The sequence below is a fragment of the Thiothrix sp. UBA5583 genome (assembly GCA_002425225.1).
In the GTDB taxonomy this organism is placed as follows: Bacteria; Pseudomonadota; Gammaproteobacteria; order Thiotrichales; family Thiotrichaceae; genus Thiothrix; species Thiothrix moscowensis.
On record DILV01000026.1, the window covers coordinates 110,131 to 167,801 of the forward strand.

The 57,671-nt window shown below is 54.7% G+C and carries 41 protein-coding genes (1 of these 41 running past the window's edge); 19 read left to right on the forward strand and 22 right to left on the reverse strand.

The genetic code is table 11. The annotated features are described in order from the left end of the window. The 4 genes from B2U47_RS09315 to B2U47_RS09330 all read left to right on the forward strand — a co-directional run. Positions 1-2,376 (forward strand): SUMF1/EgtB/PvdO family nonheme iron enzyme (locus tag B2U47_RS09315; protein WP_296688339.1); only part of this gene is annotated, 2,376 nt, incomplete at its 5' end. Positions 2,377-2,385: 9 nt separating this feature from the next. After that, positions 2,386-3,051 carry a toll/interleukin-1 receptor domain-containing protein gene (locus B2U47_RS09320; protein WP_296679535.1) on the forward strand — a complete coding sequence of 222 codons (666 nt, stop codon included), beginning with the start codon at positions 2,386-2,388 and terminating at the stop codon, positions 3,049-3,051. A 9-nt stretch (positions 3,052-3,060) separates the two neighbouring features. Continuing rightward, entirely contained in the window at positions 3,061-5,793 is a 2,733-nt protein-coding gene (locus tag B2U47_RS09325) for an SUMF1/EgtB/PvdO family nonheme iron enzyme (RefSeq protein ID WP_296679533.1), read from the forward strand. A 99-nt stretch (positions 5,794-5,892) separates the two neighbouring features. After that, the gene (locus B2U47_RS09330) at positions 5,893-7,581 is read left to right on the forward strand and encodes an AAA family ATPase (RefSeq protein ID WP_296679530.1); all 1,689 of its coding nucleotides are present in this window, start codon (positions 5,893-5,895) and stop codon (positions 7,579-7,581) included. 24 nt (positions 7,582-7,605) lie between these two features. Here B2U47_RS09330 and cyoE read toward each other — a convergent pair whose 3' ends face one another. Genes cyoE through B2U47_RS09350 form a run of 4 tightly spaced genes read right to left on the reverse strand, consistent with a single transcriptional unit; the run spans position 7,606 to position 10,731 of the window. Then, entirely contained in the window at positions 7,606-8,502 is an 897-nt protein-coding gene (cyoE, locus tag B2U47_RS09335) for a heme o synthase (RefSeq protein ID WP_296679528.1), read from the reverse strand. Positions 8,503-8,528: 26 nt separating this feature from the next. Next, entirely contained in the window at positions 8,529-9,311 is a 783-nt protein-coding gene (locus B2U47_RS09340) for a DUF2189 domain-containing protein (RefSeq protein WP_296679526.1), read from the reverse strand. A 50-nt stretch (positions 9,312-9,361) separates the two neighbouring features. Then, positions 9,362-9,985: an SCO family protein gene (locus B2U47_RS09345; RefSeq protein WP_296679524.1), complete on the reverse strand. Its 624-nt coding sequence runs from the start codon at positions 9,983-9,985 to the stop codon at positions 9,362-9,364. After that, positions 9,982-10,731 carry an SURF1 family protein gene (locus B2U47_RS09350; RefSeq protein ID WP_296679522.1) on the reverse strand — a complete coding sequence of 250 codons (750 nt, stop codon included), beginning with the start codon at positions 10,729-10,731 and terminating at the stop codon, positions 9,982-9,984. The genes B2U47_RS09345 and B2U47_RS09350 overlap by 4 nt, the downstream gene beginning before the upstream one ends. Positions 10,732-10,746: 15 nt before the next feature. On the opposite strand from B2U47_RS09350, the gene B2U47_RS09355 reads away from it, so the two are divergent. Then, positions 10,747-10,956, forward strand: coding sequence for a twin transmembrane helix small protein (locus tag B2U47_RS09355; protein ID WP_296679520.1), 210 nt, complete (start codon positions 10,747-10,749; stop codon positions 10,954-10,956). Between the two features lie 128 nt (positions 10,957-11,084). Here the strand turns inward: B2U47_RS09355 and B2U47_RS09360 are convergent, their stop codons facing one another. The 6 genes from B2U47_RS09360 to B2U47_RS09385 are packed head-to-tail and all read right to left on the reverse strand — an operon-like array spanning position 11,085 to position 16,011. After that, positions 11,085-11,978, reverse strand: coding sequence for a cytochrome c oxidase subunit 3 (locus B2U47_RS09360; RefSeq protein ID WP_296679518.1), 894 nt, complete (start codon positions 11,976-11,978; stop codon positions 11,085-11,087). Continuing rightward, positions 11,975-12,586 (reverse strand): cytochrome c oxidase assembly protein, encoded by a 612-nt coding sequence (locus B2U47_RS09365; protein ID WP_296679516.1) that lies wholly within the window; start codon positions 12,584-12,586, stop codon positions 11,975-11,977. The genes B2U47_RS09360 and B2U47_RS09365 overlap by 4 nt, the downstream gene beginning before the upstream one ends. Next, positions 12,583-12,723, reverse strand: coding sequence for a hypothetical protein (locus B2U47_RS09370; RefSeq protein ID WP_296679514.1), 141 nt, complete (start codon positions 12,721-12,723; stop codon positions 12,583-12,585). Before B2U47_RS09370 ends, B2U47_RS09365 begins: the two co-directional genes overlap by 4 nt. Next, positions 12,720-14,336 carry a cytochrome c oxidase subunit I gene (locus tag B2U47_RS09375; RefSeq protein ID WP_296679512.1) on the reverse strand — a complete coding sequence of 539 codons (1,617 nt, stop codon included), beginning with the start codon at positions 14,334-14,336 and terminating at the stop codon, positions 12,720-12,722. Before B2U47_RS09375 ends, B2U47_RS09370 begins: the two co-directional genes overlap by 4 nt. Positions 14,337-14,351: 15 nt before the next feature. Next, on the reverse strand, positions 14,352-15,476 hold the full coding sequence (coxB, locus tag B2U47_RS09380) for a cytochrome c oxidase subunit II (RefSeq protein ID WP_296679510.1): 1,125 nt from the start codon (positions 15,474-15,476) through the stop codon (positions 14,352-14,354). Positions 15,477-15,516: 40 nt separating this feature from the next. Then, the gene (locus tag B2U47_RS09385) at positions 15,517-16,011 is read right to left on the reverse strand and encodes a DUF2244 domain-containing protein (RefSeq protein WP_296679509.1); all 495 of its coding nucleotides are present in this window, start codon (positions 16,009-16,011) and stop codon (positions 15,517-15,519) included. A gap of 107 nt (positions 16,012-16,118) precedes the next feature. Between B2U47_RS09385 and B2U47_RS09390 the strand changes: the two genes are divergently transcribed. From B2U47_RS09390 to B2U47_RS09410, 5 genes are all read left to right on the forward strand, one after another. Then, positions 16,119-16,643 (forward strand): TlpA family protein disulfide reductase, encoded by a 525-nt coding sequence (locus B2U47_RS09390; RefSeq protein ID WP_296679506.1) that lies wholly within the window; start codon positions 16,119-16,121, stop codon positions 16,641-16,643. 116 nt (positions 16,644-16,759) lie between these two features. Then, a complete protein-coding gene (locus tag B2U47_RS09395; protein WP_296679504.1) occupies positions 16,760-17,956 on the forward strand; it encodes an aspartate aminotransferase family protein in 1,197 nt (398 codons plus the stop codon). Positions 17,957-17,984: 28 nt separating this feature from the next. Next, positions 17,985-18,920, forward strand: coding sequence for an ornithine carbamoyltransferase (gene argF / locus B2U47_RS09400; protein ID WP_296679502.1), 936 nt, complete (start codon positions 17,985-17,987; stop codon positions 18,918-18,920). Positions 18,921-18,966: 46 nt separating this feature from the next. Further along, entirely contained in the window at positions 18,967-19,752 is a 786-nt protein-coding gene (locus B2U47_RS09405) for an exodeoxyribonuclease III (protein WP_296679500.1), read from the forward strand. A gap of 56 nt (positions 19,753-19,808) precedes the next feature. Then, a complete protein-coding gene (locus tag B2U47_RS09410; protein WP_296679498.1) occupies positions 19,809-21,368 on the forward strand; it encodes an AmpG family muropeptide MFS transporter in 1,560 nt (519 codons plus the stop codon). Here B2U47_RS09410 and B2U47_RS09415 read toward each other — a convergent pair. Further along, positions 21,345-22,427: an EndoU domain-containing protein gene (locus B2U47_RS09415; protein WP_296679496.1), complete on the reverse strand. Its 1,083-nt coding sequence runs from the start codon at positions 22,425-22,427 to the stop codon at positions 21,345-21,347. The two genes, B2U47_RS09410 and B2U47_RS09415, sit on opposite strands and share 24 nt — an antisense overlap. A gap of 131 nt (positions 22,428-22,558) precedes the next feature. Here B2U47_RS09415 and nagZ point away from each other — a divergent pair, with 131 nt between their 5' ends. After that, complete coding sequence (nagZ, locus tag B2U47_RS09420; RefSeq protein WP_296679494.1) at positions 22,559-23,635, forward strand: beta-N-acetylhexosaminidase; 1,077 nt, start codon at positions 22,559-22,561, stop codon at positions 23,633-23,635. A 27-nt stretch (positions 23,636-23,662) separates the two neighbouring features. Here nagZ and ubiD read toward each other — a convergent pair whose 3' ends face one another. Further along, positions 23,663-25,138 (reverse strand): 4-hydroxy-3-polyprenylbenzoate decarboxylase, encoded by a 1,476-nt coding sequence (gene ubiD / locus B2U47_RS09425; RefSeq protein ID WP_296683368.1) that lies wholly within the window; start codon positions 25,136-25,138, stop codon positions 23,663-23,665. Positions 25,139-25,187: 49 nt separating this feature from the next. Then, the gene (locus B2U47_RS09430) at positions 25,188-25,379 is read right to left on the reverse strand and encodes a hypothetical protein (RefSeq protein WP_296679487.1); all 192 of its coding nucleotides are present in this window, start codon (positions 25,377-25,379) and stop codon (positions 25,188-25,190) included. 138 nt (positions 25,380-25,517) lie between these two features. On the opposite strand from B2U47_RS09430, the gene B2U47_RS09435 reads away from it, so the two are divergent. Further along, positions 25,518-26,453, forward strand: coding sequence for a prenyltransferase (locus B2U47_RS09435; RefSeq protein WP_296679485.1), 936 nt, complete (start codon positions 25,518-25,520; stop codon positions 26,451-26,453). On the opposite strand, the gene B2U47_RS09440 is transcribed toward B2U47_RS09435, so the two are convergent. Then, positions 26,427-26,729: an accessory factor UbiK family protein gene (locus B2U47_RS09440; RefSeq protein ID WP_296679483.1), complete on the reverse strand. Its 303-nt coding sequence runs from the start codon at positions 26,727-26,729 to the stop codon at positions 26,427-26,429. The genes B2U47_RS09435 and B2U47_RS09440 overlap by 27 nt on opposite strands. Positions 26,730-26,999: 270 nt before the next feature. On the opposite strand from B2U47_RS09440, the gene B2U47_RS09445 reads away from it, so the two are divergent. The 5 genes from B2U47_RS09445 to B2U47_RS09465 all read left to right on the forward strand — a co-directional run bounded on the left by B2U47_RS09445 (position 27,000) and on the right by B2U47_RS09465 (position 47,777). Beyond that, a complete protein-coding gene (locus tag B2U47_RS09445) occupies positions 27,000-27,653 on the forward strand; it encodes a TorF family putative porin (RefSeq protein WP_296679481.1) in 654 nt (217 codons plus the stop codon). Positions 27,654-27,716: 63 nt separating this feature from the next. Next, positions 27,717-28,055 carry a P-II family nitrogen regulator gene (gene glnK / locus B2U47_RS09450; protein ID WP_296679479.1) on the forward strand — a complete coding sequence of 113 codons (339 nt, stop codon included), beginning with the start codon at positions 27,717-27,719 and terminating at the stop codon, positions 28,053-28,055. A 13-nt stretch (positions 28,056-28,068) separates the two neighbouring features. Beyond that, positions 28,069-29,436 carry an ammonium transporter gene (locus B2U47_RS09455; RefSeq protein WP_296679477.1) on the forward strand — a complete coding sequence of 456 codons (1,368 nt, stop codon included), beginning with the start codon at positions 28,069-28,071 and terminating at the stop codon, positions 29,434-29,436. Between the two features lie 279 nt (positions 29,437-29,715). After that, positions 29,716-46,071, forward strand: coding sequence for an IPTL-CTERM sorting domain-containing protein (locus tag B2U47_RS09460; RefSeq protein WP_296679474.1), 16,356 nt, complete (start codon positions 29,716-29,718; stop codon positions 46,069-46,071). 155 nt (positions 46,072-46,226) lie between these two features. Next, a complete protein-coding gene (locus B2U47_RS09465; protein ID WP_296679472.1) occupies positions 46,227-47,777 on the forward strand; it encodes an alpha/beta fold hydrolase in 1,551 nt (516 codons plus the stop codon). A gap of 5 nt (positions 47,778-47,782) precedes the next feature. Here the strand turns inward: B2U47_RS09465 and B2U47_RS09470 are convergent, their stop codons facing one another. Genes B2U47_RS09470 through B2U47_RS09490 form a run of 5 tightly spaced genes read right to left on the reverse strand, consistent with a single transcriptional unit; the run spans position 47,783 to position 53,194 of the window. Continuing rightward, entirely contained in the window at positions 47,783-48,538 is a 756-nt protein-coding gene (locus B2U47_RS09470; RefSeq protein WP_296679470.1) for a type II secretion system protein N, read from the reverse strand. Continuing rightward, a complete protein-coding gene (gene gspM, locus B2U47_RS09475) occupies positions 48,535-49,014 on the reverse strand; it encodes a type II secretion system protein GspM (RefSeq protein ID WP_296679468.1) in 480 nt (159 codons plus the stop codon). Before gspM ends, B2U47_RS09470 begins: the two co-directional genes overlap by 4 nt. Continuing rightward, complete coding sequence (gene gspL, locus B2U47_RS09480) at positions 49,011-50,207, reverse strand: type II secretion system protein GspL (protein WP_296679466.1); 1,197 nt, start codon at positions 50,205-50,207, stop codon at positions 49,011-49,013. Before gspL ends, gspM begins: the two co-directional genes overlap by 4 nt. Then, positions 50,179-51,270 (reverse strand): type II secretion system minor pseudopilin GspK, encoded by a 1,092-nt coding sequence (gene gspK, locus B2U47_RS09485; protein ID WP_296679464.1) that lies wholly within the window; start codon positions 51,268-51,270, stop codon positions 50,179-50,181. The genes gspL and gspK overlap by 29 nt, the downstream gene beginning before the upstream one ends. Further along, positions 51,245-53,194 carry a transglycosylase SLT domain-containing protein gene (locus B2U47_RS09490; protein ID WP_296679462.1) on the reverse strand — a complete coding sequence of 650 codons (1,950 nt, stop codon included), beginning with the start codon at positions 53,192-53,194 and terminating at the stop codon, positions 51,245-51,247. Before B2U47_RS09490 ends, gspK begins: the two co-directional genes overlap by 26 nt. 214 nt (positions 53,195-53,408) lie before the next feature. Here B2U47_RS09490 and B2U47_RS09495 point away from each other — a divergent pair, with 214 nt between their 5' ends. Together B2U47_RS09495 and B2U47_RS09500 are read left to right on the forward strand one after the other, a co-directional pair. After that, positions 53,409-55,583, forward strand: coding sequence for a malate synthase G (locus B2U47_RS09495; protein WP_296679460.1), 2,175 nt, complete (start codon positions 53,409-53,411; stop codon positions 55,581-55,583). Positions 55,584-55,736: 153 nt separating this feature from the next. Next, positions 55,737-56,219 carry an FKBP-type peptidyl-prolyl cis-trans isomerase gene (locus B2U47_RS09500; protein WP_296679458.1) on the forward strand — a complete coding sequence of 161 codons (483 nt, stop codon included), beginning with the start codon at positions 55,737-55,739 and terminating at the stop codon, positions 56,217-56,219. On the opposite strand, the gene B2U47_RS09505 is transcribed toward B2U47_RS09500, so the two are convergent. The 3 genes from B2U47_RS09505 to B2U47_RS09515 all read right to left on the reverse strand — a co-directional run. Then, complete coding sequence (locus B2U47_RS09505; RefSeq protein ID WP_296679456.1) at positions 56,220-56,714, reverse strand: metallophosphoesterase family protein; 495 nt, start codon at positions 56,712-56,714, stop codon at positions 56,220-56,222. 158 nt (positions 56,715-56,872) lie between these two features. Further along, positions 56,873-57,181 (reverse strand): RNA recognition motif domain-containing protein, encoded by a 309-nt coding sequence (locus tag B2U47_RS09510; protein WP_296679454.1) that lies wholly within the window; start codon positions 57,179-57,181, stop codon positions 56,873-56,875. Positions 57,182-57,373: 192 nt separating this feature from the next. Next, positions 57,374-57,671: the 3' portion of a YkgJ family cysteine cluster protein gene (locus B2U47_RS09515; RefSeq protein WP_296679452.1), read on the reverse strand. The gene runs 623 nt beyond the window's last position; 298 of the gene's 921 nt are visible here — the last part of the coding sequence; its start codon lies off the right edge, out of view; it ends in the stop codon at positions 57,374-57,376.

Consider the following 57,671-nt stretch of genomic DNA (forward strand, 5'->3'; position numbering starts at 1 on the left):
TTGAACCAACAGCAACGTCTGGTGCTGACTGGCACACCGGGCAGCGGCAAAAGTGCGTTCGTCAGTTACCTTGCCTTGTGTCTGGCGGGGGAAAACTTAGGCAATAAACGCGCCAATCTGCAAGCCTTGACTGCACCTCTGCCGGATCAAGAGGGTAATCCGCAAACGGTCGAGGTAGACGTTGAGGGCAAAGAGGACAAGGAAGCGCGTGAAGTGCGCCAGCCGTGGGATCACAATGCGCTGATTCCAATACGCATCATCTTGCGGGACTTTTCCGCCTCCCGTTATTTCCCCGCCAGCGATAAAGCAGCGAATGCTCGTTGTGTGCTGGACTTCCTGCACAACCACCTGCAAGACAATTGCCTTGAGGGGTATGCCAAGATACTCGAAGGGCGTTTGCGCACAGGCGAAGCCTTGGTCATGTTCGACGGGTTGGACGAAGTGCCCCACGCGGGCGAACGCCGAAAACGGCTGATTAGCTGCATCGACGCTTTCGTGAAATCGTTCCACAAAGCGCGTTTCTTGGTGACGTGCCGCCCTTATGCCTACGAAAAAGCAGAATGGAAGCTGGCAGGTTTTGCTGAAAGCCATCTGGCCAATTTCGACCAAGGGCAAATTATCCGCTTTATCCAGCAGTGGTACAGCCATTCGCCGGAGTTTACGGCTGACAGTGCCACGCAACGGGCGGGTAGGTTGCAACGGGCGGTGTTAGGGCGTGATTCCTTGCGCAAACTGGGCGAACGCCCGTTGTTGTTGAGCTTGATTGCGTATCTGGATGCTAACCGCTACGAATTGCCGGAACGCCGTGCTGATTTGTACGAAAAGTTGCTGGATTTGCTGATTGACGAGTGGGAAAAGGCACGGTTCAAGGCCAATGACAGTGAGGATGCGTTGAAATGTGAGCAGCACAGTCTGGCGGAATACCTGCAAATCGGGCAGGAAAGCATCCGGCTGGTACTGAAACGCTTGGCTTTTCAGGCACACCAAAAGCAAGACGCAGGGCAAAAAGAAACTGCTGATATTGCTGCCAATGATCTGGTCACACAGTTGGTGGCAGTGGCAGCGGCAGTTGGTAGAAACGATGTTAAGCCGTTGCGTCTATGTGAATACTTGCGTGACCGGGTGGGCATCCTTTACCAACGCGGCGGGGCAACGGAAATGGATGCGGTTTACACTTTCCCGCACCGCAGTTTTCAGGAATATCTGGCAGCATCCTATTTTCGTTTGGAAGAGGATGCCTTGTTTCCCACCGATGCCGATTTCAGCACATGGCAGGAAATGGCAGCGCATTTGGGCAAGACCGACCCTGACCGTTGGCGCGAAGTGATTGTGTTGGCGGGCGGTATTAATGCGCAAACTAACCCACGCCCGGTTTGGGACTTGCTGGCGGCATTGTATCCGGTTGCGGTGGCAGAACTAAACAAAGAGGATGCTTGGGGTTTACGCTTGGCAAGTGAGATTTTGGCGGAAAACCTCAAGCCGGATCAGGTAGGGCGTATCCATAAGCCTATTTTTGAGCGCATCCGCGCTGCGTTGCCTCAGACGTTAAGCACGCCACATCTGCCAGCCGTGGAACGCGCCGCCATCGGTCGTTACCTCGCCACCATCGGCGACCCGCGCCCTGAAATCATGACGGTTGAAAGCATGGAATTTGTGCCAATCCCCGCAGGCAAGTTCTGGCTGGACAAGAGCAAATACGACGTAAGTTACCGTTATCTGATGGCGAAATATCCGGTCACGGTGGCACAGTTCCGACAGTTTGTGACAGCGACAGGATTCAAAGCGGGTAATGAAAACGCTTTGCGTGGGGTTGCCAATTCGCCTGTTGTTTACGTTTCCCAAATTGAGGTCATGCAGTTTTGCCAATGGTTGACCCAACACCTGCACGACCAAAACCTGTTAGCCCCAGATTTATGCGTCACCTTACCGGATGAAGCTGAGTGGGAGAAAGCAGCGCGTGGTGGTCTGGAAAACAACCCTGAACCACAACGGGAATACCCGTGGGGCAACGAAATCACGGATGAACACCTGAACTACAACATGGCTATCGGACAAGTAACGACACCGGGAGTCTATCCGCAAGGAAAAAGTCCGTGTGGCTGTGAGGATATGGCAGGCAATGTTTGGGAATGGACACGCAGTGAATATGGCGAATACCCATACCCTGCCGTTGGCACGGAAGAGTGGCGGAAACGCTCTTTTGCAAACGGCGACCGAGCCGTTTGCGTGTTGCGCGGCGGGGCGTTCTACTACGGTCAGAGGAACGTCCGCGCGGCTGTGCGCAACGACCTCTCGCGCGACCTCCGTTTCAACAGCGTTGGTTTTCGGTGTTGTGTTGTCCCCATTACTCTGGCCTCTGAAACCTCTGGACGATGAAACTCTGACATGAACAAAACGAAGGTATTTGTCTCCTATTCATGGCGTGTCGAGCAAGCGACGGGCATTGTCGACGAACTCGAAAAACACTGCCCATCCCATCTCCGCTTGCTGCGCGATAACAACGAAATCAAACACGGCGAGCTTATCCAGCAGTTCATGGATCAACTGACCGGCGGCGAGCATGTCATCACCATCTTCAGCAAGTCTTATTTCCAGTCGCCGTGGTGCATGTATGAGTTGCTACGGACATGGCAGAAAGGCGGTTTTCAGGAGCGCACCCACCCCATCATCGCCGATGACTGCGATTTGCAGGATATGGCCTACCGGATTGGCGTAGTCCGGTATTGGCTGGCTGAGTATGAAAACGCCAACTCCTTGCTGGTTGGCATCAACCCTGCCCTGATTGGCAAAGAGTATGAAAGGCTCAATATCATCCGCGACATCAGCCAGAATGCCAGTGATTTGATGAACTTCGCGGCGGGCAGGTTCACCACGCCATTGGCGGAACTGCGGGCGCGGGGTTATGCGCCGTTGCTGGATGGTATTCATTCCAGTCCGCAGGCGTCAGCTACTGCACTGGGGCAGGGTAGTATCAAGGCGGACAATGGCAGCATTGCGCTGGGTGTTGCCCAAGGTTCCACCATTACCATCAACAATACGTTCAACAAGTAAGGGTAAGCCATGCCACATGCGGAAAATGGTTCGGTAGCCGCAGAGTCCATTACCGATAGCAATGTTACCGTCAATAACATCACGGTGAATGGCACGGTGTTGAGTGCCGAGAACGTGCTCCAGCGCGAACAGCACTACCTCAAGCGCGTGATGAAGGATTGCGCCGGGCTGGAATGGCTCAGCCTGATGGATTTGCGCGACGAAAACAGCCAGCGTTTGGAACTGGATGCGGTGTATACCGCGCTGCTGACCACTACCCCGGCAGCCCAACGCGACATGCAGCCGGAGGAACGCCAGCAAAAACTGCTTTCTGCGCTGGAGGTGTTGAACCGGGAACAATGTCTGGTACTGACCGGCGACCCCGGCAGTGGCAAGAGCGCTTTCGTCAATTACCTGACCTTGTGTATGGCGGGGGAGAACTTGCAGAGTGCCCACGTCAACCTGCAAACGCTGACGGCTCCCTTGCCTGACGAGCAAGGCAATCCGCAAACCGAAAAAATCAAGGTTGAGGGCAAAGACGAACCCGAACAGCGGGAAATCCGGCAGGCGTGGGAACATGACGGGTTGATACCCGTGCGCATCATCCTGCGGGACTTTTCCGCTTCTGCCCACTTCCCGGCGGAACAGGAAAAAGGCGATGTCTGCCACCTGATGACATTCCTGCTTACCCAATTGGAACGCACCGACTGCCAGAATTATGCTGAAATCCTGCAACAGCGTTTACGTGACGGTAAAGTTCTGGTGATGTTCGATGGGCTGGATGAAGTGCCACAAGCGGGGGATCGGCGTAAACGTCTGGTTGAGTGTGTTGAAGGTTTCGCCAGAAGCTATGCGGATTGCCGCTTGCTGGTCACTTGCCGACCCTATGCCTACCGTGACCCGCAGTGGCACATACGCGGGTTTGCGGTTTCCCACCTTGCACCGTTTACGGATGGGCAAATTATCCGCTTTATCCAGCGTTGGTATGCCAGCCTTGGCACGTTGGATCAGGAGGCGGCAGCAGCGCGGGGTGCAAAACTGCAAGCCGCAGTGTTAAGGCGGTCGTCGTTGCACGATCTGGCAAAACGCCCGTTGTTGCTGAGCCTGATTGCTTACCTGCACGCCTACCGTCATGAATTGCCGGAACGCCGTGCTGACCTGTATGAAAAGCTGTTGGAATTGCTGGTAAACAAGTGGGAAAAAGCCCGTTTCGACGCCAAGGATTGCGACGATGCCCGCAGATTGGCGCAGCACAGCCTCGCCGAATTCCTGCAAATCGGGCAGGAGGCCATCCGCCGGATTCTGGAGCGCCTGGCTTTCCGCGCCCATGCCTTGCAGGATGCGCAGCAGCAGGAAACAGCGGATATTTCTGCTGACGACCTGATTCTGGCACTGACCAAAGCCGCCCGTAGTGGTGGCAAGAATGTTGACGCATGGGAAGTGTGCGACTACCTGCGTGACCGGGTAGGCATCCTCTACCAGCGGGGCGGCACGAATGAAATGGATGCTGTCTACACCTTCCCGCACCGTAGTTTTCAGGAATACCTTGCCGCTGCCTACTTCCAACTCGAAGCCGATGATCTGTTCAAGGAGCACGAAGATTGCCAGTCATGGCAGGAAGTCGCCGCGCAACTGGGAACCTCTGACCCTGACCGCTGGCGTGAAGTGGTGTTGCTGGCGGGCGGGATTGATGCGCAAGCCAAACCCCGGCCTGTCTGGGATTTGGTCGATGCGCTCTACCCGGAGGCATTGGATAGCTTGACCCAAGATGCCGCATGGGGCTTGCGTCTGGCGGCGGAAATCATGGCAGACAACCTGAATGTTACTCAGGTTGGGCGCATCCACAAGCCGATTTTTGAGCGCATCCGTACAGCACTTCCGCAAGCGCTGATCACCCCACATCTGCCAGCCGTGGAACGCGCCGCCATCGGTCGCTACCTTGTCGTGATCGGCGACCCTCGCACTGAAATCATGACGGTTGAAGCCATGGCGTTTGTGCCAATCCCCGCAGGCAAGTTCTGGATGGGCAAGGGTAAATACGACGAGGACGATGAAGCAATCTTGTCAGAAAATCCAGCAGGTGAATATGACTTAAACTACGCTTACCAGATGGCGAAATACCCGGTTACGGTGGCGCAGTTCCGGCAATTTGTTGATGCAACAGGCTTCAAAGTGGGTGATGAAGATGCTTTACGTGGTGTTGCGAATACCCCGGTTGTCTGGGTATCACAAGCTGAAGCTATGCAGTTCTGCCAGTGGTTGACAGGGTATCTGCATGACAAAAACCTGTTGGGGCGGGATTTATGTATCACTTTGCCAGATGACGCTGAGTGGGAAAAGGCAGCGCGTGGCGGTCTGGAAAATAACCCCGAACCGCAACGGCGTTACCCGTGGGGTAATGAGATCAGTGACGAACACTTGAATTACCAATGGAGTATTGGGCAAGTGACGATGCCGGGTATCTATCCGCAAGGGGCAAGCCCCTATGGTTGTGAGGACATGGTGGGCAATGTGTGGGAATGGACGCGCAGTGAAAGTGGTAAATATCCATACCCAACCGTTGGCACGGAAGAATGGAAAAAACGCTCTTTTGTAAACGGCGAAGCCGTTTGCGTGTTGCGCGGCGGGGCGTTCTACGACGGTCAGGGGTACGTCCGCGCGGCTGTGCGCAACGACGGCGTGCGGGACGCCCGGTACGACACTGTTGGATTTCGGTGTTGTGTTGTCCCCATTACTCTGACCTCTGAAGCCTCTGGACGCTGAATCTCTGACATGAGCTGATGGCTTCCGTCACGGTTTGTCCACACGCTGTTGCCCAAACCCGCTATCATTACCCCATGCAATGGCAACGGCAGGACTTCCATGAAAATCCCCTACGGCATCAGCAACTTCAAAACCCTGATTACGGGTGGTTACGTCTACATAGACAAGACGGATTACATCGCCAGGCTGGAGGACGCAGGCAATTACCAAATCCTGCTGCGCCCGCGCCGCTTCGGCAAAAGCCTGTTCCTGTCGACACTGGAACATTATTACGACATCGCCCACCAAAGCGACTTTGACGCGCTGTTTGCAACGCTTTATATCGGCAAGCATCCCACCCCGCTTAAAAACAGCTACCCCGTGTTGTTCATGGAATTCAGCGGGATTGCCACCGAAACCCCGGAGGATGTTTACCGGGCATTCAACACCAAGGTGGAGCTGGCATTGCAACGCTATCTGGGGCGCTATCAATACCCCGTAACGGACATTGCAGCGATTGCCCAGCGTGCTTCGCCGTATGAAAAAATGGAAGCCTTTTTCAGCATCGTGGAAGGGCAGAAAATCCTGCTGCTGATCGACGAATACGACCACTTTGCCAATGCCCTGTTGTCGCAAGATTTTGACGTGTTCCAAAGCATCGTTGGCAAAGGGGGTTTTGTGCGCAGTTTTTACGAAACCATCAAAACCGCCACCCAGCGCGGCACGGTTGACCGCCTGTTTATCACGGGTGTTACCCCGTTGATGCTCGACAGCATGACCAGTGGGTTCAATATTGGTGAAAACCTGTCCCTGCACGAAGATTTCAACAGCGTGGCAGGTTTCACCGAAGCAGAAGTGGCAAGCCTGTTACAGCCGTTGGTGCAAACTTGCCAGCTTGATGCGGATGCGCTGATGGCGGATGTGAGGCGTTGGTACAACGGCTACCGTTTCTGTGCGCAAGCGCAGGAGACAGTGTATAACGCTAATATGCTGCTGTATTTCCTGAAAAATTTCCGTTTCCAGAATTGCAGTTATCCTAAACAGATGCTGGATGAAAATATTGCATCAGATTATGGCAAAATCATGGGTATGTTCAGCATTGGCGACCGCGATACCAATTTTGCCGTTTTGGATGAAATCATCAACATCGGTGAGGTGAGTGCGAACCAGCGGCGCAAATTTGATTTCGACAAAGGCTTTGACCGTGACGACTTTATTAGCCTGCTCGCTTACATGGGGTTCGTGTCACTACGGGCTGAAACCTTGTCTGGTGAAGTGTTCAGTATTCCCAACCACGCCATCCATGAGTTGTACTTTCACTATTTCAAAGTGGAGCTGGAACGCCGCAACCAGATCAGCATTCCCAATAGGGCACTGATGTTGGCGGTGGAATCGCTGGCACTGCATGATGACATCCAGCCACTGGCTGACGAGATGCAACGGGTGCTGCAAATGCTGTCCAATCGTGATTTCATGCAGATGGATGAAAAGCACATCAAAACCCTGTTGCTGACCCTGTTGTATCAATCGTCGGTGTATTTCATCCAGAGTGAGAGGGAAATGAACCACAAATACCCCGACATCCTGCTGCTGGAACGCAGTCCGTTTGCAGTCAAACACCAACACCTGATCGAATTGAAATATGCCAAAAAAGGTGACGGGGAAAAGGGTTGGGAGGCCAAACGGGAAGAGGGCATAGCGCAAGTGCAAGGCTATTTGCAGTTAGCGGAAATTGCTGCGTTGCCCAAACTCAGTGCGTGGATGTTGCTGACCGACAGTGAACGGGTAACGGTCATGAAAATGCAGTAGGGGCTTGATGATTAGCCCCTCAACTCACCACCACGCCGCCAAATAATGATCCGCCAACAACGCAATGAACAGCGCACTCAGGTAGAAAATCGAATACCCAAAAGTTTTCATCGCGTGCTGGTCGCCTTCGCTGCGGTACAGGAGGATGGCGTGATACAAAAAGCCCGCCCCTAACCCGCACGCCGCCAGCAGATACAACACCCCGCTCATGTGCGTCAGGAACGGCATGAGCGTGACCGCAATCAGCATCAGCGTGTAGATCACGATATTCAGCTTGGTAAACGCAATCCCGTGCGTCACCGGCAGCATCGGGATGCCCGCCTTGCGGTAGTCTTCCACCCGCTTGATCGCTAGCGGCCAGAAATGCGGCGGTGTCCAGATGAAAATGATCAGGAACAGCAACAGTGCATCGGTGTGCAATTCGCCCGTTACTGCTGTCCAGCCCAGCACAGGCGGCGCTGCCCCGGCTGCCCCGCCCAACACGATATTGTGCGGGGTGGAACGCTTCAGGTACAGGGTATACACCACCGCATAACCCACCATCGACGCCAATGTCAGCCACGCAGTCAGTGGATTGACCATCACCGCCAGAATGAACATCGACAATACCCCCAAACCACCCGCAAACACCAAGGCTTGCGCGGTGCTGAGTTGGTGTTGTGGCAGGGGGCGGTGTTCGGTGCGCTTCATCACCGCATCAATTTTCTGGTCAACGATATGATTGATTGCCGCCCCGCAGGAAGCCCCCAAACCAATGCCCAGCAAACCCCAGAACAGGGTCGAAAGTGGTACGGCATCCGGGGTGGCGAGTAGCATTCCAACCAAAGCGGTGAACACAATCAGGCTCACCACTTTAAGTTTGCACAGGCCGAAATACGCTCTCCAGTTGATTCCTGCATCCAGGGCGGCGACATTGATCATGGGCGATACTCCACAGGGGTTAGGGCTTATTCTTCTGCAACCAAGTCACGGTAAGCGTGCCAGCTTGCATGACCGGCAATCGGTAGTGCAATCGCCAAGCCGACAAAGAAGAAAATGAAGCCCAAGAACGTTAGGGTTGCCAAGATGAATGCCCAACTGAGCATCACACCGGGGTTTTTCATTACGGCTTTAACGCTGGTGATCATCGCAGTCATGAAATCCACGCGCTTGTCGGTAATCAATGGCACGGATACCGCACTAATCGCAAACGCCACCGCTGCCACTGCACCCCCTGTCAACGCCCAAACCAACGCGAAGGACATGAAGTTGGGATGCCCCAGCAAGGTATCCAAAAGATTACCGCTAAAGGTGATATTGTTAAAAAACAGTGCGACGGAGAGAGAGGAAAGTACCGCCCAAATACTCATCAGCACACCCAGCACCAAGGCGAAACTTGCCAGACCGAGTGCGTTGAAACGCAGCCCGTCAATACCTTGCATGAAATGCGGTGTGCCGCCCTGTTCCAAAGTACGGCTGATGCAGTAAAAACCCACTGCCACAACCGGGCCAATCAGCAGGAAGCCGGTTGCCAGTGAACTGATGAAAAGGGGCTGTTCCCACGTCATCCAAGCTAGGATTAACCCTATGACAACGTAGACCATCCCATAGGCCATGCTTGCGCCCATCGCAGCTTTGAAATCCTTGATCCCGGCATTCAGCCAGCGCATGGAGGCTTCGGAATCAACCTTGCGCACAACCAGACGTGGTGGAGCGTCGGCAATGTGGTCTGTACTCATAATTGTGGCCATAACACTTTCTCCTGCTAACGTTATTAAAATAAAAGCCGTGTGGCTTTGGCTCACCCCACCTGCGACACTTTCAGCAGGCGGCGTAAATCTTTGATAATCAACTCTCCATTAAAATCAGGTGGATACGACATCATTACATTGCCCAGCGGGTCGAGGATGTAAAGACCATCCTCCGCCACCGGATTCGGGTTTGGCAATACTGCCTGCCATTGCTGTACAGAGGTGGTAGGCCCCTTGGCAACTTTCATGCCTTCATGTTCGTGCAATTGCGCTTGCAGGGCAGGCAAGCTGTCGGTGTTGGTCAAGACCAGCAAGCGCTCCACCCGGCGGCGTTCATTGCCCATTGCTTTCCTGACCTGACGCAGGTTGTAGAGGTTCTTTTGGCAGGCAGCCGCACAAGCCGAATCCGCCACCGTCATCAACACCCATTTGCCGCGCAAGTCCGCTGTATTGAAGGTAGCACCATCCAGCCCTACCAGGGGTAAATCCCCCACTGCCCGCACGGGAGATAGGAGTGTGCCGAAATTAGTGGTCGCAGGCACCGGCAATTCCGCCCGAAACTGGAAATACAACCAGCCCGCCAGATACGGAAATGCGCATACCGCGATCAAAATCCACAAGGTGCGGTTACTGCGTTTCGGTGGCTGGGCAACGCCCTCAACGGCACTCATCATGCTTTATCCTTTTTGTGAGTATTCAGGTACAGGTAGGCAATCAGCACCATCAGTGCGAACGCCGCCCATTGGATGCTGTAACCGATGTGCATTCCAGCCTTGTTGGCATAGACCGGCCAGTCGCGGCTCAAACCGTCATCCGCCGCCGAAGTTTGCAATAGCAGGTAAGGCGGTAGGTTTACCCCCAGTTTTTGCCCGAAACGAGCCACATCCAGATACAACCAGCGCTGGTTGCCTTCGACATCGGCGGCAATATCACCAAACAGGAATAGCGGCTTGGAACGCGGCATATCCAGTGTGCCTTCCACTTGCACTGCCTCTGTCGGCGCACTGATGGCGGGTAATTGCTGACGGTCTGCACCCACTGCCACCCAGCCACGGTTCACCAGCACCCATTGTCCGCTGGCAAGCCGCAACGGGGTAATTACGTGATAGCCTGCCTTGCCATGCTGCACGATATTGTCCAGCAACACCGTTTGGCTGTTGTCCCATGTCCCGCTGACACGGGCAGCGCGGAAACGCTGTGCAGGCCAGTCCACATCTGTTTGTTCAAGCTGAAGAGCAGGCAAGCCTCTTTGTTGCTCCACGGCTTGTGATACCTGTTCCTTGTAAACTGCCCGCTGGTATTGCCACACTGCCAATGACGAAAACACCCCTACTGCCACCACCGTCAGCAGCGTGGTAAAAACCGACGCACGAAACTGGTAACTTGCGGTTATACTGATGTTTTCACTGTGCTGTAACAAACGGGAGACTCCTGCATGTGGTTTAAAGTGCTGATCGTTATCAATCTGCTGCTGATCCTGATCAGCCTGGTTTCCGGTGTGTTCTTCCTTGCTAAGGACAACGGTAACTCCAACCGGGTTGTCACTTCGCTGACCACGCGGGTAGCGTTATCAGTGTTCCTCATTTGCCTGTTAATCGTCGGCTACCTGACCGGACAAATTGCACCGCACGGTGTTGCGGGGTGATTTACCCCTCACCCCCTAACCCCCTCTCCCTCAAGGGGCGAGGGGGAACAAGAAAGGTGATCTCTTAGCCCCTCTCCCCTTGAGGGACGACCCCGCAGGGGGCTGGGTGCGGGGTTGGGGTGAGGGGTTCACAGCCAATACACGAAAATAAACAAGGCAATCCACACCACATCCACGAAGTGCCAGTACCACGCAACCGCTTCAAATGCGAAGTGGTTGTGTTCGGTGAAATGGTGGCGGGCGCTGCGCACAGCGATCACAATCAGCATGATCGTACCAATGGTGACATGCAGCCCGTGGAAGCCAGTCAGCATGTAAAAGGTTGAGCCGTAGACCCCAGCATTCAGGGTTAAGCCCAGATCCTGATAAGCGTGCCAGTATTCATAGCTTTGCACGCAAAAGAACAGCACCCCCAACGCGATGGTCATAATCAACCCCCGCACCAGTTGCTTGTTATTGTTCTTTTTCAAGCCCCAATGCGCCCAGGTCAGGGTGACACCGCTGGTCAGCAAAATGATGGTATTCAGAAACGGCAAGCCCCACGCGCCCATCGCTTCCTTGGCAGCCACGTACTTGGTGGTATCCGCATCCGGCAGGTTCAGCAAAGGCCAACTGTACTGGAAGCCTTCCCAGAGGATATTCGAGCTTGCCAGTTGCCCCTCACCGCCCAGCCAGGGCAGGGTAATATTGCGCAGGTAATACAGGCAGCCGAAAAAGGTAATGAAAAACGCCGCTTCGGAAGTGATGAACCAAAACATCCCTTGTCGGAACGAACGGTCAACCTTGCCGTTGTATTTCCCCGTCAGGCTCTCGTCGATCACCGCTCCAAACCAGCCTTGAAACAGGTAGGCCAAGATGGCAAAGCCCGTCACCATAATCAGGCTGCCCGCCAGCCCCATGTCATTGATCAGGAAAACGAGTCCTAAAAACGTCAGAAAGACGCTGGCAACCGCTACAATCGGCCAAGGGCTGGGTTCGGGAATAAAATAAGCGTCTTGATCCGAGTGGGTTGCATGGCTCATGGGATTCTCCTCGTCATCGCCGCGTGTTGTTCAGGTTTGGGGGCTGCGTCACGGTCTGTATTCATAAAGGTGTATGACAGCGTGACGGTTTCGTATTGCTTGTCGACTGCCGGGTCAATCATGAAATACACCGGCATTTCCCGCGCTTCCCCCGGTTGCAGGGTTTGCTGGGTGAAACAGAAACATTCGAGCTTTTTGAGATGTTGGGTGACTTGCCAAGGGGTTACGCCCGGCACGGCTTGTGCAACAATGGGCTGATCTGACAGGTTTTTGACGTAATATTTCACCGCGACCTGTTGCCCCGGATGCACTTGCTTTTGCCGCTCCAACGGGTGAAATTCCCACGGCAAGCCGCTATTGATGGTGGAATCAAATTGCACGGTAATCAGGCGACTGGTGTCAACCGGCATGACGCTGGCTGCTGCTATCCTTCCGGCAGGTGTCCCCGCCACACCGTTAATGCCACCGACTTCACACGCCAGCCGATACAACGGCACCATCGCAAAACCGAAGCCAAACATACCCAGCACCACCAGCCACAAACGACGTATCGTCTTGCGATTTTTGGCTGCCAGTTGCCCGGCTGACGATGGTGTGTCGCTATTCATGGCACAAGCCCGCCGCTCAGCACTTTGGGCAGAAACACGAACGAATACGCCATCGCCAGCAGTGCAATTGCCCCCAGAATAATCGCCACCCGCAGATTGGCTTTACGCAGTTTGTCATCATCAGGTTGTTTCATCATTTCACCACCGGTGCTTGGGTGAAACTATGGAACGGTGGTGGGGAAGGAAGTGTCCATTCCAGCCCCGGCGTGCCGATCTGGGAGCCTTCCCACGGTTTGTCAGGTGCTTTTTTCCCACCACGAATCGTCTGAATAATGATGTACAGGAACAGCAAGTGCGACAACCCAAAGAGGAAGCCACCGATACTGGAAATCATGTTGAACTCGGTGTACTGGATGCTGTAATCCACAATCCGCCGGGGCATTCCCGCCAAGCCGGAAAAATGTTGCGGGAAGAAGGTGATGTTGAAGGAAATGGTTGTCCACCAGAAGAAAATTTTGCCGAGGCGTTCGTCATACATATGCCCCGTCCATTTCGGCAGCCAGTAGAACACGCCCGCGTACAAGCCAAACACTGCCCCCGGTATCAGCGCGTAATGGAAATGCGCCACCACAAACATGGTATCGTGGTACTGCATGTCCGCCGGAACCACCGCCAGCATGACCCCGGTTACACCTGCAAACGAGAACATCAGGATGATCGCAATCCCAAACAGCATCGGCGTTTCAAACGTCATCGAGCCGCGCCACATGGTGAAAATGAAGTTCATCAACATCAGCCCCACCGGAATCGAAATCAGGATCGTGCCAATCATGAAGTAATTGGTGGCAAACAACGACATGCCAATGGTGTACTGATGATGCGCCCACACCACCATCCCCAACACTGCTAACACGCCCATGCCATACACCAGCGCTTTGTAACCAAACAACGGCTTGCGGGCAAAGGTCGGAATCACCAGACCTAACACCCCGATGGACGGCAACAGCAACACATACACTTCAGGATGCCCAAAGAACCAGAACAGATGCTGGAACAAAATCGGGTCGCCACCGCCAGCCGCATCAAAGAATGACGTACCAAAATGGCGGTCAAACAGCAGCATGGTCACAGCACCCGCCAACACCGGCATAACCGCAATCAGCAGCAAGGCGGTAAAGAACCATGCCCATACAAACAGCGGCATTTTCATCATGGTCATACCGGGCGCACGCATGTTCAGGATGGTGGTCACGATATTGATGGATGCCAGAATCGAGGAAATCCCCAGCATGTGAATCGCAAAAATGGTGAAATCCATGCCAATCCCGTTCTGGATCGACAGCGGTGGTAACAATGTCCAGCCCGTATTCACAGGGCCGCCGCTGCCCGGAAACAGGTATGGCGCGAGGATGGACAAAATCAGCATGAGCGCAGCCGCAGGCAATAACCAGAAGCTCAGGTTGTTCAAGCGTGGCAATGCCATATCCGGCGCACCAATCATCAAGGGAATCATCCAGTTTGCCATCCCTGCCGCCGCAGGCATGACCATCCCGAACACCATCACCAGCGCATGGTCAGTCACCATATTGTTATAGAAATCCGGGTTGGCAAGCTGCACCCCCGGCATGAACAATTCCGCGCGGATGTACATTGCCATTGCCCCGCCGAAAAACAGCATGAACAAGGCAAAAAACAGGTACATCGTGCCAATGTCTTTATGGTTGGTGCTGTATACCCAACGTTGCCAGCCTTTAGGTGGCCCGTGATCATGAGAATCGTGATGGTCGTCGTGTGCTGTGGCTACACTCATGGTCAAACTCCTCCGTTAGCGTGCTGCTTTTATGTCTTTGGGCTGCACGACATCACCCGCCGTATTGCCCCATGAATTGCGCTCGAATGTCACGACTGCCGCAATGTCCAGATCATTCAGTTGTGGTCCCCAGGCTGCCATTGCCGTGCCCGTTTTGCCTTTCACCACGATATTGATGTGGTCAGCCGCCGCCCCGTTGGCAATCTTGCTGCCTGCCAATGCCGGGAATACACCGGGGATGCCTTGACCCTGTGCCTGATGGCAGGCCATGCAGTTTTTGGTGTAAATCTCTTGGCCTTTCGCCATCAGCTCCTCTTTTGCCCATGCCTTGTCGGAAGAGGCTTCGGCAGCGGCTTGTGCTTGCTGGGCTTTGCGTTCGGTTTTCCATTGCTGGTATTCCGCTGGGCTGACTGCCCGCACGACGGCTGGCATGAACGCATGACCTGCCCCGCAGTTTTCATAGCATTGCCCACGGTAAGTGCCTTCCTTGGTGATGTGCGCCCAAGTTTCGTTGATATAGCCGGGAATGTTGATCTTTTTCGGTACAATTTCAGCCACACCCCAGTTGTGCAGTACATCGGTGGAGGTCAGCAGGAAACGTACCCGCTGTCCGGTAGGCAATACCAATGGGTCATCCACATCACGCAGGTACAAGGGGTCGGTTGGTTCGAGCTTTTTCAGGTTGCTGACGACCTTGATGTCGTCATCCATGTATTCGTATGTCCATTTCCACTGCGAACCGATTACTTTCACCGTGACATCGGCCTTGCTGCGGTCTTCGACAGAGCTGAGGGTGGAAGAAGCGGAACTGGCAATGCTGAGGTCGATGCCCAGCACAATCACGGGCACGAGTACCCACGCCCAACGCCCAAACCAGCTAGTATGAAAATTTTGATCCGGCACTGCGCCTTTGTCGTGGCGATAGGCATACAGCGCGTACACAATCATTGCCGTGACAATCACCATGATGACAGTGCCAACGACGGTGGTCAGCATGTGCAGGTCAAAGATCTCCTGCGTCAGGGTGGCAGCGGGTTCTGGCAGGTTATAGCCATAGTCGGCACGGGCAATACTCGTCAGTAACCCCAAGGGCAACAACAGCAGGGCGGCGGGTAGTCCCGTCTTGTTTTTGCTCACCATGTCTCCTCCTAACAGGCGTCTTTCTCAATATGGGGCTTAATCAGCTCATCCGGCGGCACTCCTCCAGCGTCGCTTGAATGGTTTCTGCAAAAGCCTTACGGTCTTCGTCGGTCAGGCACGCCCCGATTTCGATACTCTTGCCGTGTGACTGCAAGAGCAAACGGCTGGGATACCAACTGTGCTGATCCAACTGAAGTACGATAGAAACCCAGTGCGTTTGAAAACGACATTCTTGCAATATTTTTACGCCGCGCCGTGCGATGAACAGGATGTCATCCGGGCAGATTCGCAGGGTTTCAGAATAACGGGAGTGACGCTCGAACAGGTACAGGCTAACACCCAACACCAGCAATTCCAGCAGCGTGAAAGGCAACACCAGCCATACGCCCAGCAGCAGGAAGCGCAACGCCACTACCAGGGATAAAACCGTTACCACCAGGAAGAACACCAGCATCCCCGCTGGGGACAAAGAGCGGTTTGGCCGCACCTCAAAGGTTCGGCAAGCATGGGAAGATGTACTGTCTGTCATTGTCATGACTACAACCCCGCTCTTTTGGTTTGGAAGTGTGTGATTTCACACAGTGTGGAAGTAATATATCCTAGTTTTTGATATTTATCATTGAAACTTGCAGGGAATTTCTCATGTTAGTATCTGATAATAAACTGAAATGGCTGGTTTTATCCGGCGTGCTGCTGCTGGGCGGAATACTGCTGCTGTTCTCCATGCGGACACAGGAAAAGCAACGGGTTGCCCTTGATCTGCCCACCTTGGGTGGTGAACGGGTACAGATACCTGACCCGCAAGGGCGTCTGACGTGGGTTAACCTGTGGTCTGCCAGTTGTGCCGCTTGCCTGCAAGAAATGCCTGATTTGGAAACGTTACACCGCGAGCAGCGTAGCCGTTTGCAAGTCATTGCGGTGGCCATGCCTGACGACCCGCCCAATATGCTGGTGGAAACCCAGGCTCGTTTGCAACTGGGTTTGCCCATCGTGCTGGATCTGCAAGGGCAGGCTGCCCGGCAATTGGCTCCCGAGCGGATTGTGCCAGTGCATCATCTGCTGGATGCACAAGGGCGTATCTTGTACAGCGTGCGGGGCGGTTTGAACCATACAGAAATGCTCGCCATACTGACCAGACACAAACCGCTTGACAATGCATTAAATTAGTGATTGACAAGCGGAATTTGATTACCTATATTCTTGCGCTTTCTTGCAAAGGCAGCCTGTCTGGGCTGCCTTTCGCATTTCTGGCTGTTATGGCGGATTTTTGGGAGGTTTAAGCCGTGACTCATGCAGTAATGCCGACGTATGCACGTTTGCCGGTTACTTTCACCAAAGGTGAAGACGCACTCCTGTGGGATACCACAGGCAAACAGTATCTGGATGCCCTCAGCGGTATTTCCGTGTGCAACGTAGGCCATGCGCGACGTGAAGTGGCAGATGCCATCTGTGCGCAAGCCCATGAATTGCTGCACACCTCCAACCTGTACCAGATTGCCCATCAGGAAGCCCTGGCGGAAAAACTGTGTGCGCTCTCCGGGCTGGACAAAGTGTTTTTCAGCAACTCTGGTGCGGAAGCTAATGAAGCTGCCCTCAAGATTGCCCGCCTGTACGGTCACAACAAGGGCATTGCTGTGCCAACTGTGGTGGTCATGACCAATTCGTTCCACGGGCGCACCATGGCAACCCTGACCGCGACCGGCAATACCAAGGTGCAGACCGGGTTTGCCCCGCTGGTGGAAGGTTTCGTGCGGGTGGAATACGGCGATGCGGCGGCGGTGGAAGCCTTGGCAGCGACCAACCCGAATATCGTGGCAGTGCTGGTAGAGCCGGTGCAGGGCGAAGGTGGTATCCGCATTCCAGCGGACGACTATCTGCCGCGCTTGCGAGCGATCTGCGACCAGCACGACTGGCTGCTGATGCTGGATGAAATCCAGTCAGGCATGTGCCGCACCGGCAAGTGGTTTGCTTTCCAGCATACCGCCATCCAGCCGGATGTGATGACGCTGGCGAAAGCCTTGGGCAATGGTGTGCCGATTGGTGCATGTCTGGCAGGTGGCAAGGCTGCTTCCGTATTTGGCCCCGGCAACCACGGCTCCACCTTTGGTGGCAATCCGCTGGCCTGCCGTGCGGCATTGGCAGTCATTGAGGTGATGGAACAAGCAAACCTGGCAGCCCGTGCGGCTGAACTGGGTGATTATTTCCTGTCGCAATTCCGCACCAAACTGGCGGGTGTGGCAGGTGTGCGAGAGATTCGCGTCAAGGGATTGATGCTGGGTATTGAGCTGGAGCGTGACTGTGGTGAGCTGGTCAAACAAGCCCTGGAAAAAGGCATTCTGATCAATGTGACAGCGGGTAATGTTATCCGTTTGTTGCCGCCACTGGTCATCAGCTATGAGCAAGCTGAACAAATTATAACTATGGTAACAGAATTGGTGCAGGCATTCCTGTCACCGGCTGCTGGAGAGAAGCCATCCTGAGCGGTGGTTGCTGATTGAGGATAGAGAGATGAATAACAACGCTGTCAGGCACTTTTTAACCCTGAGCGATTTTACCCCGGTTGAATTGCTCGCCGTTATCGGTCGCGCCATCGAGCTGAAAGCGCTGCAAAAGCGGGGCGAAATTTTTGAACCCCTGAAAAACCGCACCCTAGCGATGATTTTCGAGAAATCATCCACCCGCACCCGCGTATCATTTGAAGCGGGCATGACGCAACTGGGCGGGCATTCCATGTTCCTGTCCCCCAACGACACCCAGCTTGGGCGCGGTGAACCGATTGAGGATTCCGCCAGGGTCATTTCACGCATGGTGGATGTGGTGATGATCCGCACCTTTGAACAGGAAAAGGTGGAAACCTTTGCCGCCCATTCGCGCGTGCCGGTGATCAATGCCCTGACCGACAAGTTCCACCCCTGCCAATTGCTGGCGGACATGATGACCTGGATGGAACAGCGCGGTCTGCCCAATGGCAAGACCGTGGCATGGGTCGGCGACGGTAACAACATGTGCCATTCGTGGATGGAAGCCGCCCAATTGTTTGGTTTCCACCTCAATGTTGCCTGCCCGGAAGGTTATGACCCGGATGCCGACATGGTGAAAGCCACTGCTGGTTCCGTGACCTATTTCCGCGACCCGAACGCAGCAGTCAAGGGCGCTGAAGTGGTAGTCACTGACACCTGGGCGAGCATGGGGCAGGAAGCTGAAAAGAAAATCCGCGAAAAAGCCTTCGCCGGTTATCAGGTTGATACCAATATGATGCAACTGGCGGCTAAGGATGCGATTTTCATGCACTGCCTGCCAGCTTATCGTGGTCTGGAAGTGTCTGCGGAAGTGATGGATGGCTCACAAAGCGTGGTGTGGGATGAGGCCGAAAACCGCCTGCACGCGCAGAAAGCCTTGCTGGAAGTGCTGGTATGCGGCTTCCCGGCAGGAATGCCAGAGTGACCCCTCGCCCCTTGAGGGAGAGGGGGATGGGGGGTGAGGGGTTCTTATGCGCATAATCTCTGCCAACACCAACGGCATCCGCTCCGCTGCCAAAAAAGGTTTCTTCGACTGGATGAAACAACAGGCGGCGGATGTGGTGTGCATCCAGGAAACCAAGGCACAAATCCATCAACTGGAAGAAGACCGCGCCTTGTTTTTCCCCGATGGCTACCATTGCCATTACCACGATGCCGAAAAGAAAGGTTACAGCGGGGTAGCCATCTATGCCCGCCAGCAACCAGATGAGGTCATCATGGGGATGGGTAATGCCGAGTTTGATGCCGAAGGGCGTTATATCGAGGCGCGTTTCGGCGAGCTGAGTGTGGTTTCCCTGTACCTGCCGTCGGGTTCCTCCAGTGAGGAACGCCAGCAAGCGAAATACCGTTGCATGGAGCATTTTCTGCCGCTGATGGAACAGATGAAAACCAGTGGACGTGATTACGTCATTTGCGGTGACTGGAACATTGCCCACAAAAATATCGACATCAAAAACTGGAAGGGCAACCTGAAGAATTCCGGTTTCTTGCCGGAAGAGCGGGCGTGGCTGGACAAGCTGTTCGGTGAAGTCGGCTTTGTCGATGGTTTTCGCGAAGTGAATCAGGATGCCGAGCAATACACGTGGTGGTCAAACCGTGGGCAGGCGTGGGCGAAAAACGTCGGCTGGCGGATTGATTACCAAATTCTTACTCCCTCGCTGAAAGGTGCGGTGAAAGCGGCTTCGATCTACAAAGATGAGCGGTTTTCGGATCACGCACCGTTGATTCTGGATTACGAGTATCCTTTACAACCCTGAACGATTCACTGATCATGCAGTCCTAATGCCAATAACACCGTCAAAGGAACTGCCACATGAATGAAGCTGCTGCGCAGCCACAGGGCTGGGGTGAATCCATCCGTGCCTTTTTGCATCCCCGTGTCATTACCATGTTGTTTTTGGGCTTTGCTGCCGGGATTCCGCTTCTGCTGATTTTCTCGTCGCTGTCATTATGGCTGGGCGAAGCAGGGGTTGAGCGCAAGGCTGTTACTTTTTTCAGTTGGGCAGCCTTGGGGTATTCGTTCAAGTTTGTGTGGGCGCCGCTGATTGATAAGCTGCCAGTGCCTGTTTTGACACAAGTGCTGGGCAGACGCAGGGCATGGTTGCTGGTATCGCAACTGTTCATCATGCTGGCGATTGTGTTGATGGGCAGCATCGACCCGGCAATTGGCAAAGAAAACCTGACCCTGATGGCGCTGGCTGCGGTGTTGTTGGGGTTTGCTTCGGCAACACAGGACATCGTGATTGATGCCTACCGGATTGAGGCGGCAGAAACCCGCTTGCAAGCGATGATGTCGTCCACCTACATTGCAGGTTATCGGGTGGGCATGATTGTGGCGGGGGCAGGGGCGTTGTACCTGGCGTCGTGGTTCGGCTCCGACAAGGGGAATTACGTTTACACAGCATGGCAATGGACGTATTTCATCATGGCTGCCACCATGCTGGTCGGGGTGATTACTACGCTGGTGATTCCTGAGCCGGAACGCAAACAGACAGACAAGCACCATTATGCCGCCCTAGATTATGCCCGTTTGTTGCTGGTGTTTGCGGTTGCTGTGTCTGGTTTTGTGCTGACCTTTTTCTACAGCAGCAGCCTGTTTGACAGTTTCAATGCGCTGGTTGGTGGGGATGCTTTCATCGGTTTCGGGTTGGAAGCGCTGCATTTCGCGCTGGCTATTGCCGTGGCAGTACTGGTTGGCTGGGTGCTGGTGCAAGTGGGGCTGGTCAACCGTGACATGGCGCAGGATACCTGGGTTGCACCGATTGCCGATTTTTTTGCACGCTACGGTCTGAAAACAGCCTTACTATTGTTGGCACTGATTGGCCTTTACCGTATTACGGATATTGTGCCGGGGGTGATTTCCAATGTGTTTTACCAAGATTTGGGCTTCAGCAAGCCGGAAATTGCCACAGCGGTGAAAACCTTTGGGGTGATTGTCAGCATCGTGGGTGGTTTCGCGGGCGGTTTGATTGCGACCCGTTTTGGGGTGATGCGTACTTTAATGTGGGGCGCAATCCTGACGGCGTTTACCAATCTGGTGTTTGTATGGCTTGCTGTTGCTGGTTATAACGTGCCGGTGATGTATCTGGCAGTCACGGCAGACAATTTGGCAGCAGGTTTTGCCAGTGCGGCGTTTGTGGCCTTTTTGTCGAGTTTGACCAGTGTGTCATTCACTGCGGTGCAATACGCGATTTTCAGCTCCCTGATGACCTTGTTCCCGAAAACCATTGGTGGCTATTCGGGCACAATCGTGGATGCAATCGGTTATCCCGGTTTCTTTACGTTTACAACTCTGATCGGGATTCCGGTGCTGTGGCTGGTGTGGCTGGTTGGGCAGCATTTGCAGGTTTCATCTGGTGATGCTGATAGTTGAGGTGCAACGTTTTTCGCCAGGGTCTGGGGTCGCATCAGGGTAAAAGGTGCGGATGCCATTGCTCCGGCGCACAAATACCGTGCTGAAATCAACGTTGTCATCCGTGAGCGGGAGCAGGCAGGCACTGCTTTCGTTGCTGGTGGTGGGGTTTTCCACGAAAGCACGAGTGACAGCTTTGAGAAGGTCTTCCGCGCTCAGGGTCAGGCCATAACCCTTGATGGAAGATTGCGCATAACCACCGTTGGCAGCTTTCATTTTTACCCCCATTGAATACAGCACGCCGGGCACAACTTCGTTCTGGCGGTAGTTGTTCATGCGGCAGGCTTCGCCACTGGCTTGCAGTTGCAGGTAGCGCCCGTGGAAATGCAAGCCGCCGATGGCGCGGTTGGCTTCCGGTTCACCGCAAAAGATATGGTCAAACGCCTTGAGGTTGAACCAGGCATCGGTCAGGTCTTGCAAGTAGGTTTCCGTGGATGCCGCAGCCGGGCGGTCAGCAAAGACCCTGTTGCCGGTAAAAGCCTGGATGCGTTGCAACACTTCAGGATGATTGCGCAACAGGCTTTTGAATTCGTCGGGGGCAACCACCTTGCCCGCCGCCCCGCACGTGGCATTGACTGCCAGATCGAATGCGTCAAGGGTCGGTGCAGGAGGGGTAATATCGACCAGACCACCGACACTGACTTTGACCGGGTTGTTTTCGTTGTCGAAAAACGGCAGGCACTGGCTGGCAGTATTGCCCGCTGTCGTGGGTGGTGCGGGTTGCGGGCTGGGCAAACCATCAGCGTAATGCCCGCAGCTCAGGGCTACCCATTTGTTGTCCGTATCCACACGGATGAAAGTGTGCGTCGCGCCGGGTTGCTTGTTTTCACCCAGTGCGCTGTAAGTATTGCCGGTGGTCAGGGGTGTGGGGTTGGTTTGTTTTTTCAGGGAGGTGTAAGCATCGCATGGCTGGTCGATGACAAATTCACGCGGCTGCTCAAACAGCGTTTGTGCCAGTGCAGGCTGGATGATGCACAGCGCTGTGCAGGTAAATGTGAGGTTCCATAGCCCTTGTTTCATGTTGATCCCCTTGTCTGGAATAGGTGCGTCCTTATATCACGCCTGTATGACAGTTGCTGCCTTATGCTGGTTTCTTCAAGGGTATTTGTCCGCCATAATGTTGCCCAATTCAAGATGAATGGAGATAAACAATGACGCTTGGGCCGGTGATGTTGGATGTGGCAGGAATAGAACTGACTGCTGAAGACCGCGAGTTGTTGCTGCATCCCGCTGTGGGGGGCGTGATCCTGTTTGCCCGCAATTACCGCGATCCGCAGCAACTTGCTGCATTGACCGCAGACATTCGTGGTTTGCGTGCACCACACTTGCTGGTGGCAGTGGATCAGGAAGGTGGGCGGGTACAGCGTTTCCGGGCAGGTTTCCAGCGTTTGCCACCGGCGGGTGTGTTTGGGCAACTGTACCGGCAATCTCCGTCTGTTGCACAGCAGGCGGCGCGGCTGACTGGCTGGCTGATGGCGTCTGAGTTGCAGGCGGTGGGGGTGGATTACAGTTTCGCACCCGTGCTGGATATTGACCGGGGCATGTGTCGTGCCATTGGCGACCGGGCTTTCAGCCAGGATACACAGGCGGTGACAGCACTGGCGGGAGCCTGGATGCAAGGGGCAAGGCTGGCGGGGATGGCTTCGGTTGGCAAGCATTTCCCCGGTCATGGCGGGGTGGAAGCGGATTCCCATCTGGCGTTACCTTGTGATGAACGCAGTTTTGACACGTTGTGGCAGGAAGAACTGGTTCCGTTTCGCCATCTGGTGGCTCAGGGGTTGGAGACGGTAATGCCTGCGCATGTGGTGTATCCGGCTGTGGATACACAACCTGCCGGATTTTCAGAACGCTGGTTGCAGGGTATTTTGCGCGGGCAAATGGGTTTTCAGGGCGTCATCATCAGTGATGCGCTGGATATGGCAGCGGCAGAAGTGGCAGGTGGTTTTGTGGAACGTTCCAAAGCGGCATTGGCGGCAGGTTGTGACCAGTTGCTGGTGTGTAATAACCGGGTAGCAGCCATTCAGGTGGTGGAAGCATTGGCAGATTATCGTGATGCAGCGGCACAGGCACGGCTGGCGCGTCTTTACAGCCGTCATTTCAGCAGTCGGGAAAACTGTCAGGCCAACCCCTTGTGGCAAGAGGCACAGGCATGGCTGGCACGGCTGGAAAATGTGGATGAGCTGGTACTGGCTTATGATCCGACGACACGGGGTGGAATGGTGTTGTGATTGGATTGGGTAGTCTCCCGCTCAGGTTTATTTTTCCAAGGAGAAGCCCAACGCCCTCCACATCCCATCAACGCGGGCTTTGACCGCCGCATCCATCACAATCGGCGTACCCCATTCTCGCGTGGTTTCCCCCGGCCACTTGTTGGTCGCATCCAGCCCCATCTTCGACCCCAGCCCCGATACGGGCGAGGCGAAATCGAGGTAATCAATCGGTGTATGCTCTACCAGCGTGGTATCCCGTGCCGGATCCATGCGCGTGGTCATTGCCCAGATTACATCTTCCCATTTGCGCGTATCCACATCATCATCCACCACGATAATAAACTTGGTGTACATGAACTGGCGCAGGAACGACCACACCCCCATCATCACCCGCTTGGCATGACCGGGGTACTGCTTCTTGATGCTCACCACCGCCATGCGGTAGGAACAACCCTCCGGCGGCAAATAGAAATCCACAATCTCCGGGAACTGCTTCTGCAAAATCGGCACGAACACCTCGTTCAACGCCAGCCCCAGAATCGCTGGCTCATCCGGCGGACGCCCGGTGTAAGTGCTGTGGTAAATCGGCTCCTTGCGGTGGGTAATACGCTCGATGGTGAACACCGGGAAATTGTCTACCTCGTTGTAATAGCCGGTATGGTCGCCGTAAGGCCCTTCGGGGGCGAAATCGTCGGGGTAAATGTGGCCTTCCAGCACAAACTCTGCCGACGCCGGAACCTGCAAATCCACCCCGATGGCTTGCACCAGTTCCGTCCGCGAACCACGCAGCAACCCCGCAAACGCATACTCGGAGAGCGAATCAGGCACAGGAGTGACCGCCCCTAGAATCGTTGCCGGGTCAGTACCAATCGCCACCGCCACCGGAAACGGCTTGCCCGGATGCGCCTGCTGGAACTCGCGGAAATCCAGCGCCCCGCCGCGATGCGACAGCCAACGCATGATCACGCGGTTTTTACCCAGTACCTGCTGACGGTAAATACCCAGATTCTGCCGTTTCTGGTTGGGGCCTTTGGTAATCACCAGCCCCCAGGTAATCAACGGTGCTGCGTCTCCTGGCCAGCAATGCTGGATCGGTAAGCGGCTTAAATCCACTTGGTCGCCTTCCACCACCACTTGCTGGCAGGCGGCTTTGCTCACGATTTTGGGAGCCATGTCCAACACCTTGCGGAAAATCGGCAGGGCATTCAACGCATCTTTGAAACCTTTCGGCGGGTCGGGCTGTTTCAGTAAAGCCAGCAGCTTGCCGACTTCACGCAAGGCATCGGTGGATTCTTCGCCCATTCCCAAGGCGACGCGGCGCGGTGTACCAAACAGGTTTGCCAGCACAGGTATGTTGTGGCCTTTGGGCTTTTCAAATAACAGGGCAGGGCCACCGGCACGCAACACACGGTCGGCGATTTCGGTCATTTCCAGATAAGGGTCAACTTCGATGCTGATGCGTTTCAGCTCGCCCATTGTTTCCAGTTGCTGGATAAAGTCGCGCAGGTCATGGTATTTCATGGCCTGCATGATAACGGAAAATATGCGCTGCCCGCAGCCCCTTTGCCGTTTACTTCTTTTCCTTGTTGATAGCGTCAATGACTGCCTGGAATTCTTTGCTGTACTTGGGGGAAGCCTTCATTTCAAGGTAAGCGTCCTTCATTCCTTTTTGATATGCTTCTTTGCTTTTATCCGGGCAGGATTTGAGGATCAAGCCAAGAATAAAGCCAATGGCAATACCAAAAAAATAGCAGGATGACATGGGGTAAACTCCTTGCTGTCGTTGTCATGGGGTGGGGTTGTGCAACTTGCGGGCATATATTTTGCTTATAGTTTAGGTTAGTCAACATGATCTGTAGCAAAAAATCTGTGTAAAAAACTTAAACATAGTGGAAAAAATATGAGCAAAGAGCCTGATCATTCTCTGCTTGCTTCGCCAGTGCTGCGTTACTGGTTGGCTACCCGCCCTGGTTTCCTGGCAGCCAGTCTGGTTCCGGTACTGATTGGTGTGGCAGCCGTCAGTCAGCAGGGGGGCAAGGTTAGCCTGTGGTTGTTGTTGCTTGCCTTGCTGGCAACGGCATTGGTTCATGCAGGGGTTAACGTGCTGAACGATTATTACGACGATGCCAATGGTACGGATCGTTGTAATACCCAGCGGATTTTTCCGTTTACGGGGGGCAGCCGCTTTATCCAGAACGGTGTGTTGTCGGCGGGGGATGCACTGGTATTCGGTGCAGGGCTGTTATCTGCTGCCATGTTGCTGGGAATTTGTATGGCTTGGGTGAGCGGATCATCACTGTTATGGGTGGGCGTGGCAGGTTTGCTGCTGGGCTGGGGGTATTCTGCACCGCCGTTGCGTTTGAATAGCAGGGGGCTGGGGGAACTAGCGGTTGCTGCCGGGTTTGGTATTCTGACCCCGTTGGGAAGCTGGTTTGTGCAAACCGGCGAGATGGCGCTTTACCCGGTGCTGGTCAGTGTGCCGGTTGCCTTGCTGGTGATGAATATTCTGTTTATCAACCAGTTTCCTGACTATCAGGCTGATACTGCCTGCGGCAAGCATCACTGGGTTGTGCGCTTGGGGCCGCAACGGGCTGCCCCAATCTATTTGCTGACCGTGTTGTTGGCTGCTTTCCTGCTGGTGGCAATGGTCATGGTTGGTGGCTTGCCTCCGTTGGCATTACTGAGCCTTTTGCCGCTGAAACTGGCCTGGCAGGCTGGTTTGCAGTTGCAGCAATACGCCACCCAACCGGCGCGACTGGAGCCAGCCATCAAGATGACGATTGGCAGCATGATCCTGCACGGCTTGTTGTTAAGCCTCGGTTTGTGGTTGGGTTGAGTCGGCTGGGGTAGACGACTGGACGGATGGCTCCGCCGGTTTGCCTTCCAACGCGGCAAGGCGTTTTTCCAGCGCTTCCAGTTTTTCGCGGGTACGCAGCAACACGGCTGACTGAATGTCGAATTCTTCCCGCGTGACCAGATTCATTTTTTGCAGGCTACTTTCCATCACGCCGCGCAGGTTTTTTTCCATGTCTTCCTGTAAGTGGCGCATTGGCTCGGGCAGAGCTGCTGAAAAGCGTTTTACGAGGTCTTCCAGGTTTGTTGGCCCAACCATGCCGTTTTCCTTTGTTGAGTGTTGAATTGCACTGGATTGTAGCAAATCGTGTGTGTATCCGGTGGGTTTCCGTAAAGTAGTGCATTAACGTCTGCTTATGCACTTTTAAGGTGCAACTCTTTTGCTTTCCTGTGGATATTTTGATCGGTTTGGGCGGCTTTTTTACAACAGTGTGTCCATTTCACCGGTTTTGCGGCTTTTGGCGTAGTTGGCACACCAATTGCAAAAGTCCAAACGTGATTTAAAAATTTTCTTACAGGAGATATTGAGATGAAAAAAGGCATTCTGTTGACTGCAACTGTCTTGGGGACTTTGATCAGTGTACCTGCAATGGCTGAAGTAAGCGGGAACCTTGGTGTCACCAGTAATTACATCTGGCGTGGTGTTGAACAAGCCAATGGTTCTGGCGCACTTTCTGGTGGTATTGATTATAGCGCTGACAACGGGGCATACGCTGGTGTATGGGGTAGCAGCCTTGAGTCTAATGGTGAAGAAGTGGATTTGTATGCTGGTTACAAAAAAGAACTAGCAAATGGTGTGAGCTATGATGTTGGTGCTATCAAGTACGTTTACCCGACACAAGACGGTGCGTGGGACTTCTCTGAAGCCTATGGCAAAGTTGCTTATAAAGGCGTAGGTGCGGAAATTGATTATACTCTTGAAGACAATGATATTGGCAGTCAAAAAGGTGATCTTTACTACGCGCTGGGTTATACCGGTGAGCTGAATGGTGGCTGGGGTTATGGCTTGAAAGCCGGTAAATACAACTTTAAAGACGACACACTTGATTACAATCATCAACAGGTTTCTTTGACTAAAAGTTTTGAAAAAGCAGGTGACTTTACGCTTGCTGTAGACGATACCGATAAAGCAGGCAGTGATCCGCTGGTTTCTGTTTCCTGGAAAAAATCTTTCGACTTCTAAGCCTGTCCTGTCCAACTCCGCCCGCAAGGGGCGGAGTATCCAAATGAAAGGAGCAAACACGTTATGAAAATGGTTACGGCTATTATCAAGCCATTCAAGCTCGATGATGTGCGCGACGCTTTGGGCGACATCGGCATCAAGGGTATCACGGTAACGGAAGTCAAAGGTTTTGGTCGGCAGAAAGGCCATACCGAGTTGTACCGTGGGGCGGAGTATGTGGTGGATTTTCTGCCCAAGATCAAACTGGAGGCTGCGGTAGCTGAATCACAGGTTGATCAGGTGATCGAGGCCATCAGCAAATCAGCCAATACCGGCAAGATCGGTGACGGCAAGATTTTTGTAAGTTCGGTTGAGCAAGTCATCCGCATCCGCACTGGCGAAAGCGGCGAAGAAGCTCTGTAAAGGGGGATTTATCATGAATTTACGTTTGGGTTTGATGTTGACGGGGCTGCTGCTCAGCCTGTCAGGTGTGGCATTCGCGGACGAACCGGCTCCTGTACCTGACAAAGGTGATACTACCTGGATGCTGGTTTCCACCCTGTTGGTCATTCTGATGACCATTCCTGGTCTGGCACTGTTTTACGGTGGTTTGGTGCGGGCGAAAAACATGCTGTCCGTATTGGCACAGGTTTTCACCATTTTCTGTGTCATTGCCATCCTGTGGGTGGTCTACGGTTACAGTCTGGCCTTTACTGACGGTGGTAGCTTGAACAGCATTATCGGCGGTTTCAGCAAAATGTTCCTCGCAGGGGTGGATAGTAGCGTAACGGTTGAAACGTTTAGCAAGGGTGTGGTGATCCATGAAATGGTGTTCATGGTGTTCCAGTTGACCTTTGCTGCTATCACTACCGCGCTGATCGTAGGTGGTTTTGCTGAGCGCATCAAGTTTTCTGCGCTGCTGATTTTCTGTGTTCTGTGGTTCACCTTCTCTTACCTGCCTATGGCTCACATGGTCTGGTTCTGGGGCGGCCCGTCTGCGTATGACGCTCCGGCTGGCTTCCTGTTTGCCAAAGGTGCGCTGGACTTTGCCGGTGGTACGGTCGTACACATCAACGCGGCAATGGCTGCTCTGGTAGGTTCCATCGTGGTTGGCAAACGTGTCGGTTATGGTCGTGACCCGATGCCTCCACATTCACTGGTAATGACCATGATTGGCGCATCCCTGCTGTGGGTTGGCTGGTTTGGTTTCAATGCTGGTTCCAATCTGGAAGCAACCGGTACTGCGGTACTGGCAATGGTTAACACCATCGTGGCTACCGCTGCGGCTGCCTTGTCGTGGATGTTTGCCGAGTGGCTGCTGCGTGGTAAACCTTCCTTGTTGGGTGTGGTTTCCGGTGCGGTTGCTGGTCTGGTTGCGGTAACGCCTGCGGCTGGTTTTGCAGGCCCGATGGGAGCCATCGTGCTGGGTCTGATCACCGGTGCAGCGTGCTTGTGGGGTGTGACTGGTCTGAAACACATGCTGGGCTATGATGACTCCCTCGACGTATTCGGTGTTCATGGTATCGGCGGTATCATCGGCGCAATCGGTACAGGTATTTTGGTCAACCCTGCACTGGGCGGTTCTGGTGTATTCGACTACGCAACCGGTGCAGTTGCTGAATACAGCAGTGCGCAAATCATCAACCAGTTGTGGGGTGTAGGTACTGTGGTTGTGTGGTCTGGTCTGGTCAGTCTGGTACTGTTCCTGCTGCTGAAACACACCATTGGCCTGCGTGTCAGCCATGACGAAGAACGCGAAGGTCTGGATACAGTTTCCCACGGTGAGCGTGCTTACTCCATGTAATAGCCATGCGGTAAATAATAATAGGTTTTTCAGGTCGATATTAAGGCGGGATTTCCCGCCTTTTTCTTTTTTATGGCAGGCAAGCCATCTACATTATTCAAGTAGATAGTGGCCGGTAGGGCGAGACTTGCCGGAATCCAATTATACCTTTTGTCGGGAAACTGGGGTTTGTTCGGTTTTTTGATGTCTTCCGTCGTCTGCTTTGTGTCAAAATCGCGCCAGCGAAATAAAAATTTCTAATGATTCTTGCTGATAGAACGATAAGAACAGGGGTTTCCAATGTCTCATCCTCCCTCCCTCCTTGGGCTGCGCATACTGTGGTTGTGTGTGTTCCTGCTATTTCCTGCCTTGGCAAGTGCTACGCCTGCCCTCAACTTGGGACCATTTGGGCCGAATAACGGTACGGTTGACGGTACTGCGCCTTTCAATGTCTTAAACGGTTGTGGGGGCGATGCGGGTAATCGTCAAACAGCAGGTGAGGACTGTGGTGAGGCAAACCTAGTGGTGCGCAATCAGGACGTGGTGGCTCATTCCTGGTCGGTGACGGCTAACAATTACGCGCCCGGTGCGGAAAACCTCAAGAATGTCATTCTGGAACAGACCATTACCCCGGCGGATGGCGCGGTGATTGCGTTTGAACGCATTCCCGTGGTGTGCACTACGGCTGGTGGTGGTGGCAGTTCACCGGTTTCCAATATCGTTACCAACCCCGATGGTTCCAGTAAACTGGTTTGTAACTTGGGTGAGTTCACCGAGGGTCAGCAGAAGTCGTTTTCGGTCTATGTGAAGGTTTCCGGTAAATCCCCTAACGATTCCAGCTATACCTCAGAACAGCGGATTTACTCGCTGGACTCAGCAGGTGTGGAAAACGCCACCCCGGATGATAGCCCGAAAGTCGGGCCAATCCTGATTTCGGCAGCACCGGCTTACGATTTGATTCACTCCATTTCTTCTACCCAAGGTCTGTATAACCGTGACCCCGGCAAACGCGATGTGGGTAACGGTCTGGAAATGGGGTATTACACTTACATGATGATCCGGGTAGCGGCTACCCGTAAAACCGGGGTGGAGGCTATCACCCAGCCGTTCTCATTCGATAATGTCATCACTGCAACGCATACGGACGGCGTAACACCTTACCCGGAATTTGAATATCACATTACCCAATGTATTCCTCAGCCATCCGGTTGGGGTGGTGAGGTTTGGGGTAATGAAACCATGTATGCTGACCAGCCACAGAATACCAAGGTGATTGATTCGGGTACTTGCGAATACACCCGTAGTAATCCGGCTGACCCGACCTCTGACTACAGTTTCACCATTAAGGATGCTGACCTTTCCGGCAATCGTTATCCGACTAAAACCGTTTACGGCGGGTCTGATTTGACGGCTGGCCCTTATTATGTGGTGAATCACCGCGTGCAAATCTGGATTCCGTTCCGCACCATTGATGGTGAAGACGGGGTGATGGGGAATAACAACGGTCAGGTTAAAGTGTCGAGTGCACTGGAAGGCTTTGATCCCAATGGTGTATCCGGTACATCCAACTTCGGTGCTTTGAAAGAACCGGGTTTTGGTGGTGCGTTGATGGATGATGGTACGCGCAGTAACAACTTGTTGGGGCCAACGGATTACCCCATTTTCCCGGCGGGCAGTTTCTGTGATTACTATTTTGATCGTGATACCGATTCGGGCGCGAATTATACCTATCTACCGACCCAAAGCGGCTGGCACTCTGGCGATGGTGAAGTCGAACCGGGGCAAACCTTCCATAACAAAATCAATTACGGCAATGCGGGGTCAGTGAATCTGACCAATCCGGTGGCATGTATGGCATTTGACAATTCCACCATGAAGCCTGTTACCCGTGACAAGATTGGGGCAAGTGCCGATGGGGTATATGCTTATGTAGGTACGTATGCCGGTGAAGGTTTTGACCATACCAAATACATGGTCGAATACGCCCATGCTGACGTAACCGGCGATGATGTGCTGGATGGCGATCACAACGGCACCAACGATTATGACCTGGCGAGTGGGCGTTACATCGGTGACTGGACGAAATCTGCCGCATTGCGCTGTGATGATGCTGTACCACCGGGTGGCTGGTTTACTGATATTAATGCTGTGCCGGGTGGTCTTGATAAAGTCAACATGGTGCGTGTCCGCCTGAAAAATCCGGCTGCCGATGCATTGGAGCCGGGTCAATGGATTCGTTTCAATTTGCCGCTGGAAGCCCGTAATACCTTCAATGGCGGGCCACAAAACGGTCAGCAAATTCCTATCGGTACGGTATTGGCCAGCTTTGGTGCAGTAAAGTCTGACCAATGGGCAAATACCTGGTATCCGGGGACAGGCGGAGCGCGTCCTTATATACCCATGCCGGAAACAGGGGCTTGTGACGGCGACCGCGTGACCCTGAATCGGGTTTCCTTACGGATTGATTCGGAATCCCTGACACCGGTTGCGGCTTCAGGCAAAACGGCATCTACGCTGGCGGGTAAGCAAATCGTGTGGAAGCTGAATACATCCGCACAATCACGCCAAAGTACGGCAGTGGCCAACAACGTCAAAATCATTGATGTATTGCCGCCACTGGCGAGTTACAGCGCCAGTTGTACATTGGAACAGGCAGACAATACCCCGCCAAGCCTGATCGAATACAACACGGATAAGGATGGCAATGCAGCTCCCGGTTATACCCGCTTGACGTGGAATCTGGGTGATGTGACGGCCAATAGCGTTATTGCCCCGCGCATTTTCTGTACCGATACCGACTCGCTCGCGCCCAACAACAGCAACGTGGTGAACTGGGCAAGCATTCGTGCGGATAACGTGTCGTTTTCAGCATCCCGCCAGCAAGATGACCACACGATTACGTTGGAGCAGTCTGGATCCATCCAGTTGTCGAAAAAAGTCGATATGCCACTGGATGCTTTGAATGATGATCAGGTGCATACCATTTCCTGGTCAAACTTTGCGGCATCGTTCTCGATCAATCCGCCGACAGTGATTGACGTATTGCCGTTCATGTCCGGTGGTGGTGATGGTTCAAGTTCGAAATCACCGCGTACCCCTGCCTCCGATTTCCACGGCAAACTGGTGTTGACCAGCAAACCGACCATTGCTTGGTTAGACGGTACAACGCCGGGGGGTGGAGACCCTCATGCGGAATTGGGTACTTGGTATTACACCGCTGATGCCCCTGAGACGGTGAATTACGACCCGGATAACAACACGTCCAACTGGTGTACCGAGGCGCAGTTTGGCTCGGCAGGTTGCCCGGCTGACCTTTCCAAAACCACGGCGTTAAAGTTTGTGTCCAATTATGCGCTGGAACGTGACGGCAATCCGCGTCAGGGCATGAAATCAACCTTTACCTTGCAAGCGGGTGATACGGTAGATCCCAATTCTGCCAAGGCTAACAAGCCAGGTGATTTGTACACCAACCGCTTTACGATGGATTCGACCTCATTGCCGGGAGACCAATTCCTGCGCTCCAACAACGTGTCGGTGCAAGTCGCGGCTTACTCCATTGGTGACTTTGTGTTTGCCGACAACAACCAGAACGGTATCTATGACGCGGGGACAGATGCACCTGCACCCGATGGTGTGACAGTTGATTTGTATGACAGTGCCGATAAGAAAGTGGCGACGACCACTACCGGTTTGGTGGGGATAGGGCGTTTCCTGTTCGAGCCACTGGCCTCTGGGCAATACTACGTGAAAATTCCTGCCAGCCAGTTCCAAAGCGGTGGCAAGCTGTTTGGCTGGCAAGCATCAGTCGTGCCAGACGGGGCGAAAGAAGCGGATGACAAGAATGAAACCGTCGACCAGCACGGTTATGTTTCCGGCACATTGACCGCGAATGGGGTTCGCACGGGTTTGCTGGAATTGTCTGCGAATCCACCGCCACCGGGTGGTGTGCCAACAGGTAACGAACCGATGGGCGATAATGCCGGTGGTATTACTGACCCAACCGGTGATGACTTTTCCAACCTAACCTTAGACATTGGTTTAGTGCCACCACCTGCCAGCCTTGGTGATACCGTCTGGAATGATGTGAACCAAAACGGTGTGCAAGACGTAGGTGAGCAAGGGCTTTCCAACGTGCTGGTCAAGTTGCTGGATAAAGACGGCGTAGAACTGAAAAACATGCGCACTGATGCCGCCGGTAAATACCAGTTCAGCAATCTGGCAGCAGGCAGCTATTACGTGGAAGTGGTGAAACCAGCGGGTTACACCCATTCACCGCAAGATCAGGGCGCGGATGATACCAGCGACAGTGATGTAGCCGTGGCGACAGGACGCAGTGCTTTGATTACGCTGGGTTTTGGCATGGAAAACCCCGATGTGGATGCCGGTTTGTACAAAGCCGCCAGCATTGGCGACCGCGTGTGGTTGGATGCCAATGGTGATGGCAAACAAGACCCGACCGAAACCACTAACCTTGCCAATGTCACCATTGTGCTGCAAAACAGTGTGGGTACGACGTTGGCAACCACGCAAACTGATGCCAATGGCGCGTATCTGTTCACTGGTCTGATGCCGGGTATTTACAAAGTCGATATTGATACGGCTGACGCGGATTTGATTGGTTACACCCTGACCACGAACAACGACCCGCACAGCGTGACCCTGACGGAAGGGCAAGTGTATGCGGATGCCGATTTTGGCTTCGTCAATTTCGCCAGTGTGGGTGATTTCGTTTGGGATGATCTGAATGGCAACGGCATTCAGGATGACGGTGAAGCGGGCATTGCCGGTGTTACGGTGCGCTTGCTGGATAAAACCGGCGCAACCGTGATGGGGACAACCAGCACCGATGCCACCGGCAAATACCTGTTCAGCAACCTGACACCGGGTGATTACCTGCTGGAATTTGCCAAACCGGAAGCCTACGCCGGGTTCGTCAGTGCCGACAAGGGTGCTGACAATAGCAAGGATTCCGATGTGGATGTGGCAAGCGGGCGTACTGCCGCGTTTACGTTGGCAGGCGGGGCGAACCTGCGCGATATGGATGCCGGTTTGTACAAGGCTGCCAGCCTCGGTGACACGGTGTGGTTTGATGCCAATGGCGACGGTATGCAAGATGCAGCGGAAACCGGTGTCGCGGGTGTCAATGTCACTCTGACGGGTACACGCGGCGATGGCACGGCGATTACTGCCAGCAGCAAAGCCACCGATGCACTGGGCAATTACCTGTTTGAAAACCTGTATCCGGGCAACTACAGCGTGACGTTTGCGTTGCCAGCGGGTATGAGTTTCACCAGCCAGAATCAGGGTGCGGATGATGCCAAAGACAGCGATGTGGCAAGCGATGGCATTGCCAGTGCTACTCTGAAATCCGGTGACAATAACCTGACGCTGGATGCCGGGGTACGCCCTGCTTCCGTCGCCGGGCGGGTCTGGATCGACAACAACACCCCGAATGCACAAGACGATGGTCTGGCGGCAGAAAACGGTGTGGTTGGGGTCAGCATTAACCTGATCGACACCAAAACCGGTGCGGTTTTTGCGACAACCACGACTGGCGCAGACGGTTTGTATAACTTTACTGGGGTATTGCCGGGCAATTATCAGGTACAGGTGATCGAACCGGCTGAAATGGGCTTCGTCAAGCAAGATCAGGGCGGCGACGATACCAAAGACAGCGATGTGGCAGTCGCTGACGGTAAGAGCCATGCGTTTGATGTCAAATCCGGCGATGCGATTATTGATGTGGATGCCGGTATTGAGCCGGGCGCATTGGGTGATCACGTTTGGCTGGATTTGAATGGCAACAACCTGCAAGACAGTGGTGAGCCGGGCGTTGCCAATGTGACGGTGAACTTGCTGGATGGAAGTGGCACGGTTGTGGCTACCCAAACCACCGATGCCACCGGCTTCTACAATTTTGCGGCAGTACTGCCGGGCAATTACAGCGTGCAATTCTTACCACCGGCTGGCATGACGCTGGTCACAGCCAATGTGGGTAGCAATGACACCATTGATTCCGACCCCGGTGTGGATGGCAAGATTGCCGTAACCGTCGTTTCCGGCGTGGGCAACCAAACCGTGGATGCGGGGATTGTGCCTGCCAAACTTGGCGATTTCGTCTGGTGGGATCAGGATGGTGATGGTACACAAGGCGCTTCTGAACCAGCGGTAGTGGGCATGACTGTCAACTTGCGGGATAAAGACGGCAAGCCAGTGCTGGATGCCGGTGGCAATGCCATGACTGCCATTACCGATGCTCAGGGCAAGTACGAATTTGTGGTATTGCCGGGCGAATACCAGGTTGGTTTTGTTTTGCCAGCCGGAGCAACCTTCAGCAAGCTGGATCAGGGCAGCAATGATGCCGCCGATTCGGATGCAGATCTGGCAACCGGTCTGACCCCGGTGGTCAAACTGTTGTCTGGCGATGTGAACACTACGCTGGATGCCGGGTTGAGCGTCTCCAGCGTGTCTGGTTATGTGTTGGAAGACCGCAATGCCAATGGCGTACACGATGCGGCTGAACCCGGTATTGTCGGTGTCAGCCTGACACTGGTGGGCAATGATGTATTCGGCAATCCGCTGACAGCGACGGCAACCACCAATGCGGATGGTTTCTACAGCTTCAGCGTCCCGGTGGGTACGTATACCGTGACCGAAACCAACCCGGCGACTTACCTCTCCAGTGGAAGCAAAGCCGGTTCGGCAGCGGGTGCTGCGGTAGTGGATGCGGATATTGTCACCACCCCTGCACCGGGCGGCAGCACTTCCGAACGCAACGACTTTTTCGACTACCGAATCGGCAGCATTGCCGGTCAGGTACGCGATGACGTGGATTACGACGGCGCATTGGCTGATGTGGAAACCGGCATTCCGGGTGTCACCATCATCCTGTTGCGTGATGATGTCGAAGTGGCAAGAACCGCTACTGACAGCGACGGCAACTACCTGTTCCCCAACCTGAAACCGGGTAACTACGTGGTGGTTGAAAACGATCTGGCACTGTGGGATTCCACCGCAGACAGCGAGGGCGCAAACGACAACCGTGTGGCGGTAGCCTTGGCTTCGGCGCAACACAGCACCGGGAATGATTTCCTTGATAGCCAACAGAAAGGTAGCCTCAGCGGGGTGGTGTGGACTGATACCGATACCGATGGCGTGCGTGATGCGGGTGAGAACGGCATTCCGGGCGTGACGGTGAAGGTGCTGGACAGCAAGGGTACAGTCGTTGCCACTTTGACCACGGACAATACCGGTGCTTATGCAGCGGCTGATTTGCCACCCGGCAACTACACCGTGCAGATTGATCCGGCAACCTTGCCCGCAGGCACACAGCAAACTGGCGATCCTGACGCTGTACTGGATCATCAAACCGTTGCCGAGGTTAAACCGGCACAAGACACCAGTGGGCTGGACTTTGGTTATGTCGGCAAAGTTTTCCTTGGCGACCGCGTATGGCATGACCTGAATGCCAACGGTATTCAGGAAGACAGCGAACCCGGTTTGGCTGGTGTCACCGTGCTGCTGTACCGTGATGCCAATGGCAACGGGGTGGCAGAGCCGGATGAGCAACTCAAATCCGTGGTGACACCAGCAAGCGGTGCTTACCTGTTCGCTGACCTGTTACCGCTGGACTATCTGGTGAAATTCACCCTGCCGAATGGCTATCTGCGCAGCCCGTCCAATCAGGGCGCGGATGATGGCAAAGATTCCGATACGGATGCTGATGGGCAAGTAGCCGTCAGTCTGAAAACCGGTGCGACTGCTACCATTGATGCTGGTTTCTACCAATTGGCAAAACTCGGTGATTACGTGTGGCTGGATGCCAATAGCAATGGCGTACAAGATGCCGCTGAGCCATTCATGGCAGGTGTGGAAGTGCAATTGCTAGATAGCACTGGCAAAATCCTGGCAACTACCACCACGGACAGCACTGGCAACTACCTGTTCAGCGACCTGACTCCGGCTGCTTACAGCGTCAAGTTTGTCGCCCCAACCGGGATGAGTTTCACTACTGCCAAGCAAGGTGCTGATACAACACTGGATTCCGATGCCGATAGCAACGGCGTGGCAGGCGTAACGCTAATTTCCGCCGAAACACAACTTGGCATTGATGCCGGGATTATGCCTGCGGCTATCAGCGGACGTGTGTGGGGCGATAATCAGACCCCGCATGTGCAGGATGATGACATTACCAGTACTGAAGACGGTGTTGTGGGTGTCGGCATCAACCTGATTGACGTGAAAACTGGCAAAGTGGTGGCGACCACTACCACCGGTGCAGATGGTATTTACCAATTCACGGGCGTATTGCCGGGCGACTATCAGGTGCAAATCATCGAACCTGCCAATATGGGCTTCGTCAAGCAAGACCAAGGTGGTGATGACAGCAAAGACAGCGATGTCAATGTGGAAGATGGCAAGAGTCATACCTTCACCGTCAAATCCGGCGACAGCATTACCGATGTGGACGCGGGTATTGAACCGGGCGCATTGGGTGATCGCGTGTGGTTGGACAGCAACGGCAATGGCTTGCAAGACAGCGGTGAACCGGGCATTGCCAACGTCACCGTCAACCTGCTGGATGGCAGCGGTGCAATCGTTGCCACCCAAACCACTGATGCGACGGGTTTCTACAACTTCGCGGCGGTATTGCCGGGTGAGTACACGGTGCAATTCGTTGTTCCAGCCGGAATGACGCTGGTAACAGCCAACCAAGGCAGTGACGACACACTCGACTCTGACCCGGCAGCCGATGGCAAAGTGGTAGTCACCATCGTTTCCGGTGTCGGCAACCAAACCGTGGACGCAGGGATTGTCCCTGCTAAACTCGGCGATTACGTCTGGCAAGACCTGAATGGCGATGGCAAGCAAGATGCGGCAGAACCAGCGGTTGCCGGTCTGATTGTCAACCTGCTCGACAAGGATGGCAAGCCAATGCTGGATGTGGGTGGTAACGCCATTACTACCACCACGGATCAAGACGGCAACTATCAGTTCATGGTATTGCCGGGTGAGTACCGTGTGGGCTTTAGCTTGCCAACCGGTGTGGCAGCGACCAAGGCAGATCAAGGCGCTGACGATGCAGCCGATTCCGACGCTGACCCTGCCACCCTGATGACACCCACCGTCACGCTGGCATCCGGTGCGGCAAATGTCACGCTGGATCTGGGCTTAGCCCCAGCGACTGTCTCCGGTTACGTGATCGAAGACGCCAATGCCAACGGCGTGCAAGACAGCGGCGAACTGGTGATCGTAGGCGTGACTGTGACTCTGACCGGCAAAGATGCCTTCGGTGTCGAAATCACCCAAAACACCACCACTGATGCCAATGGTTTGTACAGCTTCACTGTGCCAGCGGGTCAATACACCCTCAAGGAAACCAACCCAGCGGATTACTTCTCCAGCGGCAGCAAAGCCGGTTCGGTAGCGGGCGCAAGTGTGGTCGGTATGGATGAAGTCATGACCCCTGTTGCTGGTGGCAGTATCTCCGAACGCAACGACTTCTTCGATTACCGTATCGGCAGCATTGCCGGTCAGGTACGCGATGACGTGGATTACGACGGCGCATTGGCTGATGTCGAAATCGGCATTCCGGGTGTCACTATCATCCTAACGCTGAATGATATTGAGGTGGCAAGAACCGCTACTGACAGCGACGGCAACTACCTGTTCCCCAACCTGAAACCGGGTAACTACGTCGTGGTTGAAACCGATTTGGCACTGTGGGATTCCACCGCAGACATTGAGGGTGCAAACGACAACCGTGTAGCCGTCACGCTGGCTTCAGCGCAACACAGCACCGGGAATGATTTCCTCGACAGCAAGCAGAAAGGTAGCCTCAGCGGGGTGGTGTGGACTGATACCGATACCGACGGCGTGCGTGATGTTGGCGAACCTGTGCTGGCTGGCGTAAAGGTCACGGTGCTGGATAGCAGCGGCAATCCGGTGGCAACCCTGACGACCAATGAGCAAGGTGTCTACAGCGCTGCTGACCTGCCACCGGGTACGTATACGTTGAAAATTGACCCTGCCAGCCTGCCTGCGGGTTCGCAGCAAACCGGCGACCCGGATGGGGTGAAAGATCACCAGACTGTTGCCGTGGTGAAACCGGCACAAGAAACCAGTGGTCTGGACTTTGGTTATGTCACGCTGGTATCGCTGGGCGACAAGGTATGGCACGACCTGAATGCCAACGGTGTGCAAGACGCGGATGAACCGGGTCTGGCAGGGGTGATGGTGGCGCTGTACCGCGATACCAACAACAACGGTATCCCTGATGCGGATGAGCAGGTGAAAGCCGTGCTGACCGATGGCACGGGTGCGTACCTGTTCAGCAAGCTGCTGCCACTGGATTACCTCGTGACCTTTAGCCAGCCGGACGGTTATCAGCGCAGCCCTGCCAAACAAGGCAGCGATGCGGCGCTGGATTCCGACGCCAATGCGCAAGGTGTGGTGGAGATCAGCCTGACAGCAGATACCACGGCGGTGGATGCCGGTTTCTACAAGCTGGGCACACTCGGTGACTACGTGTGGCTGGATGCCAACCAGAACGGTTTGCAGGATGCGGGTGAACCAGCCATTACTGGCATGACGGTGCAATTGCTGGATAGCGCCGGGGCAGTGGTGGCAACCACCACCACGGATGCAACCGGCATGTACCAGTTCAAGGACGTTGTGCCTGCGCCTTACAGCGTGAAGTTTGTTGCACCGGAAGGCATTGCCTTTACCCAAGCGAAGCAGGGGACGGATACGGCACTGGATTCGGATGCGGATACCAGCGGCGTTGCGCCTGTGACGCTGGCTTCCGGTCAAACCATCGACACGGTGGATGCGGGGATTCTGCCAGCCGCTGTCAGTGGTCGGGTGTGGATTGACCGTAACGCCAATGGTCTGGATGACACCGAAACCGGCGTGCCGGGTGTGAAGGTCAACCTGCTGAATGCCAAAACCGGTGAAGTGGTTGCCACCACGACCACGGGTGCTGAAGGTCAGTACAACTTCACGGGCATCTTGCCGGGTGAATACCTGATCGAAACGGTGCAGCCTGCCAATATGGTATTCGTCACGCCTGACAAGGGCAGCGATGATACCCGCGATTCCGATGTGCAAGTGGCAAACGGACGCAGCCCCAGCTTTGTGCTGAATTCGTCAGCGAGCGTGACGGATGTCGATGCCGGTATTCAACCGGGTGAACTCGGCGATCACGTTTGGTTGGATCAGAACAATAACGGTCTGCAAGATGCCGGTGAACCGGGCATTGGCAAGATTACAGTGAATTTGCTGGATGGCAGTGGCAACACGGTGGCAACGCAAGTCACCGATGCGACCGGCTTCTACAACTTCACCGGGGTATTGCCGGGGGATTACAGCGTGCAATTCGTATTGCCGGAAGGGGGGCAATTTACCGCGACCGATAAGGGCAGTGACGATGAGCTGGATTCTGATGTCGATGCTGCCGGTAAAGTGGCTGTTACTGTGGTTTCCAATGTAGGCAACCAGACGGTGGATGCGGGCATTGTGCCTGCTACCGTCAGCGGTACGGTGCTGGATGACCGTAATGCCAACGGTGTGCAAAACGACGATGACAAGCCAGTGGCGGGTGTGGTTGTAACGATTACGGGTACGGATGCGTTCGGCAACCCGGTCACACTGGAAACCACCACCGATGCAGCCGGTAATTATAGCATTGCCGTACCGCCGGGTACTTATACGATTACGGAAACCAATCCGTCGGATGCCGTGTCGACAGGCAGCGAAGCCGGAACACAAGGCAGCACGGTGGTGGACAAGGATAGCCTCAGTGTTACCGTGAGCAGCGGTCAGGTGTCTGCCAACAATGACTTCCTTGACTACATGCCAGCACGTCTGAGTGGTCAGGTGCGTGATGATAGCAATGGTAATGGTGTGCTGACCGATGCGGACAGTGGTATTGCCAGCATCAGTGTTGGTTTGTGGCTGGAAGAAACGCAAGTCGCTACCGCCATGACCGATGCCAATGGTCACTACGAGTTTGCCAACCTCAAACCGGGTACTTACAGCGTGCGTGAAACCGACCGTAATGGCTGGATTTCGACCGCTGATGTGGACGGCGCAAACGACAATAGCATCAGCGTGAGTTTGCAGTCGGGCGATGACAAACCGGGTCAGGATTTCCTTGATACCCTACCAGTCAACATTAGCGGGCAGGTACGCGAAGACACTGACCGTGATGGCGATCTGGATGATGCTGACCAAGGCATGGCGGGTGTAACTGTCACCTTGCTGCTGGATGGCAAACCAGTGCAAACCACCACGACCAATGATCAGGGCGAATACACCTTCACGGCTGTGCCACCGGGCAATTACGTGATCAGTTCCACTGACCCGAACCTGTATGCCCCCAGTGGCGATGTGGATGGCGGTCAGGATGGCGAAGTCGCGGTAACGGTTATGTCGGGTATTGCGGTGACGGATCAGGATTTCCTCTACGCCAGTGTGCTGGGTTCGTTGGGTGATCTGGTGTGGCTGGATCGGAACAACGATTCCTTGCAGGATGGTTCTGAGCCAGTACTGAGCGGTATCAATGTGCTACTGTCAGGCAAGGATAGCGCCGGTAATGCGGTCAGCCTGGCCACGACCACCGATGCTTCCGGTAACTACCTGTTTACTGCATTGCCACCGGGTGTGTACACGCTGGAATACCAGTTGCCGCTGGGTATGCGTTTGACCTTGCCAAATCAGGGTGGCAATGAAGCGCTGGATTCCGACCCGGAAATCCTCAGCCGTCAGGTGACTGTCACCTTGACTGCCGGGGAACATAACCGCGATGTCGATGCCGGGGTACGCCCAGCCATGATCAGTGGTTCACTGTGGGAAGACCACAACGGTGACGGTTTGCTGACACAAGGTGAGCCTCCGTTGGTGGAGATTCCTGTGAGCTTGTTCACGGATCCGAATGGTGACGGCGATCCGTCCGATGGCACTCAGGTTGGTACAACTACCAGCGATACCGGTGGCGATTATGGCTTTAATGGTCTGATGCCGGGTACTTACGTGGTGGTGGTGACTCCGCCTGTGAGTTACCTGCCAGTACCACCTAACCAAGGTGATGACCCCAGCATCAATAGTGGGGTTTTGGCAGACCGCCGTATGCCGGTCACTGCGGAATCCGGTGATAACGACGACAAGAACGGCGGCTTCTATGAGGTTGGCAGCTTCGGCGACCGCGTGTGGCTGGATCTGAATGGCAACGGCAAGCAGGATGCGGGCGAACCGGGTATCCGTGATGTCACGCTGGCTTTGCTGGATAATGCTGGCAAGCCGGTCATGAATCCGCTGAACCCTGAACAGCCTTACCGCGTGGTGTCGGATGTCAACGGTGAATACCGCTTTGATAACTTACTGCCGGGTCAGTATTTCGCGCAAATCGACAATCTGGATGGTTTCGTTCTGACCCAGACCGATGCGGGTACTGATGACGCAATGGATAGCGATGCCAACGCCAACGGGCGGATGCCAGCGGTGGTGCAGTCCGGCTTGCATAACCCGGCTGTGGATGCGGGTCTATTACCAGCCAGTGTCACTGGACGGGTGTGGATCGACCACAACAGCAGCAATGGTATCGACGATGGCATGTATCCTGAACCCGGTGCAGTGGGCGTCGTGGTCAATTTGCTGGATAAGGATGGCAAACTGGTCATGACCACCACCACGGGCGTGGACGGTATCTACAGCTTCGTCGGTGTCTTGCCGGGTGAGTATCAACTCGAATTCGTGACCCCGGACAATATGAAACTGGTGGCGGCGAATCAGGGTGAAGACGATACCCGCGACTCCGATGCTGACCCTGAAACCGGGCGTTCACCGCTGTTTAGTGTGACTTCCAGCAAGGTAGTGCAGGATGTGGATGCCGGTATTCAGCCAGGTGCATTGGGCGACCGCGTGTGGGTAGACCTGAATGAAAACGGTGTGCAGGATGCAGGCGAACCGGGTGTGGCAGGTGTAACCGTCAAGCTGATGGACAGCAACGGCAAGGATGTTGCGCTGACCACCACGGATGCTTCCGGTTTCTATGCCTTCCGCGATGTCATACCGGGGACTTACACCGTACAGTTCGTGCTGACCGATGACATGAAGCTGACCGTGGGCAATCAGGGTGACGACGATGCGATTGATTCCGATGCTGACCCGGCAACCGGCAAGGCAACGGCAGTGGTAGCATCAGGCGCACCGGGCAATCAAACGGTGGATGCCGGTATTTTGCCAGCCAAAATCGGTGATTACGTGTGGTTGGATGCCAATAAGAACGGCGTACAGGATGCAGGTGAAATGCCACTGGCAAACGTCGCCGTTCTGCTGCTGGACAAAGCTGATAACAAGGTGGCAAGCACTGCAACCGATGCTTCCGGTAAGTACCAGTTCAGCGTTCCGGCAGGTAGCTACAGCGTACAAATCATTGCGATGGATAGCGTCTTTACCACAGCAGGGCTGGGTGGTGATGCCGAGCGTGATTCCGATGTGAACAGCATGGGGGTAACGCCGCTGGCAGTGTTTACATCCGGCACAACCAACCTGACGCTGGACGCAGGCATTTTGCCAGCCACCATCAGTGGCAAAGTGGTGAATGACCTGTGGGCAAACGGCACGGTTGAACCTGCTGATGGCGTTATTGCCAATGTCACGCTGACACTCAGTGGTACGGATAGCTTCGGCAATCCGGTTAGCCTGAGCACTGTATCGGCAGCCGATGGTAGCTACCAGTTCCTGGTGCCGCCGGGTACTTACACGCTGACTGAAACCCAGCCGCAAGGCTATGTGTCAACCGGCAGCAGTGCAGGCACGGGCGATGGTACAGTCATCAGTCACGATCAGGTGCAGGTAACGGTTGCCAGCAATGCCACGGTGCAGGATGTCAACTTCCTTGACTATGATCCCGCATCCTACGTGGTGCTGAGTGGCAAAGTGGTGGATGACCGTAACCACAACGGTGTGGAAGATGCGCAGGAAAGCGGTTTGCCGACGGTAACTGTTGCTCTGTTCACTGACCCGAACGGCGATGGCGATCCGGCAGATGGCGTGGCAGTCGAAACCGTTACCACTGACAGCAGCGGCAGCTTCACCTTTGCAGGTGTTCCGCCGGGGCAATACGTGGTAGTGGAAACCGACCCTGCCAACTACGAGTCCACTGCTGACAGCGCAGGCGCTAACGACAACCGTGTGCCGGTCACGCTGGTTTCCGGGCAAGTGCCGACCAAACCGTTGTTCCTTGACGCCAAGCCGCAAGGCAGCCTGAGTGGTCAGGTGTTGCTGGATGCTGACAATGACGGCGATCTGGCTGACCCGGATAACGGTTTGGCAGGCATCACGGTGGAATTGTTCAGTGACCCGAATGGCGATGGCAACCCGGATGACGGTGCAAGCGTTGGCAGTGTCCTGACCGACGAAACCGGGCGTTACGTGTTTACTGATGTGCTTGCCGGTAACTGGGTGGTAATTGCCACCGACAAACCGGGGCATGTTTCCACGGCTGATCTGGCAATGCCGAATGATAACCGCATTCCGGTCGTCGTCGATGTGGTCGATGGTAGCAGCGTGTGCCGCTTGCCGGATGGCAAAACCACTTGTACCGGGCTGAACTTCCTTGATGCGCAACTGAGCAGTGCTATCCGCTTGCAGAAAACCGCCTATCAGGGGCATGACGCTGGGGCGAAGTGCGGTACGGAACAGGCAAAAACCGAGCTGACGCTGGTAGACCTCGACAAGGACAAGCGTGAAAACGTCACCTACTGTTTCGAGATCACCAATACTGGCGACAACTGGTTGGCACAAGTGGCGTTGCTGGATGAAACCCTCGGTCTGACGGCTGACAAGCTCAAACCGTTGGGTAGCGTGCCCACTCTGCTGACTCCGCTGAGCAAGGATGCTAATGCCCGTATCCGTTACTATTACGAGCATGTCATTACTGCCGGTATCGTCAATAAAGCCAGTGTCAGTGCGAAACCGGCACAGCCAGACGGTACGCTCCTGGGTGGCTCGCTGGATGCCAGTAGCCAGAGTTCGGTGAATGTCCGCTTTGTGTTTGACCCGCCAACCGCCCTCAAGACGGTCACGGCAACCGGCGAACACGTGATGTTGTGGCAAATGGTCTGGATCAACAGCAGCAGCGATACGGTTGCAGGTGTGGAAATCTTCGACGGTGTACCAGAAGGCACTCGCTATGCCGCTATGCAAGCTGGGGCGAATGTCAGTGCTGACGGGGTTTACTGTGAAGCACGTGGCACATCACATACCGATATTTGCCGCTACGAAGCACCAACAGCAGAATTCCCGCGAGGTCGGGTCTACTGGAAAGGTGCAATCGGTGCTGATCTGGGGCAGACCACCGAAAATGAGGCAGCGAATGAAGTCGTGATCCGCTTCTACAGCATGTTGAGCAAGGTCGGTGAGCAGCAAACCATCGAAAACCAAGCGACTTCCAACTGGGACTTGGATAATGATGGCAAGCCGGAATACGCCGATGTCAAAACCGACAATGGCGATACAGCACAACCGGGTGACAGCACCGGGATTTCACTGGGTTCACCGGAACAAATCCCGACCTTGAGTGAATGGGCGCTGTTGTTGTTGAGTTTCCTGATGATGCTGGTGGCCTTTGGCTACCGGCACAAACGGGGATAACCGGCGGCTGCATGGCGGTGCTATGACAGGGCAGGGGCGGTAACGTTCCTGCCCTTTTTTATGGGTAAATATTGTTCGTTATTAAGCCGGGGTATTGCTTAATGCCATTAAAATAATAAAATTAAATGAATTTTGGGGCGGAATTTTCAAATTTTATGCGCAGGATGATCTGGCTATTGCTGGGTGGTGTGGTTGCAGCGGCAGCGATGGGCGTCATGTCCGGTCGTCAGGAGCCATTACCGTCTTTTTCCAGCCATGTTCTGGAAAACAAAGCCCGTTTTGTCCCGGAAAAATGCTGGTTTGAAACCGCCAAAAACGATGATGTGCAATGTGGCTTCATGCACGTTGCCCCATCCTCTCCTGATCAGGCATCCCCGTTCCAGCTACCTGTAGTGGTCATGCGTTATACCGGCAAGGATCGTCAACCAGATCCGCTGGTTTATTTATCTGGCGGGCCGGGTTCTGCCTCATGGCTGGAGCAAAAAAGCATCGAAACCTACTGGCTGGACTGGTTCAAGCAAAAACAGGGCATGAAACGCGATCTGGTGCTGTTTGATCAGCGAGGTACGGGGTTAAGCAAACCCTCTCTCCAGTGCGATGAATACCGGGAATTGAGCGCCAGTATTCTGGCAAACCCCGGCACACCCGAGCAAAACGCCAGCCGTTACCGCAGTGTTAGTCAGCAATGCCGCGACAGTCTGTTAACTGCGGGTATGCCATTGCAAGAGCTGGGCACGGAACGCAGTGCCGGGGATGTCAACGACCTGCTGCAATTGCTGGGTTATGCCCAAGGCAATTTACTGGGCGTATCCTACGGAACCCGGTTGGCTCTGGAAGTCCAGCGGCAGTTTCCGCTACAAGTGCGCAGCTTGAGCCTGGATTCCATTTATCCACCCGGCGAACATTTGTTCCGTGATTGGCCTGACCTGTTGGCAGAGGGGCTGGAGCGTATTTTCCGCGCTTGTGATGCCAGCCCGCGTTGCCAACTGGAAAATGGTGATGTAAGGGCGCGTTACGCGGTCTTGCGTGACAAATTGCGCAAGGAGCCGCTACAGGTGGATGTTTCCCGTCTGGGTTTGGCGGGGGGTGTGCAAACCCTGCGTCTGAATGATGAAATCCTGTTGGCTATCCTGTTTGATGCCCAATATGCCAGCAACAGTTTGCAGAGCTTGCCCGCCATGATCCGTCACTTGCAGGAAGACCGCCTTGATCTGGCCATGGGGCATATTGAAAGCTATTTGCTGCACCAGTTTGATGATGCTTTCAGCGAACCGGTATTCTGGTCAGTGGAATGCCATGACAATCCCGTGATCTCGCGTGAGCGCATGGATGCACGGGTCAACGCCCACCCGGAATTACGTTATTACCTGCCGCATGATTATGATGTCTGTGATGTGTGGGTAGCAGACAAGCCGGTTGAGGGCTTGAAACTGACGGAAACACCCCGTGAGACGCCCGCGCTGATCCTGTCCGGCGAAGATGACCCAATCACTCCGAGTCACTGGGCGGTCAAAGCGGCAGAGCAACAGTTTGTGCCCGAAACGACCTACCTGTTTCGCTTCGCCAATATTGCCCACAGCGTCATGGACAACAAGGACTGTGCCAATGACCTGTTCATCAATTTCGTCAACCAGCCGAACAAGCGCCCACGTGCCGATTGTCGCTTTGATGATGCGCAAAAAGTGCTGGCAGCTCAAACCCACTGAATTTTTTACAGCGTGCCCTGTTGTTGCAACCGGTAACTGCCATCTGCTTGTGGCACACCGCCGATCATTCCCAGAAACTGTTTTACCCCGGCATCGACGTTTTTGCTCGGCTTGATGTTGATGTCACGCTGAAATTGACGGTTGGCTTGCAGGGTGATTTGCCCATCGACGCCAAAAGCTGCATCCGGTGCGGAAGTCAGGCTGATTTGCTGGTTCTTGTCAGCATCTACTGTCAGGATGGCGCTGTACTGACCGAAACTTTGCGGATTCATCTGAATGCCTGCCCCCTGCCATTCCAGCCGCCCGCTGGTTTGTGGCAGGTTTTGCCGATCCCAGACGATCGTGTCGAGCGTGGCTTGCAACTGACCACGCAAGGGTGGAACCATGAAGCGTTGCAGATAAGGCGTAAGCGCCTGAACGGGCAGGTCAGTCAGGTTCATGTCATGGCACTGGAGGTTGCCACTGAAGCCGACGCTACAAATGCCATCCAGTTTTCCCCCTTGCCAGCGACCTTGCAGATGCGCGGACAGCTCGCCCTTGAACAGGGAGGCGAATTGCCAGTCCCATTGCACGTCCTGCAATTGCAGGTTTTGCCAGCGTAAGCTACTGGCAGAACCCTGCCAGGGTGAACCGGCAACACCTTGCAGTTTGAGTGGCAGGTTGGCAGGCAGACGTTCAGTCAATAACGCTGCCGGAAGTTGGGTCAGGGATGTCAGCAGGAAACTGACAACGCCAGTGAGGATCAGGGTTCGGGTTTTCATCGTTGCAAGGTGATTTGTGCGTCAACCAGCCCGGTTGCTTCACCGGGTTTCAGGGTCATGCTGGTAGCATGGGTAGCGTGCTGGCTTTCCATTTGTGCAAGGAAACGGATCAGGTTGTCAAACGGTTTGCCATCCAGTTTCAGGGCGACAGTATCCCTGTCCTGTTCTTCGGAGCTGGTTCCGGCTCCATCCAGTTGGTGTTGTTTCAGCAGGTGGTTGACGGTGGAATCCAGTGAGCCGCCCTGTGCTGGCTGCTGCTGGTCGGGAGAGCTTTGTAGCCTTGCGATGGCAGTGCGTTGTTGTTGCATCTGGGCGCGTATGTCGCGTGCGTCCTGCAAATCCTGTTGCAGGAAAGTGTGGTAGCGGGCAAGTGGTTTCCATACCAGTGTCCAGGCAAGGGCAATGCTGGCTAGGATGGCTGCTAGCAGCACCAGGTTGCGCTCGCGTTTGTTGAGGTTTTGCCACCAGCTTTTCATGACTTACCCCCCAGTGTCAGGTTGGCCTTGATGGTATCGGCAGAGCGGGAGGTCTTCAGGTCAACACTGCCCCCAATCGAGCTTTCCAACGCGGTGCGCAGTGATTCCACAGCTTGTTCGTCCTGTGTTTGCAATTCAATCGACAAGCTGCCGGACTGGGTTGTGATGTTTTTCACGCTCAACCCATCCACTTGTGACAGGGCTTCGGCAAGGGTGGCTAGATGGGTGAGAGAACTGTCCCCACCGGATTCTCCAGCCGTGCCGCGCAGTTTGAGCAGTTCCGATTCCAGCCGGGTTTTGAGACCGCGTGGGTCAAGGTCACTGGCAGCATCCGGGAACAACTCGGCGAACAGTTGCAGGTTTTCCGCATCCAGTGCATTCAGTTGCTGTTGCAGGCGGTAAGTATTGATGCCATACAGCCCTAGCCCCAGCAGTAGGGCGGCAAGCGCCAACCCGGCAGCCATCCGCCAGCGTTGTAACTGTTGCTTCAGGCGGGCGCTGTCTTCGGCTTGCCAACCATGCAGCAGGTTGAGTTTCATGGCATTTTGCAAGCTGGCGGCGTACAGTTGTTCAGCGTGTACTTCCGGGATGAGGGTGAAATGCTCATCATTTGCCCAGCTGATGGGTTGGTCGGCGTAGAGACGCAGGCGCAACGGGGCAGGGTTGGTTTCACGCAGGCTGGTTATGATCAGAGGTAGGGTGTGACTGTTACAGGCAAGACCACCCAGTTCACTGGTGCGAATCCAGACTTGTTCGCCCTGTTGCCATAGGGTCAGCGTGTCGCTTTCCCACGGCAAGGCGAACACATCCGGCAGGATGGCGTTGACGCGAAGCTGACGGGTGCGCAGGCTGGCAAGCCATTCGCTCAGGCGGGAGCGTTCGATGATGGCAACGTCAACCTGGGTGCTGTCAGGGCGGGCTTGCCAGATAATATGCTGATCTTCCGGGTCGCCTGCCAAGGCATCTTCGAGTGCGTAGGGAATAGCCTGTTTCAACTGGCGCTGGTTGCGGGTGTTGATGTTGGTGCTGGTGAGCAAGGCATCGCGGCTGGGAATCAGCAACACCACTTGTTGCCCGCGTGCTAGTGGCAGCAGGGTTTCCCACGAGCCATGTGTCCAGTCGGCAGCAGCGCCTTCCAGCAGTGCCCAGGCGGGTTCATTGTCGTCAGGTGTTTGCAGGCGTATTACTAGCATCGTCAGTCGTTGTTGTTGGTTTTGGTTCCGGCTCTTCTGCCCGGTCGAATTGGCGCATTATGACACGAATCGGTTTGCCGGGTTCACGATAAAATACACTATTCATGAAAACGGTTGCCCTGCCGACTGTCAGTTTCCCGCTCAGATGGAAGTAGCTGGACGATACATCCAGCGTTTCCTTCAACTGCTTTTCCAGCGCAGCATCTGCTTGGTCAGCCGGGTTGAAAGCCAGTGCAGCAAACAGGTCAGCGGTGGTCTTGAACGGCTTTTCGTTGTCAGGCAAGCGCCTGTCCATGATGGTCTTGATCCGGTCACTGCTGAGGCCGATGGCTTGCAGGACGGCTGCGCTGGTAGTGTTGGCGTTGACAGTGGTTTTTTTGAACGGCAGCACGGTAACGGTTTGCAGGAATGCGCCAAGTGCCTTGTTTTTCTGTGCAGGAGGTTCGATGTCCAGTTTCAGCAGGCGCAATTCACTGCTGTCGGCAAACGGCATGTCGGCGGCGCGGTAGGGGATGGCCCCGGACAGGTAGAAATCGGTTTCGGCGCTGTCGCCAGTCTGGATGATGGCATCAGGATCCATCCAGTCAATGATGACGGCGACGAATGATTCGGGTAAGCCAGCCGCTTGCGCCAGCTTTTTCAGGTGCTGGTCTTCGCCATTGGTGCGCAGCTTGCCTTTTTCGTCCAGCAGGTTGTTGATGTTGTAACGGCCTTGCAGGTCTTCGAGTTTTAACCTGAATTCACCAACCGTGACACTATTGCCTTCTTGCAAAGGCAATGTTGGCGGGTTTTTCGACCATTTTGCCCAGTCTTCATCCAGCGCGTCGTATTTGTTGCTTTTGGCATCGCGTTGCAGCTCCATTCCGGCGAACTGTTCCAGTGCGTAGGCGTATTGCCACGCCCGTTCCAGCGATTGGAAATTGTCGGTCTGGCGCACTGCACGGCTTTGGCGGGCAAGGATGACGGTTGCCAGCGTCACGATCAGCACAGCAACTACCAGCGTCGTCAGGATGGCGATGCCGCGTTGCTGATGGGGATTATTCGCTGGTGGTTGTCGGTGCATTGGGTGTAATGGGTGGCAAACGTTCGCTCAGGCGGCTGCCTTTTCCTTCGGTTAACTTGTAATCATAGATCGTAGTATACGCCATGACGGCCTGAACATACTCACGTGTTTCGGTAAACGGTATGCTTTCCACCCACTGGTCGGCATTGATCTGCACAGCCGGAGCCCATTGCAGCGGGCGACCTGGCCCGGCGTTATAGGCCGCGCTGGCTTGCGCATAATTTCCTTTGAATGTGCCGAGCATTTCGCTCAGGTAGGCACTACCCAGTTGTACATTGGTGGCAGGTTGCAAAATGTCTTCCTTGCCCCGGATGGTTAGCCCCAGTTTGCTGCCCACGGTTTTGGCGGTCGGCGGGATCAGTTGCATCAGGCCAAGGGCTTTTGCCCCGGATTCCGCCTGTGCGTCGAAAGCGCTTTCCCGGCGCATCACGCCCAGTATCCAAGCGGGTTGGATGCCTTGCTGCCGTGCCTGCTCCTGCACCAGATCGGTATGCACCAGCGGGAAGCGCAGGTGGACTTCATCCCATTCCTTGGCGCGGGAAATCGTCCAGATTGCCAGATTCGGTTCACCGGAATGCAAGGCCAGTTCGGCGGCTGCCAACATGCCTGCCTTATCCATCAGTTTGAGGGCGCGGAACCATTCCTTGCGCCCTTGTTCGCGGTTGCCGATGCTGAACCATTCGGCAGCACGTTGCAAAGCGGCGACTTTCTGCAAACCAGTCATGCGCTGGGTACGGTCAAGCGGGGCGGTTTGCAGGCTGCTGTAACTCTGCCCCAATCGGTCGGCAGAGAGGAAGCCGTAAAAGCTGGCGGTAGCTGCCAGTTGGCTGTAGAGGGAGGTGGCTTCGGTGGTTTTGCCGGTTTGTTCAAGGGCGCGGGCTTGCCAGTATTGCCAGTTGGCAGCATCCCGCTCGTTGTCGAAACGTAGTAGCTGGCTGGCTTGCAACACATTATTCCAGTCGTTGTGACGGGCAGCCATGCGGGCTAGCCACAGGTTGCCATCCTGTGTGCGGTGTTCGGCAGGAATCGCTGCCAGTCGGGCAATGGCGGCGGGTTCGTGGCGCAATGCCTGATTCATGCCGAGGACGCTTTCCACCTTGCCAGTTTCCGCTGGGGTGAATTTGAACGTCTGGCGGGCGCTTTGCCACAGGTTTTCGGCAGTTTGTGGTTCTTTTCTGGCAATACGTGTCAGCCCGTCGGTGAATGCCTCCCGCAGCAAGGCGGAATCAGGCTGTTTAAGCAGGTTTGGCAAGTTGGCTTGTGGGTCTTGGCGGGTCTTTATCCAGCTTTCAACCGCCTCACGCAGCTCAGGGGGCAAGTCACTAGCCAGTTGGGATGCCAGCGTACTCTGGTTTTTGTCGATGGCGATGCGGATGCGTGCCAGATAATCATCCATCGAAAGGGCAGTATGGTGGCGCAACAGGTCGGCTACAGGGGCGCAAGCCTCGCTAATGCCTTTGCTGATTCCCATCCATGCCTGCTTGCCGGTTTGCAGGGCAGTATTCTTTTGCCCCATTGCTGCCAAGGCTTGGGTGCGGTAACACTGGGTATCGGTATCGTCCAGATCGGCAGGAATCCAGTCCAGCAGTTTCTGCCACGCCTGCTGGTTTGCCAGCCGTTTGCCCAGGCGGGCGTAAATATCGTCCGACATCAGTGTGCCAGGGTTACGCCGGGCAAAGTCTGCAATCTGTGTGTCAGGCACTGCATCGAAAACCTGTTTGAGGTATTCGTATTCCAGCCAGGGGTACAAGGGGTATTGGCGCATGTCTGCGGGCAGGGCGACGAAACCGTCCACTTTGCCGGTTTGCAGGTCTGCATGGGTTTGCTGGAACAGGCTACGCTGCAATGCTGTTGGCGCTGCCTGACCGATGGGAGAGGCAAGCAGAAGCAGGGCGCAAACACGAGTGAAGAATGTTTTTGTCATTAAATGTCATTGGGCTGGGGTTGACGGGCTTAAGCGTCTCATAAATGGTGTGATGGATTCAAATGTAGCACTGTATTTGGCTGGATTTCATTCAGTTTACTGTTGTTGTCAGTCTAATGCTTACCATTGAGAATTCCAATTTTAGCAATGACTGATCTTGCGTTATAAGCTAGCATGTCGACAATTCTACTTTTTTCTTTGAGGAACGTGACAGATGGGTAACAGAATCCAGGTTGGCGGCTTGCAAGTGTCAACACTCTTACATGATTTCGTAAACAATCAGGCGCTACCAGGAACGGGCGTGGCTGCTGATGCTTTCTGGACAGGGCTGGAAGCCATCGTCAATGACCTTGCGCCCCGCAACCGTGAACTGCTGGCCAAACGCGATGCGCTGCAAGCCAAAATCGATGCCTGGCATCTGGACAACAAGGGCACAAATGACTTCGCCGCTTACAAGGCTTTCCTGCAAGACATCGGCTACCTGCTGCCGGAGGGTGACGCATTCCAGGTCACAACCGCCAATGTAGACAGCGAAATCACTGCCACCGCAGGCCCGCAACTGGTGGTTCCGGTGATGAATGCACGTTTCGCCCTCAACGCTGCCAACGCCCGCTGGGGTAGTTTGTATGACGCGCTGTATGGTACTGATGCGATCCCGTCCACTGACGGTGCGGAAGCTGGTTCCACCTTCAACCCGGTGCGTGGCGCGAAAGTTATCGAATTCGCCCGCAACTTCCTCGACGAAGCAGCCCCTTTGGTCAGTGGTTCCCACAAAGACGCCACCGGCTATGCGGTTGCCAACGGTGCACTGCAAGTAAGCCTGCAAGACGGTTCCACCACCGGTCTGGCACAGGCTGACAAGCTGGCAGGTTATCAGGGCGATGCGGCGGCACCTTCCGCCGTGCTGTTGGTCAACAACGGGATGCACTTTGAAATCCAGATCAACCGTGCAGGTGCTATTGGCAAAACTGACGCTGCCGGGATCAACGACATTCTGATGGAAGCGGCGCTGACTACTATCATGGACTGTGAAGACTCCGTAGCTGCCGTGGACGATGTAGACAAAACCCTGATCTACACCAACTGGCTGGGGCTGATGAAAGGCGACCTGACCGAACAGGTTTCCAAGGGCGGCAAAACCTTTACCCGTGCCATGAACCCGGATCGTACTTACACCGCAGCCGATGGTTCCAGCCTGATATTGCCGGGTCGCAGCCTGCTGTTCGTGCGCAACGTGGGGCATCTGATGACCAACCCGGCGATTCTGGACAAAGACGGTAACGAAATCCCGGAAGGCATCATGGACGGCTACATGACTTCCATGATTGCGATCCACAACCTGAAGGGCAATGCACAATTCGCCAACTCCCGCACCGGTTCGGTTTACATCGTCAAACCGAAAATGCATGGCCCGGAAGAAGTCGCCTTCACCAACGAACTGTTCGGTCGCGTGGAAGACGCGCTGGGTCTGGCTCGCAACACCCTGAAAGTCGGCATCATGGACGAAGAGCGCCGCACCACCGTCAACCTGAAAGAGTGCATCCGCGCCGCCAAAGAGCGCGTGGTGTTCATCAACACCGGCTTCCTTGACCGTACTGGCGATGAAATGCACACTTCGATGGAAGCAGGCCCGATGATCCGCAAGCACGACATGAAGTCTTCCGCGTGGATTCAAGCCTATGAAAACTGGAACGTGGACATCGGTCTGGAATGCGGCCTGCCGGGTCATGCACAGATCGGCAAGGGTATGTGGGCGATTCCTGACCAGATGGCAAACATGCTGGCAACCAAAATCGGGCATCCGCTGGCAGGGGCAAATACTGCGTGGGTTCCTTCCCCAACTGCAGCCGCCTTGCACGCCTTGCATTACCATAAGGTCAACGTGTTTGCGCGTCAGGAAGAGCTGAAAAGCCGCCCGCGTGCCAACATTGATGACATTCTCACCATTCCGGTTGCTGCCAACCCGAACTGGAGTGCAGAGGAAATCCAGCAGGAACTGGACAATAACGCGCAAGGCATCCTTGGCTACGTGGTACGTTGGGTCAACCAGGGTGTGGGCTGTTCCAAAGTACCGGATGTTAACGATGTGGGACTGATGGAAGACCGCGCTACCCTACGCATTTCCAGCCAGCACATGTGCAACTGGCTGCACCACGGTGTTTGTACCGCCGAGCAGGTGATGGAAGCCTTCAAGCGCATGGCGCTGAAGGTGGATGCGCAGAACGAAGGCGACCCGACTTACACCAAAATGAGCGGTAACTTCGACAAGAGCGTGGCGTTCAAGGCTGCTTGTGACCTCGTGTTCAAGGGGCGTGAGCAACCGAATGGCTACACCGAGCCGTTGCTGCACAAGTACCGTCAGGAAGCGAAGGTAGCGTTGTTCTTTTAAGGCTACGCCTTACCCCCCCATCCCCGCCCTTCCCCCGCAAGGGGGGAAGGGTATGTGTAGTGGCAACCCTGCCATTATTAGGTAATCACCCCACAGTATGAAAAATACGGCATAATGTGCCGCGTTTTTCTTGAAAATAACTGGAAATACTCCATGAAAGCATCCTTTTTCCCTCTGGCACTGGCATTATCTGCCAGCTTGCTGGCAACAGCGTGCAATGACAAGGCCGCAACTACGCCACAAGATGCCAAACCCGCAACCCGATCAACCACACAAGAGGCAAAACCGATGGCAGGATTGCAAATTACAGACGTAAAAGTAGGCGAAGGCACAGAGGCTACCGCTGGCAAAATGGTTTCCGTCCATTACACCGGCTGGCTGTATGACGAAAATGCACCCGACAAGCACGGCGCGAAATTCGACAGTTCCCGTGACCGTGGGCAACCGTTCCAGTTTCCGCTGGCTGGCGGGCGCGTTATCAAGGGTTGGGATGAAGGTGTACAAGGCATGAAAATCGGCGGGCAGCGTACCTTGGTGATTCCGCCGGAAATGGGCTACGGGGCACGCGGCGCAGGCGGTGTGATTCCACCTAACGCCACACTGGTCTTTGATGTGGAACTGCTCGGCGTACAGTAATCAATTTGCGCTGAAACGGAATTCCTTGACTGCCCAGGCATCGTTGCTGGCAGTCAGTACGAGACAGGAAGGCCCGCCATGCGTGCGGGTCTGGCCTGCGGCGCCGGGGTTGATCACCCACGGCAGGGCACTTTTATCCTGTACCATCTTGTGGGTGTGTCCATAGACAATCACTCGTGCATCCGGGTGTTTCTGCCGCAATGAGTCGTGACAAGGGGTGTGATGCCCATGTTCATGCCCGTGTTCGATGCAGATTTTGCCGCCCGGCAATGATAGCTCACTGACACTGGGCAGCGAGAAATCGACCATGCAGCGCGGCTCGTTATTGCCCGCTACTGCAATCACGATGGCACTCTTGGGCTGCATGGAAGCCAGCACTTCTTCCCCGCAAATGTCTCCTGCGTGAATCGCATAGTCGCATTCGCGGATAATGTCGATGATGCGCGGGTCGAGATGCCCGTGTGTATCGGAAATAATGGCAACGGAAACGCTCATTGTTCTACCCTGAAAACATGTATTTGGGCGCGATTCTCGCTTGCACGTGCGCGGATTGCAAGTTCCCTGCGAGCGTGTCTTTGGTTTGCTTTTGTCCATATAGCAAAAACCCGGCACGAGGCCGGGTTTTTGCTTCAGGCTTGCAAGCCAGCAGTTGCTTACCAGCGACCACCGCGTGCGCCACCGAAACCACCACCGCCACTGCGGTTATCGCGTGGTGCTTGTGGTTTAGCTTCGTTGACCTTGATGTCACGACCGTCAATGTTGACGCCGTTCATGCCCTGGATTGCTTTTTGTGCTTCGCTATTGCTGGACATTTCAACAAATGCAAAACCTTTGTTTTGCCCGGTATCGCGATCAGTAATCACGTTAACGGAATTGACCTGACCAAACTGGGCAAATTTTTCTTGCAGGCTTTGTTGGGTAATGGAATATGGCAAATTGCCGACGTAAAGCTTAGCGCTCATATTGTAACCTCCTTAAGGTTATTGGAAACCGCTCAAGAGGATGTAGACAGGATGCCCGCAGACTCGATAGAAACGATATGGATGAGTTACGCAGTATACAGGTTTTCTGGCAGGTAGATAGCCCGCCAGAAACATAATGCAGGTTTTTACCGGAATTTGCCTGAATTTGCAGGATTTGCTTCCACCGGAACCTCAGGAATCGTTGCCTTTTTCAGCTTCGCTTTCCAGTGCCGCCTTACGTTCGGCTTCCGCACGTTGCAAGTGCAGCTCGACGGCAGCCTTGTGACGCAGTTCGATAATATCTTTGCGTTCCTCCCAGCGCTGTTCGAGGATATTGGCGTGGGTAGGGATGGTCTGCTCATCAAACAGCACTTGGCGCAACAGGCGAAACGCAAACTTTTGCAGAGCAATATCGTCTTTCAATTCTTCACGGGTTTCGTCGCTGAGGATATAGACTTTGGCAAACTGTGGGCTTTCCACAAAGCGGCGG

Coding starts and splice junctions, on each gene's coding strand:
- argF (WP_296679502.1), top strand. CDS start 17,985: ATGAATAACAACGCTGTCAGGCACTTTTTAACCCTGAGCGATTTTACC.
- B2U47_RS09505 (WP_296679456.1), bottom strand. CDS start 56,714: ATGAGCGTTTCCGTTGCCATTATTTCCGATACACACGGGCATCTCGAC.
- B2U47_RS09430 (WP_296679487.1), bottom strand. CDS start 25,379: ATGTCATCCTGCTATTTTTTTGGTATTGCCATTGGCTTTATTCTTGGC.
- B2U47_RS09365 (WP_296679516.1), bottom strand. CDS start 12,586: ATGAATAGCGACACACCATCGTCAGCCGGGCAACTGGCAGCCAAAAAT.
- B2U47_RS09375 (WP_296679512.1), bottom strand. CDS start 14,336: ATGAGTGTAGCCACAGCACACGACGACCATCACGATTCTCATGATCAC.
- B2U47_RS09510 (WP_296679454.1), bottom strand. CDS start 57,181: ATGAGCGCTAAGCTTTACGTCGGCAATTTGCCATATTCCATTACCCAA.
- gspK (WP_296679464.1), bottom strand. CDS start 51,270: ATGCACCGACAACCACCAGCGAATAATCCCCATCAGCAACGCGGCATC.
- B2U47_RS09325 (WP_296679533.1), top strand. CDS start 3,061: ATGCCACATGCGGAAAATGGTTCGGTAGCCGCAGAGTCCATTACCGAT.
- B2U47_RS09320 (WP_296679535.1), top strand. CDS start 2,386: ATGAACAAAACGAAGGTATTTGTCTCCTATTCATGGCGTGTCGAGCAA.
- B2U47_RS09390 (WP_296679506.1), top strand. CDS start 16,119: ATGTTAGTATCTGATAATAAACTGAAATGGCTGGTTTTATCCGGCGTG.
- nagZ (WP_296679494.1), top strand. CDS start 22,559: ATGACGCTTGGGCCGGTGATGTTGGATGTGGCAGGAATAGAACTGACT.
- B2U47_RS09495 (WP_296679460.1), top strand. CDS start 53,409: ATGGGTAACAGAATCCAGGTTGGCGGCTTGCAAGTGTCAACACTCTTA.
- B2U47_RS09470 (WP_296679470.1), bottom strand. CDS start 48,538: ATGAAAACCCGAACCCTGATCCTCACTGGCGTTGTCAGTTTCCTGCTG.
- B2U47_RS09330 (WP_296679530.1), top strand. CDS start 5,893: ATGAAAATCCCCTACGGCATCAGCAACTTCAAAACCCTGATTACGGGT.
- B2U47_RS09385 (WP_296679509.1), bottom strand. CDS start 16,011: ATGACAATGACAGACAGTACATCTTCCCATGCTTGCCGAACCTTTGAG.
- B2U47_RS09500 (WP_296679458.1), top strand. CDS start 55,737: ATGAAAGCATCCTTTTTCCCTCTGGCACTGGCATTATCTGCCAGCTTG.
- cyoE (WP_296679528.1), bottom strand. CDS start 8,502: ATGATCAATGTCGCCGCCCTGGATGCAGGAATCAACTGGAGAGCGTAT.
- ubiD (WP_296683368.1), bottom strand. CDS start 25,138: ATGAAATACCATGACCTGCGCGACTTTATCCAGCAACTGGAAACAATG.
- gspL (WP_296679466.1), bottom strand. CDS start 50,207: ATGCTAGTAATACGCCTGCAAACACCTGACGACAATGAACCCGCCTGG.
- coxB (WP_296679510.1), bottom strand. CDS start 15,476: ATGGTGAGCAAAAACAAGACGGGACTACCCGCCGCCCTGCTGTTGTTG.
- B2U47_RS09460 (WP_296679474.1), top strand. CDS start 29,716: ATGTCTCATCCTCCCTCCCTCCTTGGGCTGCGCATACTGTGGTTGTGT.
- B2U47_RS09440 (WP_296679483.1), bottom strand. CDS start 26,729: ATGGTTGGGCCAACAAACCTGGAAGACCTCGTAAAACGCTTTTCAGCA.
- B2U47_RS09490 (WP_296679462.1), bottom strand. CDS start 53,194: ATGACAAAAACATTCTTCACTCGTGTTTGCGCCCTGCTTCTGCTTGCC.
- B2U47_RS09370 (WP_296679514.1), bottom strand. CDS start 12,723: ATGATGAAACAACCTGATGATGACAAACTGCGTAAAGCCAATCTGCGG.
- B2U47_RS09360 (WP_296679518.1), bottom strand. CDS start 11,978: ATGAGCCATGCAACCCACTCGGATCAAGACGCTTATTTTATTCCCGAA.
- B2U47_RS09465 (WP_296679472.1), top strand. CDS start 46,227: ATGCGCAGGATGATCTGGCTATTGCTGGGTGGTGTGGTTGCAGCGGCA.
- B2U47_RS09455 (WP_296679477.1), top strand. CDS start 28,069: ATGAATTTACGTTTGGGTTTGATGTTGACGGGGCTGCTGCTCAGCCTG.
- B2U47_RS09435 (WP_296679485.1), top strand. CDS start 25,518: ATGAGCAAAGAGCCTGATCATTCTCTGCTTGCTTCGCCAGTGCTGCGT.
- B2U47_RS09415 (WP_296679496.1), bottom strand. CDS start 22,427: ATGAAACAAGGGCTATGGAACCTCACATTTACCTGCACAGCGCTGTGC.
- B2U47_RS09345 (WP_296679524.1), bottom strand. CDS start 9,985: ATGATGAGTGCCGTTGAGGGCGTTGCCCAGCCACCGAAACGCAGTAAC.
- B2U47_RS09340 (WP_296679526.1), bottom strand. CDS start 9,311: ATGGCCACAATTATGAGTACAGACCACATTGCCGACGCTCCACCACGT.
- B2U47_RS09405 (WP_296679500.1), top strand. CDS start 18,967: ATGCGCATAATCTCTGCCAACACCAACGGCATCCGCTCCGCTGCCAAA.
- glnK (WP_296679479.1), top strand. CDS start 27,717: ATGAAAATGGTTACGGCTATTATCAAGCCATTCAAGCTCGATGATGTG.
- B2U47_RS09445 (WP_296679481.1), top strand. CDS start 27,000: ATGAAAAAAGGCATTCTGTTGACTGCAACTGTCTTGGGGACTTTGATC.
- B2U47_RS09410 (WP_296679498.1), top strand. CDS start 19,809: ATGAATGAAGCTGCTGCGCAGCCACAGGGCTGGGGTGAATCCATCCGT.
- B2U47_RS09355 (WP_296679520.1), top strand. CDS start 10,747: ATGTGGTTTAAAGTGCTGATCGTTATCAATCTGCTGCTGATCCTGATC.
- gspM (WP_296679468.1), bottom strand. CDS start 49,014: ATGAAAAGCTGGTGGCAAAACCTCAACAAACGCGAGCGCAACCTGGTG.